This window comes from Christensenella sp. MSJ-20 (genome assembly GCF_044357945.1).
Taxonomy (GTDB): domain Bacteria; phylum Bacillota; class Clostridia; order Christensenellales; family QAND01; genus QAND01.
Genome location: NZ_CP076563.1, coordinates 1,545,085 through 1,600,993 on the forward strand (window position 1 = coordinate 1,545,085; position 55,909 = coordinate 1,600,993).

At 55.3% G+C, this 55,909-nt stretch carries 60 protein-coding genes, 3 tRNA genes and 2 riboswitches (2 of these 65 running past the window's edge); of the genes, 32 read left to right on the forward strand and 31 right to left on the reverse strand.

Going from position 1 to position 55,909, the window contains the following annotated elements; genetic code table 11:
• Positions 1–160, forward strand: the 3' portion of a protein-coding gene (locus tag KP626_RS07850) for a hypothetical protein (RefSeq protein ID WP_395976474.1). 86 nt of this gene lie to the left of the window's left edge; 160 of the gene's 246 nt are visible here — the last part of the coding sequence; the start codon falls outside the window, past its left edge; the stop codon is at positions 158–160.
• Positions 161–321: 161 nt separating this feature from the next.
• Here KP626_RS07850 and KP626_RS07855 read toward each other — a convergent pair whose 3' ends face one another.
• The 18 genes from KP626_RS07855 to KP626_RS07940 all read right to left on the reverse strand — a co-directional run bounded on the left by KP626_RS07855 (position 322) and on the right by KP626_RS07940 (position 14,063).
• Entirely contained in the window at positions 322–624 is a 303-nt protein-coding gene (locus tag KP626_RS07855; RefSeq protein WP_395976476.1) for a type II toxin-antitoxin system RelE/ParE family toxin, read from the reverse strand.
• Positions 614–880, reverse strand: coding sequence for a type II toxin-antitoxin system prevent-host-death family antitoxin (locus KP626_RS07860; protein WP_395976478.1), 267 nt, complete (start codon positions 878–880; stop codon positions 614–616). The genes KP626_RS07855 and KP626_RS07860 overlap by 11 nt, the downstream gene beginning before the upstream one ends.
• A gap of 289 nt (positions 881–1,169) precedes the next feature.
• Positions 1,170–1,260, reverse strand: a tRNA-Ser gene (locus KP626_RS07865).
• A 35-nt stretch (positions 1,261–1,295) separates the two neighbouring features.
• Positions 1,296–1,383, reverse strand: a tRNA-Ser gene (locus tag KP626_RS07870).
• Positions 1,384–1,510: 127 nt separating this feature from the next.
• Positions 1,511–1,768, reverse strand: a complete 258-nt coding sequence (rpsR, locus tag KP626_RS07875; protein ID WP_395976480.1) for a 30S ribosomal protein S18 — start codon at positions 1,766–1,768, stop codon at positions 1,511–1,513.
• 18 nt (positions 1,769–1,786) lie between these two features.
• The gene (locus tag KP626_RS07880; protein ID WP_395976482.1) at positions 1,787–2,209 is read right to left on the reverse strand and encodes a single-stranded DNA-binding protein; all 423 of its coding nucleotides are present in this window, start codon (positions 2,207–2,209) and stop codon (positions 1,787–1,789) included.
• Positions 2,210–2,224: 15 nt separating this feature from the next.
• Complete coding sequence (rpsF, locus tag KP626_RS07885) at positions 2,225–2,512, reverse strand: 30S ribosomal protein S6 (RefSeq protein WP_395976484.1); 288 nt, start codon at positions 2,510–2,512, stop codon at positions 2,225–2,227.
• Between the two features lie 112 nt (positions 2,513–2,624).
• Positions 2,625–3,392 carry an SDR family oxidoreductase gene (locus KP626_RS07890; RefSeq protein ID WP_395976486.1) on the reverse strand — a complete coding sequence of 256 codons (768 nt, stop codon included), beginning with the start codon at positions 3,390–3,392 and terminating at the stop codon, positions 2,625–2,627.
• Between the two features lie 31 nt (positions 3,393–3,423).
• Positions 3,424–3,861: a large-conductance mechanosensitive channel protein MscL gene (gene mscL, locus KP626_RS07895; RefSeq protein WP_395978991.1), complete on the reverse strand. Its 438-nt coding sequence runs from the start codon at positions 3,859–3,861 to the stop codon at positions 3,424–3,426.
• A 78-nt stretch (positions 3,862–3,939) separates the two neighbouring features.
• Positions 3,940–4,521, reverse strand: a complete 582-nt coding sequence (locus KP626_RS07900; RefSeq protein ID WP_395976488.1) for a hypothetical protein — start codon at positions 4,519–4,521, stop codon at positions 3,940–3,942.
• Between the two features lie 132 nt (positions 4,522–4,653).
• Positions 4,654–6,102, reverse strand: a complete 1,449-nt coding sequence (gltX, locus tag KP626_RS07905; RefSeq protein ID WP_395978993.1) for a glutamate--tRNA ligase — start codon at positions 6,100–6,102, stop codon at positions 4,654–4,656.
• Entirely contained in the window at positions 6,099–6,377 is a 279-nt protein-coding gene (locus KP626_RS07910) for a hypothetical protein (protein ID WP_395976490.1), read from the reverse strand. The genes gltX and KP626_RS07910 overlap by 4 nt, the downstream gene beginning before the upstream one ends.
• A gap of 33 nt (positions 6,378–6,410) precedes the next feature.
• Positions 6,411–8,072 carry a glutamine--tRNA ligase/YqeY domain fusion protein gene (locus tag KP626_RS07915; RefSeq protein WP_395976492.1) on the reverse strand — a complete coding sequence of 554 codons (1,662 nt, stop codon included), beginning with the start codon at positions 8,070–8,072 and terminating at the stop codon, positions 6,411–6,413.
• Positions 8,073–8,193: 121 nt separating this feature from the next.
• The gene (locus KP626_RS07920; protein WP_395976494.1) at positions 8,194–8,664 is read right to left on the reverse strand and encodes a 23S rRNA (pseudouridine(1915)-N(3))-methyltransferase RlmH; all 471 of its coding nucleotides are present in this window, start codon (positions 8,662–8,664) and stop codon (positions 8,194–8,196) included.
• An 8-nt stretch (positions 8,665–8,672) separates the two neighbouring features.
• Positions 8,673–9,461, reverse strand: a complete 789-nt coding sequence (locus tag KP626_RS07925; protein WP_395976496.1) for an MBL fold metallo-hydrolase — start codon at positions 9,459–9,461, stop codon at positions 8,673–8,675.
• Between the two features lie 130 nt (positions 9,462–9,591).
• Positions 9,592–10,863 carry a UDP-N-acetylglucosamine 1-carboxyvinyltransferase gene (locus KP626_RS07930; protein ID WP_395976498.1) on the reverse strand — a complete coding sequence of 424 codons (1,272 nt, stop codon included), beginning with the start codon at positions 10,861–10,863 and terminating at the stop codon, positions 9,592–9,594.
• A 207-nt stretch (positions 10,864–11,070) separates the two neighbouring features.
• Entirely contained in the window at positions 11,071–12,378 is a 1,308-nt protein-coding gene (locus KP626_RS07935) for a peptidoglycan DD-metalloendopeptidase family protein (protein WP_395976500.1), read from the reverse strand.
• 206 nt (positions 12,379–12,584) lie between these two features.
• Positions 12,585–14,063 (reverse strand): M1 family metallopeptidase, encoded by a 1,479-nt coding sequence (locus tag KP626_RS07940; RefSeq protein ID WP_395976502.1) that lies wholly within the window; start codon positions 14,061–14,063, stop codon positions 12,585–12,587.
• Between the two features lie 115 nt (positions 14,064–14,178).
• Between KP626_RS07940 and KP626_RS07945 the strand changes: the two genes are divergently transcribed.
• From KP626_RS07945 to KP626_RS07960, 4 genes are all read left to right on the forward strand, one after another.
• On the forward strand, positions 14,179–15,627 hold the full coding sequence (locus KP626_RS07945) for a DnaD domain protein (RefSeq protein ID WP_395976504.1): 1,449 nt from the start codon (positions 14,179–14,181) through the stop codon (positions 15,625–15,627).
• Positions 15,628–15,636: 9 nt separating this feature from the next.
• On the forward strand, positions 15,637–16,566 hold the full coding sequence (locus KP626_RS07950) for an ATP-binding protein (RefSeq protein ID WP_395976506.1): 930 nt from the start codon (positions 15,637–15,639) through the stop codon (positions 16,564–16,566).
• Positions 16,567–16,576: 10 nt separating this feature from the next.
• Complete coding sequence (locus KP626_RS07955; protein WP_395976508.1) at positions 16,577–17,314, forward strand: RadC family protein; 738 nt, start codon at positions 16,577–16,579, stop codon at positions 17,312–17,314.
• A 63-nt stretch (positions 17,315–17,377) separates the two neighbouring features.
• Positions 17,378–18,235 carry a polysaccharide deacetylase family protein gene (locus KP626_RS07960; RefSeq protein ID WP_395976510.1) on the forward strand — a complete coding sequence of 286 codons (858 nt, stop codon included), beginning with the start codon at positions 17,378–17,380 and terminating at the stop codon, positions 18,233–18,235.
• A 46-nt stretch (positions 18,236–18,281) separates the two neighbouring features.
• On the opposite strand, the gene KP626_RS07965 is transcribed toward KP626_RS07960, so the two are convergent.
• The 4 genes from KP626_RS07965 to KP626_RS07980 form a co-directional block, all read right to left on the reverse strand.
• Positions 18,282–19,691 carry a LysM peptidoglycan-binding domain-containing protein gene (locus KP626_RS07965; protein ID WP_395976512.1) on the reverse strand — a complete coding sequence of 470 codons (1,410 nt, stop codon included), beginning with the start codon at positions 19,689–19,691 and terminating at the stop codon, positions 18,282–18,284.
• A 205-nt stretch (positions 19,692–19,896) separates the two neighbouring features.
• Entirely contained in the window at positions 19,897–21,144 is a 1,248-nt protein-coding gene (eno, locus tag KP626_RS07970) for a phosphopyruvate hydratase (RefSeq protein WP_395976514.1), read from the reverse strand.
• 14 nt (positions 21,145–21,158) lie between these two features.
• Positions 21,159–21,593, reverse strand: coding sequence for a DMT family transporter (locus KP626_RS07975; protein ID WP_395976516.1), 435 nt, complete (start codon positions 21,591–21,593; stop codon positions 21,159–21,161).
• A 110-nt stretch (positions 21,594–21,703) separates the two neighbouring features.
• The gene (locus KP626_RS07980; RefSeq protein WP_395976518.1) at positions 21,704–21,910 is read right to left on the reverse strand and encodes a DUF378 domain-containing protein; all 207 of its coding nucleotides are present in this window, start codon (positions 21,908–21,910) and stop codon (positions 21,704–21,706) included.
• A 199-nt stretch (positions 21,911–22,109) separates the two neighbouring features.
• On the opposite strand from KP626_RS07980, the gene KP626_RS07985 reads away from it, so the two are divergent.
• Positions 22,110–22,457, forward strand: coding sequence for a VOC family protein (locus KP626_RS07985; RefSeq protein WP_395976520.1), 348 nt, complete (start codon positions 22,110–22,112; stop codon positions 22,455–22,457).
• A gap of 131 nt (positions 22,458–22,588) precedes the next feature.
• On the forward strand, positions 22,589–23,746 hold the full coding sequence (locus tag KP626_RS07990; protein WP_395976522.1) for an iron-containing alcohol dehydrogenase: 1,158 nt from the start codon (positions 22,589–22,591) through the stop codon (positions 23,744–23,746).
• Positions 23,747–23,795: 49 nt separating this feature from the next.
• Here the strand turns inward: KP626_RS07990 and KP626_RS07995 are convergent, their stop codons facing one another.
• Positions 23,796–24,650 carry a class I SAM-dependent methyltransferase gene (locus KP626_RS07995; protein WP_395976524.1) on the reverse strand — a complete coding sequence of 285 codons (855 nt, stop codon included), beginning with the start codon at positions 24,648–24,650 and terminating at the stop codon, positions 23,796–23,798.
• A gap of 70 nt (positions 24,651–24,720) precedes the next feature.
• Positions 24,721–24,841: riboswitch (molybdenum cofactor riboswitch) on the reverse strand.
• Positions 24,842–24,983: 142 nt separating this feature from the next.
• On the opposite strand from KP626_RS07995, the gene KP626_RS08000 reads away from it, so the two are divergent.
• Positions 24,984–25,223 (forward strand): hypothetical protein, encoded by a 240-nt coding sequence (locus tag KP626_RS08000; protein WP_395976526.1) that lies wholly within the window; start codon positions 24,984–24,986, stop codon positions 25,221–25,223.
• A gap of 85 nt (positions 25,224–25,308) precedes the next feature.
• Here KP626_RS08000 and KP626_RS08005 read toward each other — a convergent pair whose 3' ends face one another.
• Positions 25,309–26,745 carry a GntR family transcriptional regulator gene (locus tag KP626_RS08005; RefSeq protein WP_395976528.1) on the reverse strand — a complete coding sequence of 479 codons (1,437 nt, stop codon included), beginning with the start codon at positions 26,743–26,745 and terminating at the stop codon, positions 25,309–25,311.
• 460 nt (positions 26,746–27,205) lie between these two features.
• On the reverse strand, positions 27,206–28,327 hold the full coding sequence (locus KP626_RS08010; protein ID WP_395976530.1) for a tyrosine-type recombinase/integrase: 1,122 nt from the start codon (positions 28,325–28,327) through the stop codon (positions 27,206–27,208).
• 407 nt (positions 28,328–28,734) lie between these two features.
• Between KP626_RS08010 and KP626_RS08015 the strand changes: the two genes are divergently transcribed.
• Positions 28,735–30,087, forward strand: coding sequence for an EAL domain-containing protein (locus tag KP626_RS08015; protein WP_395976532.1), 1,353 nt, complete (start codon positions 28,735–28,737; stop codon positions 30,085–30,087).
• Positions 30,088–30,324: 237 nt separating this feature from the next.
• Here the strand turns inward: KP626_RS08015 and KP626_RS08020 are convergent.
• A tRNA-Arg gene (locus KP626_RS08020) sits at positions 30,325–30,401 on the reverse strand.
• A gap of 92 nt (positions 30,402–30,493) precedes the next feature.
• Here KP626_RS08020 and KP626_RS08025 point away from each other — a divergent pair.
• The 6 genes from KP626_RS08025 to KP626_RS08050 all read left to right on the forward strand — a co-directional run bounded on the left by KP626_RS08025 (position 30,494) and on the right by KP626_RS08050 (position 35,459).
• Positions 30,494–30,841, forward strand: coding sequence for a LysM domain-containing protein (locus KP626_RS08025; RefSeq protein ID WP_395976534.1), 348 nt, complete (start codon positions 30,494–30,496; stop codon positions 30,839–30,841).
• A complete protein-coding gene (gene spoIID, locus KP626_RS08030; protein ID WP_395976536.1) occupies positions 30,834–31,928 on the forward strand; it encodes a stage II sporulation protein D in 1,095 nt (364 codons plus the stop codon). The genes KP626_RS08025 and spoIID overlap by 8 nt, the downstream gene beginning before the upstream one ends.
• Before the next feature lie 65 nt (positions 31,929–31,993).
• Entirely contained in the window at positions 31,994–32,698 is a 705-nt protein-coding gene (locus KP626_RS08035; RefSeq protein WP_395976538.1) for a peptidoglycan DD-metalloendopeptidase family protein, read from the forward strand.
• A 224-nt stretch (positions 32,699–32,922) separates the two neighbouring features.
• Positions 32,923–33,927 carry a methionine ABC transporter ATP-binding protein gene (locus KP626_RS08040; RefSeq protein ID WP_395978995.1) on the forward strand — a complete coding sequence of 335 codons (1,005 nt, stop codon included), beginning with the start codon at positions 32,923–32,925 and terminating at the stop codon, positions 33,925–33,927.
• The gene (locus tag KP626_RS08045) at positions 33,914–34,576 is read left to right on the forward strand and encodes a methionine ABC transporter permease (protein WP_395976540.1); all 663 of its coding nucleotides are present in this window, start codon (positions 33,914–33,916) and stop codon (positions 34,574–34,576) included. The genes KP626_RS08040 and KP626_RS08045 overlap by 14 nt, the downstream gene beginning before the upstream one ends.
• Before the next feature lie 58 nt (positions 34,577–34,634).
• Positions 34,635–35,459: a MetQ/NlpA family ABC transporter substrate-binding protein gene (locus KP626_RS08050; protein WP_395976542.1), complete on the forward strand. Its 825-nt coding sequence runs from the start codon at positions 34,635–34,637 to the stop codon at positions 35,457–35,459.
• Positions 35,460–35,506: 47 nt separating this feature from the next.
• Here KP626_RS08050 and KP626_RS08055 read toward each other — a convergent pair whose 3' ends face one another.
• Both KP626_RS08055 and KP626_RS08060 read right to left on the reverse strand, forming a co-directional pair.
• Complete coding sequence (locus tag KP626_RS08055) at positions 35,507–36,394, reverse strand: VIT1/CCC1 transporter family protein (RefSeq protein WP_395976544.1); 888 nt, start codon at positions 36,392–36,394, stop codon at positions 35,507–35,509.
• 48 nt (positions 36,395–36,442) lie between these two features.
• Positions 36,443–36,868 (reverse strand): MOSC domain-containing protein, encoded by a 426-nt coding sequence (locus KP626_RS08060; protein ID WP_395976546.1) that lies wholly within the window; start codon positions 36,866–36,868, stop codon positions 36,443–36,445.
• A 162-nt stretch (positions 36,869–37,030) separates the two neighbouring features.
• Here KP626_RS08060 and spoIIID point away from each other — a divergent pair, with 162 nt between their 5' ends.
• The 4 genes from spoIIID to KP626_RS08080 all read left to right on the forward strand — a co-directional run bounded on the left by spoIIID (position 37,031) and on the right by KP626_RS08080 (position 40,287).
• A complete protein-coding gene (spoIIID, locus tag KP626_RS08065) occupies positions 37,031–37,285 on the forward strand; it encodes a sporulation transcriptional regulator SpoIIID (protein WP_395976548.1) in 255 nt (84 codons plus the stop codon).
• A gap of 122 nt (positions 37,286–37,407) precedes the next feature.
• A complete protein-coding gene (mreB, locus tag KP626_RS08070; protein ID WP_395976550.1) occupies positions 37,408–38,454 on the forward strand; it encodes a rod shape-determining protein MreB in 1,047 nt (348 codons plus the stop codon).
• A gap of 117 nt (positions 38,455–38,571) precedes the next feature.
• Complete coding sequence (locus KP626_RS08075) at positions 38,572–39,834, forward strand: LCP family protein (RefSeq protein ID WP_395976552.1); 1,263 nt, start codon at positions 38,572–38,574, stop codon at positions 39,832–39,834.
• A gap of 102 nt (positions 39,835–39,936) precedes the next feature.
• The gene (locus KP626_RS08080) at positions 39,937–40,287 is read left to right on the forward strand and encodes a DUF4190 domain-containing protein (protein WP_395976554.1); all 351 of its coding nucleotides are present in this window, start codon (positions 39,937–39,939) and stop codon (positions 40,285–40,287) included.
• On the opposite strand, the gene KP626_RS08085 is transcribed toward KP626_RS08080, so the two are convergent.
• Positions 40,278–41,054 (reverse strand): tRNA 2-thiocytidine biosynthesis TtcA family protein, encoded by a 777-nt coding sequence (locus KP626_RS08085; protein ID WP_395976556.1) that lies wholly within the window; start codon positions 41,052–41,054, stop codon positions 40,278–40,280. The two genes, KP626_RS08080 and KP626_RS08085, sit on opposite strands and share 10 nt — an antisense overlap.
• A 136-nt stretch (positions 41,055–41,190) precedes the next feature.
• A riboswitch (SAM riboswitch) is annotated at positions 41,191–41,287 on the forward strand.
• 49 nt (positions 41,288–41,336) lie between these two features.
• Between KP626_RS08085 and metK the strand changes: the two genes are divergently transcribed.
• On the forward strand, positions 41,337–42,509 hold the full coding sequence (metK, locus tag KP626_RS08090) for a methionine adenosyltransferase (protein ID WP_395976558.1): 1,173 nt from the start codon (positions 41,337–41,339) through the stop codon (positions 42,507–42,509).
• Between the two features lie 122 nt (positions 42,510–42,631).
• On the opposite strand, the gene KP626_RS08095 is transcribed toward metK, so the two are convergent.
• Complete coding sequence (locus KP626_RS08095; RefSeq protein ID WP_395976560.1) at positions 42,632–43,423, reverse strand: class I SAM-dependent methyltransferase; 792 nt, start codon at positions 43,421–43,423, stop codon at positions 42,632–42,634.
• A 197-nt stretch (positions 43,424–43,620) separates the two neighbouring features.
• On the opposite strand from KP626_RS08095, the gene KP626_RS08100 reads away from it, so the two are divergent.
• The 5 genes from KP626_RS08100 to KP626_RS08120 all read left to right on the forward strand — a co-directional run bounded on the left by KP626_RS08100 (position 43,621) and on the right by KP626_RS08120 (position 48,364).
• Complete coding sequence (locus tag KP626_RS08100) at positions 43,621–45,810, forward strand: ATP-dependent RecD-like DNA helicase (RefSeq protein WP_395976562.1); 2,190 nt, start codon at positions 43,621–43,623, stop codon at positions 45,808–45,810.
• Positions 45,795–46,442 (forward strand): ComF family protein, encoded by a 648-nt coding sequence (locus KP626_RS08105; protein ID WP_395976564.1) that lies wholly within the window; start codon positions 45,795–45,797, stop codon positions 46,440–46,442. Before KP626_RS08100 ends, KP626_RS08105 begins: the two co-directional genes overlap by 16 nt.
• A 345-nt stretch (positions 46,443–46,787) precedes the next feature.
• Positions 46,788–47,060: a zinc-ribbon domain containing protein gene (locus tag KP626_RS08110; protein WP_395978997.1), complete on the forward strand. Its 273-nt coding sequence runs from the start codon at positions 46,788–46,790 to the stop codon at positions 47,058–47,060.
• Between the two features lie 124 nt (positions 47,061–47,184).
• Positions 47,185–47,730, forward strand: a complete 546-nt coding sequence (hpf, locus tag KP626_RS08115) for a ribosome hibernation-promoting factor, HPF/YfiA family (protein WP_395976566.1) — start codon at positions 47,185–47,187, stop codon at positions 47,728–47,730.
• A gap of 70 nt (positions 47,731–47,800) precedes the next feature.
• Entirely contained in the window at positions 47,801–48,364 is a 564-nt protein-coding gene (locus tag KP626_RS08120) for an NUDIX hydrolase (protein WP_395976568.1), read from the forward strand.
• 37 nt (positions 48,365–48,401) lie between these two features.
• Here the strand turns inward: KP626_RS08120 and KP626_RS08125 are convergent, their stop codons facing one another.
• Positions 48,402–48,905: a zinc ribbon domain-containing protein gene (locus tag KP626_RS08125; protein ID WP_395976570.1), complete on the reverse strand. Its 504-nt coding sequence runs from the start codon at positions 48,903–48,905 to the stop codon at positions 48,402–48,404.
• Between the two features lie 286 nt (positions 48,906–49,191).
• Between KP626_RS08125 and KP626_RS08130 the strand changes: the two genes are divergently transcribed.
• From KP626_RS08130 to KP626_RS08160, 7 genes are all read left to right on the forward strand, one after another.
• Entirely contained in the window at positions 49,192–50,043 is an 852-nt protein-coding gene (locus tag KP626_RS08130) for a WG repeat-containing protein (RefSeq protein ID WP_395976572.1), read from the forward strand.
• A gap of 191 nt (positions 50,044–50,234) precedes the next feature.
• Positions 50,235–52,916: a preprotein translocase subunit SecA gene (gene secA, locus KP626_RS08135; RefSeq protein ID WP_395976574.1), complete on the forward strand. Its 2,682-nt coding sequence runs from the start codon at positions 50,235–50,237 to the stop codon at positions 52,914–52,916.
• Between the two features lies 1 nt (position 52,917).
• Positions 52,918–54,016, forward strand: a protein-coding gene (prfB, locus tag KP626_RS08140; protein WP_395976576.1) for a peptide chain release factor 2 whose coding sequence is annotated in 2 segments (ribosomal slippage) — positions 52,918–52,992 and positions 52,994–54,016 — 1,098 coding nt in all. Because the reading frame shifts where the segments join, the coding sequence is not laid out codon by codon here.
• A gap of 55 nt (positions 54,017–54,071) precedes the next feature.
• Complete coding sequence (gene yabP / locus KP626_RS08145) at positions 54,072–54,380, forward strand: sporulation protein YabP (RefSeq protein WP_395976578.1); 309 nt, start codon at positions 54,072–54,074, stop codon at positions 54,378–54,380.
• Entirely contained in the window at positions 54,377–54,736 is a 360-nt protein-coding gene (yabQ, locus tag KP626_RS08150; RefSeq protein ID WP_395976580.1) for a spore cortex biosynthesis protein YabQ, read from the forward strand. Before yabP ends, yabQ begins: the two co-directional genes overlap by 4 nt.
• 42 nt (positions 54,737–54,778) lie before the next feature.
• Positions 54,779–55,063, forward strand: coding sequence for a septum formation initiator family protein (locus KP626_RS08155; protein ID WP_395976582.1), 285 nt, complete (start codon positions 54,779–54,781; stop codon positions 55,061–55,063).
• A gap of 16 nt (positions 55,064–55,079) precedes the next feature.
• On the forward strand, positions 55,080–55,909 hold the 5' portion of the coding sequence (locus KP626_RS08160; RefSeq protein ID WP_395976584.1) for a hypothetical protein. The gene runs 73 nt beyond the window's last position; only the first 830 of its 903 coding nucleotides appear in the window; the start codon lies at positions 55,080–55,082; its stop codon lies beyond the right edge, outside the window.

Below are 55,909 nucleotides of genomic sequence, written 5' to 3' on the forward strand. Positions count from 1 at the left end.
ACCGATTACCCAAAACCTTTATTCCTTGGATGCTCAGATCAAGGCTGAAATGGCATTGCCAGAATTTAATCATCGGGTTATACTATTAGCGACAGAGCCCGACACGCCTCTCAATGATGCGGACCACGTCGGGCCATCTAATTTCAAAGAAGATGTGTGACGGTTCTGACACATCGGTAAAATAAAAATGACCGAGCGAAGAAGATGCGTGACGGTTCTGACACATCGGTAAAATAAAAATGACCGAGCGAAGAAAGGATATATAACCTATGAGTTATATCAATGAAAGCCCCCGGTCTATCCGGGGGCTTTTTTTGTTTGCTAGAATTGGCTCTTTGCGTATCTTACAGTCACAACAACAACTTGTTTCTTATCCTCGTCAATACGAAAAATGACGGTATAGTTTTTGATAAATAGCTGTCGGTATTTCCCGGAATAGATACCTTGCCGTCGTGTTGGACAACGATGTGGCATTTCTCTTAACGATAGGATTTCGTATTCAATGTTGTCAATCAACTGCATGGCAGTGTTGGGTTCCAACAGCGTCCCGGCAATATACCCGTAGATATCATCCAAGGCCCGCAATGCCTGACTTAAGAGGACAACATGATATTCACTTTCCAAAATGCTTCCTCCTTAAAGAGGCAAGGGCTTCCTTTGCATCATGGAGCTGCCCATCGTTTTGAAACTCTGTTTCCGCTTTTGAAATAGCGGAATCCGTTAAAAGAGTTTCCATCATTTCTTCGTAGGTCTCAATACTCATGACAACCAGATCACCATAGCCGTTTTTTGTGATAAAAACTGGTTCGCGCCGAGCGTGGCAAATGTCGGAGATTTCATTGGTGTTGCGTAGGTCAGTAATGGGCCGAATCTGGGGCATACTATAGCACCTCTCTTTCTGTACGTTATTATATCAGAATTATGTACAAAATTCAATCGAGTTATTTAAGATAAAGCAAGAAATCTATTTCTTTTTCTGTTGTGGGGCTCGGCGTTTGCTGGGCCCCTATTTTTATTTATACCACCGCATGGTTTCTGGGGAAATTCGCGTTGAAATAGCCGTTGAAATAGCAATCTGTTTTTCACCATTTTATACAACTTTTTCAGGCGCATTACACCATGAGAAGAGAAAAGAAAAGTGGCTTAAACCCTTTGTTTAAGCCACTTTCTGGCGGAGATGGAGAGATTTGAACTCTCGCGCCGGTAACCCGACCTACACCCTTAGCAGGGGCGCCCCTTCAGCCTCTTGGGTACATCTCCAGGCAGAATTAAAGGTAGGAAAACTCCCAACTGATTGGCGGAGAGAGAGGGATTCGAACCCCCGGTGCCAACGGCATCACTGGTTTTCAAGACCAGCTCCATAAACCACTCGGACATCTCTCCAATTTGATGCTCATATAATATATCAAATAAACGGGATGCCGTCAAGAAAATATGCCCATTTGGGAGGTTTCTATGCCATTTCCCAAGAAAAAAAGACGAAGCAAACGCTTCGTCTTTTTGTTTTTCCTTAGGCGTCCTGCACATAGGGCAGGAGGGCGATGGCCCGGCTGCGCTTGATAGCGATAGCCAATTCACGCTGATGCTTGGCACAGGTACCGGTCATCCGGCGGGGCAGAATCTTGCCCTTTTCGGAAATGTACCGGCGAAGCCGCGCGGTATCCTTATAATCGATAACGGCGTTTTTATCGGCACAGAAGGCGCACACCTTGCGGCGAGGCCGACGTCCACCCTGACGGGGCCGCCGTGCGGGTCTTTCTTCGTTCACGTGGAATCATCCTTTCTCTTAAAATGGAAGCTCGTCGTCCTCCAGGGCGTCTCCAAAACCGCTGTCCCCACCGAAGGGAGAAGGGGAAGGAGCCGCATTCTGACGGGGTTCCCCAGAACCGGCGCCAACGCGATCCAAGAACTCCACCTCATCGGCGATGATCTCGGTTACATAGCGCTTGGTACCATCCTGGGCCTCGTAATTACGGGTCTGAATGGAACCGCATACCCCCACCTTACTGCCTTTTTTTAGGTACTTGCCGCAGTTTTCAGCAAGACCTCTCCAGCAGACCACTGGGATAAAATCCGCCTGGCGCTCGCCATTCTGATTGGCAAACCGACGCTGCACCGCAACGGTAAAGGTACAGACCGAAATCCCGCTGCCGGTCATCCGCACATCGGGATCCCGGGTGATATTTCCAATGACAATGGCTTTATTCATGGGGTTTCACCTTTCTTAGGCGTCCTTACGGATCACCAGGTAACGCATGATGTTCTCGTTGATCTTCATGTTGCGCTCCAGCTCGTAGGGGAGCTCGGGATTCGCGGAGAAATGCATCAGGATGTAGTGGCCGTCGTTGAGATCCTGGATGGGATAGGCAAGCTTGCGTTTGCCCCAATCATCCACCTTCTCAACCGTGCCGCCGCCAGCGGTGACGATGCTGGAAAAGCGCTCTACCAACTGGGTGCGGGCTTCGTCCTCCACGCCGGGGTTGATGATGTACATCACCTCGTAAGTGTTCACGGTATTCACCTCCTTTTGGTCTTTGGCCCCCGGAGGGGCAAGGAATAATGCACATTATTATAGCACAGAGGGGAAAAGTGTACAAGACTTCCCATCGGCAAAATCCCTCGTATTATAGGGGATTGGGCCAATCTGGAGGATTCATTTTTCCAAAAATACTGTCCAATTCCCCCCAAGGCCGCTGTTTTAACTCTTGTAAGCGTGGCGTTAGAATTTCGGGATAACCGGCCTCTAGCCCACGGAGGACAAAAGCGGCATAATCGTCGGGGGCCATCATATGCCGAGGCGGATTCTTGGCCCGTCCCTCGGGATTCAGTCCACTGACCACGGCAGGAGGCAGGATTTCTACCACGTGAATGCCGGTATGACGCAGTTGATGCCGCAGACATTGGCTATAGGTATGCAGAGCGGATTTTCCAGCACAATAAATGGGATATTCCGCGGCGGGAGTGATGCCCAGGTCGGAGGAGATGTTGATTAAATAGGACGTCTCTTGCTTGAGGAAGAAGGGAATAAACAGGCCACAAAGATGGATGGGTGCCAGAAGATTGGTGGTAAACTCATCGGGCCCGGAAAAGAGATCTTCCGTGCCGGTGGAAAGATCGATGCTTCGTTGAATACCGGCGTTGTTGACCAATACGTCCAACTGGGGATAGTTTTCGCTGACCCAGGAAAACAAATCTTCCCGCTGCGCGGGCTGTGCGATGTCGCAGACCCTGATATCCAGCGATGGAATGGCGGCTTGGGCGGCTTTTAACCGGTCCTCCCGCCGGCCGCAGATGATAACCTTGCTGCCGGCTTGGGATAAGGCTCGGGCAAGGGCAAGGCCAATGCCGGAGGAACCGCCGGTGATGAGGATATGGTGTCCCGCTAGTTCCATGGGATTCCCTTCTTTTATGGGGATGACTGCCCTATTTCTGATCCAGTTCTTTCAGATAATCGCGAATTTCGGTCAGAAGTTCTTCGGTGGTGGGGCCGGCAGGCGCGGGGGCTTCTTCCTCGGCATTTTTCTTGACCAGCCGATCATGGGCTTTGTTGATCAGCTTGATGCAAAGGAAGATGGAGAAGGCGATGATGAAGAAATCCAGGACATTTTGCAGGAAAGCTCCGTAGGCAATGGCGCTTTCCGGGGTGATAACCTGCCCGTTTTCCACCACGGCGGGGGAGAGGACAAGCTTGAGGGAGGTGAAATCAGCGCCGGCGGTCAGCGTACCCAGAATGGGCATGATGATGTCCCCCACCAGGGAAGTGACGATCTTTCCGAAGGCGCCGCCGATGACAACACCGATGGCCATATCCATGACATTGCCTTTCATCGCGAACTTTTTAAACTCTTGCCACATGATAATTCCTCCTTTGTATTCATGCACAGTTCCCTATTATACAAAATATCCACAAAAAGAAAAGCGGCAATTTGCCGCTTTTCTTTACTGGGCCTCGTTCCAGTGGAACCCCTCAAAGTACTCCTGATAGTCCTTTTCGCTGTAAGCGCTGGGCGCTGCGGCGTAGGCCATAAGGATCATACGGCCTTTTTCATCCAGAAAACCGCCCACATAGCCCTTGGCTACGGTATCCTGGATCTTGCTGATGGGATACACGGCGGCGTCTACGTTGCCGATTTTGCCGGCGCTTTTGTCGCCGATGGTAAACAATCCGGTGCCAGCGATGGCGCCGCTGATGGTGGAGTCGCTGGCGCCTTTGGTGTATTGCCCTAGATCCATGCCGGTTTCGGTGCTGAGGCTCTCGAACATGGCGCCGTAATCGGCGTACATCAGCATAAAGATGTCGTTTTCCCCGGTGTAGTAATATAGCTTGCAGGGAATAGAGGCATCGAGGAAGTTGAGGCTTTCCTCTTGAAGTTCGTACCCTTTGGGGAGCACTGCGGTGAAGCTGGGCTCTTCCACGGTGACCTTTGGGGTGGAGGCTACGTCGTTGCCGCAGGCCGTCAGAAAGGCGGCGCACAGCACCAGGGAGAGCAGCACCACAAGGGGCTTACGGATGCGTTGCATGATAACCAGGACCTCCTAAGCAGTATACTGAATTGAGTATACCATATTCCCGAGATGGTGAGAAAGCATGTACGGTTTATTTGCAGAAAAAAAGCCGGATAAGCCGGCTTTTTTAGGACGTATTTGGCCGTTTTAGGACAGTTTCTGGATGCTTTTGTCCAGACGGGAGAGGGTTTCCTCCCGGCCAAGGAGGTAGGCGGCCTCCATGGCGCCGCCGGGGGTAACGGCGGTGCCGGTGATGCCGATCCGAAGACAGTAGAACAGCTGTCCCGGCTTCTGGTTCCGCTCCTCCGCCAGCTTTGCCAGAGCGTCGTGGATGGGGTCGATCCGCCAGTCCTCCACCCGCTCCAAAACGGTTTTACAGGCGGCAAGGCAATCCAACGCCATCTGGGGCTCGGTCTTCATCTTCTTGTGGCGGAACAGCTCGATATCGTAATCCGGCATTTGGGCCAGGAACGCGATTTTCTCGGGGATGTCGCACAGGGTGGAGATCCGGGGGCGCAGAGCGGCGGACAGGACGTGGAGATCAAACTTCACGGGATCGATGGCCTGGGCAAAATAGGGGGTAGCCCGGCGGATGAAATCATCCTCGTCCATGGCCTTGATGTATTCCTCGTTCATCCAGGTGAGCTTCTGCACGTCGAAGATGGCGGGGGAGCGGCTGATGCCCCCCACGTCAAAGGCTTGAGCCAGTTCCTCCATGGTGAAGATCTCCTGGGTGGTTCCTGGGCTCCAGCCCAGTAAGGCGATATAGTTGACGATGGCTTCCTTTAAATAGCCCTTTTGGAGGAAGTCCTCAAAGGAGGCGTCTCCATGGCGTTTGCTGAGCTTCTGCTTCTCATCCTTCATAACGGGAGGCAGATGCATATATTGGGGAACTTCCCAGCCGTAGGCCTGATAGATCAGGTTGTATTTGGGGGTGGAGGAGAGGTATTCGGTACCGCGGATGATGTGGGAGATCTTCATCAGGTGGTCGTCCACCACGTTGGCAAAGTTGTAGGTGGGCAGTCCATCGCTCTTTAAAAGGATGCCATCCTCCAGCTCCGATACGTCCACCGAGATGCGGCCGAAGATCAGGTCATCAAAAGAGGCTTCGCCGCTCTCGGGGATTTTCTGGCGTACCACATAGGGCTCCCCCGCCGCGATCCGGGCCCGGGCTTCCGCGAGAGGAATGCGCATGCAGGTCCGGTCATAGCGATAGGCCTCTCCCCGGTCCTCAGCGGCCCTGCGCTTGGCGTCCAGGGTTTCCTTCTGGCAGAAGCAGTAGTAGGCGCCGCCGCAGTCCACCAGCTTGTCGGCGTACGCCCGGTAGATGTCCCGCCGCTGGCTCTGAACATAGGGGCCGTAGGGGCCGCCGATGTCGGGGCCCTCGTCATAGGTGAGGCCGGTTTCAGCCAAGGAACGGTAGATGAGCTCCACGGCGCCGTCCACAAACCGCTGCTGGTCGGTGTCCTCAATGCGAAGGATGAACTTACCATTATGCTTGCGGGAGAACAGCCAGCCGTATAGAGCCGTTCTTAGACCGCCTACATGCAGATAGCCGGTGGGGCTGGGGGCAAAGCGGGTGCGTACCTCCATCAGTTGTTCCTCCTTTTTTCCTCCCGCTCCAGGCGGCGGTTGCGGAAATAGAAGCAGATGTCCGTTCCCACCATGGCGGCGTTGAGACAGTAGAGTATCAGGACAAAATCAAGGCTGTAAAAGATCTTATGCAGAATGCCGAAGATGTAGCCTACAAACAGAACTACCAGGAAAAACAGGCTTTTCCCCTTGTTGCTCCGGGCCTTATAGGACCGGACCAGGGAAAAGGGCCAGGCGGCGCCAAAGCAGGCCAGCATCAATACCTCAAAGATGCTCATGGCATCATCCCCCTAACAAAATAAAATAAAATGCTATTTGTTGATCTTGGCCCAGCCGTCCTTGAGGCCCACCACCCGGTTGAAGATGAGGGCGTCCTCCCGGCTGTCAAGATCGGTGGTGAAATATCCCGTCCGCATGAACTGGAAGCTATCAAGGGGTTGGGCTACGGCAAGGGCGGCCTCCACCTTGGCGCCAGTTACCACGATGAGGGAGTCGGGGTTGATCCGCTCCATCATATCCCCCTCCCCAGGGGTGATCAGATGGTCGTAGAGGTTTACGGTGGCATCCAGACAGGTGGTCTGATCCACCCACTGAATGGCGCCTCCCTTGATCTTCCGGCTGACGGCGCCGCTATGGCTCTCGGGGTCGTATTCGCAATAAACCCGGGTGACGCGGCCGGCATCATCGGTATCATAGCCGGTGCACTTTATGATATAGGCCCCCATGAGCCGGACCTCCTTATCGGGGGAGAGGCGCTTATACTTGGGGGGCGGAACGGGGGCAAAGTCCTCCCGTTCGATATATAGTTTGCCGGAGAAGGACATCATCCGGCTGCCCAGATCGGGGTTTTCGGCGTTGTTGTCCATGGACACCGGCTCGCAATGGCCCTCGGGATAGTTGGTAATGATCAGCTCCAGGGGATCCAGAATGGCCATGCGCCGGGGCACCGATAGCTTCAAATCCTCTCGGATGCAGTGCTCCAACAGGGAGTACTCCACCAGGCTGTTGGCCTTGGCCACTCCCACCCGGTCCAGGAAATCCCGGATGGCGCCGGGGGTGAACCCCCGCCGCCGGAGACCGGAGATGGTGGGCAGCCGGGGGTCATCCCAGCCCGCCACCACGTGGGTGTCTACCAGCTGCTTGAGGTACCGCTTGCTCATGACGGCGCCCTCCAAATTGAGCCGGGCGAACTCGATCTGCCGGGGTTTATGGGCAAAGCCCACGGCCTCGATGACCCAGTTATACAGGGGCCGGTGATCCTCATATTCCATGGAGCAAAGGGAATGGGTGATGCCCTCCAGGGCGTCCTGGATGGGATGGGCGAAATCGTACATGGGATAGATACACCACGCATTGCCGGTGCGGTAATGGGGGGTGTGGCGGATCCGGTAAAGGACGGGATCCCGCAAATTGATGTTGGGGGAGGCCATGTCGATCTTAGCCCGAAGGGTCCGTTCGCCGTCCTGGAATTCTCCCGCCTTCATCCGGAGGAACAGGTCCATGTTTTCCTCCACAGAACGGTTCCGGCTGGGGCTGTCCTTGCCGGGCTGCGTCAGGGTGCCCCGGTATTCCCGCATTTCGTCGGCGTTCAAATCGTCCACATACGCCAGACCCTTTTGGATGAGGGTTACGGCGCAGTTGAAGATCTGCTGGGAGTAATCGGATCCGTAAAAAAGGCCGCCGTTCCAATCGAAGCCCAGCCAGTGGATATCGTTCTTGATGGCCTCGGCGAACTCCAAATCCTCCTTGGCGGGGTTGGTATCGTCAAAGCGCAGGTTGAATAGGCCGCCATACTTCTTTGCCACGGTGGCATCCACGTAGACGGCCTTGGCGTGCCCGATGTGCATATATCCGTTGGGTTCGGGAGGGAACCGGGTGTGTACCTCGGTATAAACCCCATTGCGAAGATCCTCCTCCACTGCCTCCTCGATGAAGTTGGAGGCTTTACCCAGCATCGTTGTATCCATACTCATACTCCCTTTGGGCCCGCGGCCCGCCATAGTAAACTTCATTTTACATCATACCCAATTAATGGGCAAGTACAAACAAAAGGACACAGCTTTTGTGTGCCCTTGGGGATTTTTTGATTTCCCTCTACTTATGATAGGTTTCCCCCGCCGCAATTTTTGATGCCCGATAAAGCTGTTCCAGCAGCACCAGTCGGGCCAGGTTATGGGGCAGGGTTAGATTGGAGAGGGAGAGCCGGGCCTTGCTGGCGGCGATGACCCGCGGATCCAGCCCCCAGCTTCCGCCAATGACGAAGTTGACCGGCTGGCCCAGGCGTTCATAGCCTTGGAGCTGCCGGGCTAAGGCCAGGCTGTCCGGAGCCTCTCCCTCCACGCAGAGGGCAATGGAAAAACCCTTTTGCAAATGGGGAAGAAGGCGATCCCCTTCCTTGGCCATCACCCGCTGTATGGCGTCAGGGGAGCCGCTGAGGGGCTTTTCATCGGGAAGCTCGGTGACGGTAAGCCTATGATACCGGCTCATTCGCTTTTGATATTCGGCGCAGGCGTCCCGGTAAAACCGTTCTTTGAGCTTCCCTACGCATAGAAGATTGATCTGCATAAAACCTCCTAGAGCTGAACCAGCCGGCCGGGGGTATTCCGCCGGGCGATGCCGATGGAGATGTCGGTAAAGGGTTTGATGCCGTGTCCGATGAGGGCGGCAAGGGCGGTATCCCGGGCTACGTCCTCGGTGTTGTTCTCCCGGCTCAAGTGGCCCAGCATCACCCGCCGGACCCCGCTCTCGCAAAGCTTAATGAGGGCGTCTCCGGCATCCTTGTTGGACAGGTGCCCGCGATTGGACAGAATCCGACGCTTGAGGTAGGCGGGATACTTGCCGTTCTTCAGCATGTCCAGGTCGTGGTTGCTTTCTAAAAACACCAGATCGGCGCCTTTGGCCTCCTCCAATAGGGAGGCGGAAAAGCAACCGATATCTGTCATATAGGTAAACTGCTTTCCCTTGTAAAAGAGGCTGTAGCCTACGCTGCTGGCGCTGTCATGAGGGGTGGAAAAGGGGCGGATGCCCATATCGCCGATGTAGAAATCCTGGCCGTTGGTGAAGACCCGAGCGTTTTTGGTGGCAACGGCCCCCACCTTGCCGTTCATGGCGTCCCAGGTGGGCAGGTTGGCGTATACCGGGACGTCATACCTGCGGGAAAAGGGGCCCAGGCCGGCGATGTGGTCGCTGTGTTCATGGGTCACCAAAATGCCGCCGATGGAGGAGGGGTCGATGCCGTTTTGACGGAGGGCCTTTTCGATGGTGGAGGCGGGCAGACCGACGTCGATCAACAGGGCGCAATCCTCCGTGGCGATATAGGTGGCGTTACCGCTGCTGCCGGAAAAGAGGGGACAAAACTTCATTCCATCGCTACCTTTAAACTTTTGATGGACTTATTCTATCATAAAACCCCCAAAAGGGCAGAGGGAACATCCTGGGAAAATAAAACGGGCGGGATGCACAGCATCCCGCCCGGGCTATGTATGTTTGGCGTTAGTCTACGTCCGCCCGACGGATCTTGGCTCCCAGGGAACGAAGTTTTTCCTCTAGATGGGCGTACCCCCGGTCAATGTGGTGGAGAGAGCCTACCATGGTATCCCCCTGGGCGATGAGCCCCGCGATGACCAGCGCGGCGCCTGCCCGGAGGTCGCTTGCCTCCACCGGAGCGCCGTACAGCCGATCCACCCCTTCGATGACTGCGACCCGGCCGGACACGCTGCTCTTGGCGCCCATCCGCTGGAGCATGGTCAGGTGTTTGAAACGATCCTCAAAGATGTTTTCCACCACCATGCTGGTGCCCTCCGCTACGCACAGGAGGGAGGAAATGGGCTGCTGCAGGTCGGTGGGGAAGCCGGGATAGGGCAGGGTTTTGATGGTGACCCGACCCGGCCGATGGTCCGCCTGGACCCGGATGGTATCGGGCCCCTCGGTAACGTGGACGCCCATCTCCAAAAGCTTGGCGGTGACGGATTCCATGTGCATGGGGATCACGTTTGTAATGGTAACATCTCCCATGGAGGCTGCTGCGGCGATCATCAGGGTACCGGTTTCGATTTGATCGGGGATCACGGCGTAGGTGCAGCCGTGGAGCTGTTCCACTCCCCGGATGCGGATCACATCGGTGCCGGCGCCCTTGATCTTGGCGCCCATGCTGTTGAGGAAGTTGGCCAGATCCACCACGTGGGGCTCCTTGGCGGCGTTGATGATGGTGGTGTTGCCCTGGGCCATGACGGCGGCCATCATCAAGTTGGCGGTGGCGCCGACGCTCACCACGTCCAGATAGATCTCCGCGCCGTGGAGCCGGCCTCCTTTGGCGCGGGCCACCACCATGCCCTCCTTCACCTCGATTTCAGCGCCCATGGCACTCATGCCCTTTAGGTGAAGGTCAATAGGGCGTTGGCCGATGGAGCATCCTCCCGGGAGGGCAATCTCGGCCTTGCCGAAGCGCCCTAGAAGGGAGCCAAGATAATAGTAGGACGCCCGCATGTTCCGCACGATCTCAAAGGTGGCCTGGTGGGAAACGCCATGGCTGGCGTCCACCCGCAGGCTGTGGGCCTGTGGGTTGTAGTCCACCTTAGCGCCTAGAAGGGAAGAGATCTCATTGAGCAGCTTGACGTCCAGAATATCGGGTAAATTCTCGATGGTACAAGGGCCTTCCGCCAGCATAGCGGCAGGCAAAATTGCCACAGCGGCGTTTTTTGCGCCGCAGGCGGCGACGCTGCCTACCAGACGGGTACCGCCGGTGATGATCAGTTTTTCACTCAAGGCCATCGCTCCTTTATAAAAGATACAACGGTAAATTTATTATAACCTGTCTGACGGCATCCCGCAAGGAAGGCGGGCCCGGACGGAAAAAAGGAGGGGATATTCTATGATATGCCTATGGATGGGATTGGACCCAACGATTGGCTTCCGGGGCAAAAAAAGAATGCGGAGAGAGGCATCTCTCCGCATTGTCTGCGATGGGGAATGTTACGGCAGATAGGGCACAGGGTCCACGCGAGAGCCGTTCTTGATTACCTCAAAGTGGAGGTGATTGCCGGTGCTGTCTCCGGTGCTGCCCATGTAGCCGATGAGCTGTCCCTTGCTGACGCTAGCGCCTACCCGCACGCTGAGTTTGGACATATGGGCGTAGCGGGTGCTGTAGGTGCCGTTGTGCCGGATGGTGATGTGGTAGCCATAGCCGCCGCCCCAGCCGCTGTCATCGGACTCCGTTACGGTGCCGTCAGCCGCCGCATAGATGGGAGTGCCATAGCTGTTGGCGATGTCGATGCCGTAGTGGAAGGAGCCCCAGCGGGAACCATAGGGGGAGGAGAGCCGGCCGCTGGTGGGCCAACGGAAGGAGGGAGCGCCGGATATGCCGCCACCGCCGCTCAGGCTGCCGCCGCCGCTGCTGGTGGGCCGGGTCTTGGTGCCCACCAGAACCACCTGGTTCACCGGCGCGGTGACCACGGTGTCCTTGGACTCCCGGCCGGTTTCCTCGCCGTTGAGGTAGCTGATGGTGGTGGTGGTCTTGGTGACTCCGTTGACGCCCTTGGTCTCTACTTTGCTCTCGCCCTTATAGAGGCTGTCGGTATTCTTTTTCTCGGTGGAGTAGGCCACGGTCTTTTCGGTTTCCACCACCTCGGTGGAGACCACATTGACCATGGCGGTGTTGTCCGCCCCGCCGGAGGTCATCTTGATGAGGGCTTCTTCCCGGCTGAGGGGATCTCCCGCCGCCGCCGAGACGGAGACCTCCTCCTGGAACTCGGAGGTGAGGGTGCCGTTGTTCTGGGCGGTATAGGTGTTCTTGATGCTATCCAGAACCCAGTTGGCCTCGGATTCGCTGTTTACCAGAGCGATCTGCTGCCCGTCCACCAGAATGGCGGCGCCGCTGCCGGCAACCGTGTTCCCCACTGCCATGAGGTTTTCATCGGTGTTCTTGACGGCCTCAAGGCCCAGGGCGTAGGTATCGGAGGCCTGGTCGCTGGCGGCTACGTTGAGCGCGCCGCTGGCGGTGCCGTTATCCTGTCCGAGTACTACTGTGGCAAAGCCGTATACACCCGCCAGCACGATGGCAAAGGAGAGAAAAATGGGGGCGATTTTTCTTGTGAAAAGGTTGCCCGCGGCTTTCTCCCGAGTGGGTTTGGCCAGAACCAGGTCCGCGCGATCGGTGCTGCCCTGGATAAACGGGACCTCCGCATGCCGCTTTTTGCCGGAGCCGCTTTGGCGGCTGGCCCTGCGGGTCATGGGGGTCTCAAACTCATTGATTTCCTGTGGTTTCTGCTTACGTTTTGACATTGCTTTCCCCTTTTTGTGTTTTTACAAAACTGGTTTGCAGCGGAACCCATCGCGGACCGAGAAGGGTCGGCTTTTGGATTCGGTTGAAATTATAGACCATTTGCTCCGAAAATGCAACACTCTGTATTAAATTCGTTATATTTATGACGATTTAGTAATAAACTTTTCCATAGAAAAACCATCGTGATCGATGGTTTTCCCTAGTATCATAGCCATTTTTCAAAGATGCTATTCAAATTTTTCTGTGTGCTGGCTTCCAGCGATTGGATGAGGTTTTCCCCGGAGGCGATGCCAAATTTGTATTCTTCGCAATAATTTGCCAGGGCCGCCAGGAGCGCATCCTCCCCCAAAGCCCTTTCCAAATCATAATACATCTTTGTGCCGGTGGTGTAAACCGCCAGGGAGTAGAGGGCGGAGTTGGGGAAGGCGTCCATGGGTGTGCCCACCCGGTTGAGCTTTGCATCTATCCGATAGGCACTTTCGATGAACTGAGCGGTATCATCCACGCAGAAGTGGTACATGGCCTGCTCCTGGGAAGGCCCGTAGGCGTAGCCAAAGTATTTTAGGGTGAGATAGGAGGTGGTGGCCTCATCCAGCCAGGGCTCCTGAACCTGGTCGTTGCCCACCACTCCATAGAAGAGCTGATGGATGCTTTCATGGGCCACCACCTCTTCCAGGGAGGCGGAGAGCCCCCCTTGGTATAGGGATTGGTCGATGAGTACGATGCCGGGATACTCCATGCCGCCGATGAAGAAATCCGTTTGAACCACCGCAAGGGTTTCATAGGGATAGGGCATGCCGCGGCTGTTTAGGAAGCTGAGGGCGCCGGCCGCATAGCCGCTGGCACGCTTTCCCTGATCGGCGGTTTCGGGGAAATAATAGGAGGTGACCGCCACGCCGTTTTCCGTTGTGGTCTCCGTTTGAAAATCCGGGGACAGCACCATGGCGAAATCCCGCACATCTTTGGCGCTGATCCAATAGGTGGTAAAGCCGTCCCGCTCCTCCTTTCGGCTTATGGCTCCCGTATGGGCCAGTACATACCGAGAAGGGGCGGTAAAGGTGACATCGTAGGCGGCCGTATGGCTGACGAAGGGATCCCCCGCCTTATAATAAGGATAAGAGAGGAACTCTCCGTCCCGATAAACGCAGGCAATGGGGTAGAAGTTGCAGAGGTTGATGGTCCGGTCTCCGTAGCCGAATCGGCCCAGGCTATGGGGCAGATTGACCTGCACCTCCATGGACACCGACGTCCGCTCCTGTGGGGCCAATTCCTTGCCAAGGGCCACCGCCAACAGGGTTTCGTCCTCGTTGCCCAAAGTATAATCCGCCTTTTGTCCGTCTACCAGCACGTTTAGAATTTGGATGCCTCCGGGGGAAAAGCCCTGGGGATAGGCGGCGTCCATATCCTCCGGAAAAAAGGGAGCGGTGGACTCCCGCTGGTAGGCGTTGGGGTATAGGCTGAAGTAGGCGGTGTCCAGTTTTTCCGAGGTGGGATTGGCGTAATCCACCGTCACCGTCCCGTTGACGGTTTTACCGTCGGGGTCCAGGGCTAGTTCCATGGCATAACCGTGCTGCGCCGCGGGAAACGCCGAGGACAGGAGCGGCGTGGTATTGCATCCCAGGGGGCAGAGCAATAGCAGGGCTCCCAGAAAAAGAATGGCCGCAATGCGGAGGGATCGCTTCAATGGAGTTCCTCTTTTCTTTATAGGTTGAACCAACTGGTGGGATGCGATATTATTATGATACGATCCCCAAGAACAGTACAAAGACCCTGGAATCCCAAGGAAAGAGGAACCCAATTTGCCCCTATGCGCCTTTCAGACCAAGGAAAAACCCACCGTCACCTGGGTGGACAACCGTTTTATCACCCAGTATTTGGCCGACGCGCCCGATGACGCCGTTAAAGCGTATCTCTATGGCTTGATGCAATGTCAGACCGGGGAGGGCGCCCAGGATTGGCATCAGTTTGCAAAAGCCCTTTCCATGGATGTGGATCGGCTGAAAAGGGCCTTTTCCCACTGGGAGGAGGCGGGCCTTTGCCGCGTCGAGGCGGGGGAGGAACCCCGTATCTACTATCTGCCGGTGAAGCGGCGCCAGAAGGTCAATGCCGATGATTATCCTCTTCGGGCGTTTAATCAGGAGATAGCAGCGCTGTTTGCTCCCCAGTCCCTCACCCCCGGAGACCTGCGCCGCATCTACGACTGGATGGATGTGTTTGGCATCGCGCAGAACGCCATCCCCCTTTTGATTCAATACGGCCGTCAGCGCATGAAGGGCGCCGCCGGTCGGACGGTGACGGCTCAGCTTAACTATATCGATAAAATTGCCCGGTCCTGGGCGGAGGATGGGGTGCTCTCGGTGCGGAAGGCCGAGGGCTGGATCAAGAAGCAGGAGATCAGCCAGGCGGGCATCCATCAGTTGATGCGGGCCATGGGTATGCACCGCTCGCCTACCCAGGCCGAATGGGAGCTGTTTTCTGGCTGGCTGTCCATGGGCTTTACCGTGGACGGCATGATCCGGGCCTTGGAACGGCTCACCGGCAGCTACAGCCCCACTTTCAAACGGCTGGGAGAGGTGCTTTCTCAGTTGGCGGCCCAAGGGCTGTTTTCCGAGGGGGAGATCAAGCGGGACAGCCGCCAGGCGGAACGGACGCTGTCTGGGGCTGGAGCCATGATGGCGGCCCTGGGGGTGGGGAATCCCTCCCCCACCGCGGGGCAGCGGGACGCGTATCAGGAATTTTTGAACCGGGGATATTCCCATGAGATGATCCTTTTGGCGGCGGAGGCCGCTCGGAAGGAGGGAAGGAATACGCCGGCGGCTCTTCGAACGGTGCTGGAGCGCTGGAGCCGGGAGGGGGCGGATTCCCTCCAGAAGGCTGAGGAGGCGGAGGCCCGGTACTTGGAGCATCTTGCCCTTGCCCGGGAGATCCTGGAGCGGATGGGCCTTGGCCGCCGACCCAATCCGGGGGAGGTTATGGAGATTTCCCTTCAGCGGGAGGAACAGGGGTTGGAGACGGAGCTGTTGTACCTAGCGGCGGAGCAGGCCCAGGGGGCCAAATACCCCTGGCGGCTCTATCTGAAGATTTTGGACGGCTGGCAAAAGGCCGGCATCCGCACTGCCCGGGCTGCCCGGGAGGCGGGGGAAAAGCGGAACGAGCCGGCGCAAAGCTCAAGGAAAAATAGTGCAATAAAATTTGAACAACGCGTTTATGATGAAGGAGACCTTGAGGACTATTTTAAGAAATTATAGGGGGTTTTCATGAATCGAGTGCAAGCATTAGAAAGAATAAAGGTACGTCATAGTCGTGCAGAGTATCAAGCATATTTAAAACGAAAGCTATTGATCGAAAATGACTCGATTTGTAGAGAAATCATTAAAGAAAGAGCACTTGTTTCGACAAAAATTTTTTCCAATATTCAAAGTCCGAAGGAATTTGAGGAAGGAACAAAAAGACTAATTGAACTTGGCAATAGAATTGAGTTTCGTCTAAAAGAATTGCTGAAAAATCAGGGATTGGATGAAGGTTATCTTGCTCCTAAGTATTATTGCTCCCAATGTCAAGATACAGGTTTTATCGGTGGAGAATATTGTAACTGTTTATGCTCCCTTTTGATGGAGGGGATTCCATCTGGTGTTGATAAGGATACATGTTTTACAGCGTTTGATGAGTTGCGAATTCCAGAAGGAGCACAGAGAGAAAATACGAAAAAACTTAAAGATAGTTTGATTCTTTATGCGCATGAGTTTAAAAGAGGAAGTCAAAATATACTTTTACGTGGATTAACCGGTGTTGGAAAGTCGTTTTTGCTTGGGTGCACTGCTCGTGAAATAAGTTTGCAGGGCTTTAGCGTACTTTATCTAACGGCTTACGATATGTTACAAAGGTTTAAAGATAAACACTTTGGCAGAGAAGAAACAATAGAATCAATAATGTCAGTTGACTTTCTGGTCATTGATGACTTGGGAACGGAACCTATGTTGAATAATATAACTATTGAATATCTGTTTGCGGTGCTAAACCATCGGAGCGCCAAAAAGCTTCCCTATGCCGTGGCCACCAACCTTACCATGGCGCAGCTCATGGAGCGGTACGGGGAACGGATTGTGTCCCGGCTGATGGACCGGGCTCGGTTGGTGCAGCTTACCGGCCAGGATCTACGGCTGGCGGCCCTGCGCGGCAACGCATAAGGAGAGCGGCATGGCAGAGAAACCCGTCAATCCCCACGCACAGCATCGGGAACGGATGCGCCGCCGGATCCGGGAAAATGGGTTTGATTCCCTTCTGGATCACGAGCTTTTGGAATACATCCTGTATTTTGCCATTCCGCGGGGGGATACCAATCCCCTGGCTCATCGGCTACTGGCGGAGTTTGGCTCTATCAGCCATGTACTGGACGCAGAATACGATTCCCTTCTTCGGGTGGAAGGAGTGGGGCCTAGGACGGCATCTCTCCTAATGAGTTTTGCGCCTATGCTCAAGCGGTACAGCCTGTCCAAAATGGGGACGGCGCCCAAGCTTAACACCTGCGAGCGGGCGGTGGCCTATGCGAAGTCCCTCTATATTGGCGCGGACCGCGAGGTACTGTACCTATTGTGCCTGGACGTCCAGTGCAACCTGCGGCGTGCGGCGGTGTTGTCCATCGGAACGGTGGATGAGGCGGTGATCTATCCCCGGAATTTAGTGGAGCAGGTGCTGAAGTTCGGCGCTAAGAACGTCATTCTGGTACACAATCATCTATCCAGCAGCTTCTCTCCCTCCCGCAGCGACGTTCAAATGACCCAAAAGGTTCTGGTGACCCTGAACGCCATCGACGTGAACCTTTTGGACCATCTGATCATCAGCGACAACGGCTACTACAGCTTTGTCCAGGATGGGAAGATCAACACGGTATTGGAGCATGGGCAGGTTGCCTATGCCGCCGACCGGGAAGTTTGAGGCTGGGTCATAGGCCGTGGAGGCGTTCCATATCCTTAATAGGGATAAAGGGGGACTGCCGACATGGCTTTTTTTTGTTCCAGAGAAAGGCTGGACGCGGTTTTGATCGTTTGCTGTTTGTGCGCGGGTCTGTTCATCGCTGGGTTTTCCCGGCTCTTTCCGGCTCAGGAGGAGGAGGGGATCCGGCTGCCCGTCCTCATGTATCACAGCATCTTGAAAGACCCAAAGCGGGCGGGGAAGTACGTGGTTTCCCCCGATACCCTAAAGGGGGACCTTCAATACCTAAAAGAACGCGGCTATACCACCGTGGTGGTGGAGGATCTGATCCGCTATGTGGATCAGGGGACGCCATTGCCTGAAAAACCGGTGATGCTCACCTTTGACGACGGACATTACAACTATATTTCCTACCTTCTTCCATTGCTGGAAGAATATGATATGAAGGCTGTGGTCTCGGTGGTGGGGGAGTTTGCCGATACGTATACCGAAACCCCGGACCCCAACCCCAACTACGGATACCTGAGCTGGGAGGAGATCGGCCAATTGGCCAGGAGCGGGCGGGTAGAGATTCAAAACCACTCCTACAATCTGCATCACCAGCAGAATAGGAAGGGCGCCGGGCAGAAAAAGGGGGAGAGCACCGAAGCGTATCAGAAGCTCCTCCGAGAGGATTTAACTGAGATGCAAACGGCGCTTTTTCATCGGGCGGGGGTGCGTTCCACCTGCTTTACCTATCCCCTGGGCAACATGAACAGTGCCTCCGAGGAGGTGGTAAGGGAGCTGGGGCTGCGTGCCAGCCTGGGTTGCGGAGAGCGGGTGAACCGCATTACCCGGGATCCTCAGTGCCTTTATGGGCTGGGGCGGTTTAACCGTCCTGCCAATGCGGCAAGGGAGACCTTTATGAACCGAATCCTGGAATAGGGGCTTGAAGAAAGCCAAGGGGGCGGCGAGGCCGCCCCTTTGTTTTCTAGTCGGCCAAGGGAATCTCCAGAATTTGGCCTACCCGGATGAGGCTGGGATTTCGGATGCCGTTGGCTGCGGCGATCTCGGTGACGGTGGTACCGTAGCGGGCCGCGATAGCGGACAGGGTGTCCCCGGCCTTGACCTCGTAGGCTTCATAGGTGGGGTAGAGCTCTATGCCGCCCGGGCCAGGAATCAACAGGCTTTCGCCCGCGTAGATGCGGTTGGGATCGGCGATGCGATTTAGGAAGGCGATGGCGGATACCGTGGTGCCGAAGCGCTGGGCGATAGCGGACAGGGTATCCCCCCACCGGACGGTATACCGGGTAGCCTGCTCATCCTGGGAACCGGTGGTGGAGATCTGCAACTTTAGGACCTCGCCGGGATAGATCAAATTGGGGTTGGCGATGGTGTTGAGGCTGAGGATACTCCGAACGGTGGTGCCGTAGCGGGCCGCGATGGCGGATAGAGTATCGCCCCGGCGGACGGTGTAGTCCAGGTAGGCGGTTCCGGCGGGATTCTGGTTATGACACCGCACCGTCAGCACCTGGCCGGGATAGATCAGGTTGGGGTTGGCAATGTTGTTAAGCTGTACCAGATCGGCCACGGTGGTACCGTAGCGGGCCGCGATGGCCGATAGGGTATCGCCCCGGCGGACGGTTACCTGGATCCGGGTGCAGTCGGGGGTGGTGGGCTCAGGATCGCTGGGGCTGGGCACCGGAGTAGCGCCGTCCAGGAAGATATCCCGGGTGAATTGATCCCGATCCACATTGCCGGATATGCCGGGAACCCGCCCGGTGCTGGTGTACTGCCAGCCTATCCAGGAGCGCCATTTGCCGTTGTCCCCCGGTTGGAATACCCCGTAATGGGCCACCCAAAGAGGATATTGCTGGGCTAGGCCGGGGCTTAAAATGGTGCGGGCGGTATAGGTGTTGGCGTACACCACGCCGGGTAGGCCGGATTCCTCTGTCATGACCTCCATAAAGGCCAGGGAGATGGCGTTGACCTCCTGGGCCGACAGGCCGTCGAAGGTTTCAAAGTCCATGGCCAGGCGGCAATCGGGAGAGGTTCCGGCAATGACCGACAAGAAGTAACGGGCCTGCCGCTGGGCCTCGGCTACGGTGGTGGCGGTGACGTTGTGGTAGAATCCTACCTTCAGGCCGGCGGCTTTGGCCCCCTCGTAGTTGCGCCGAAAGTAGGGATCTTGGTTGGTTCCATAGCTGGAACGGATATATACCACCTGGATGCCGCTGTCCCGAACCTGGTTGAAGTCGATGGCTCCCTGCCATTTGCTGACGTCGATCCCCTGATAGATGGTGGAATCGGAGGGCGGGAAGGCCAGGGCGGAAACGGTGGTCAAGCAGATACATAAAACCGCCAGGATGATGGCGGATAATTTTTTGAGTTTGTGTTTCATGGCTTCCTCCATGTTGGATTGGACCTTGGGTCCATTTCATACTATGAAAAAGCACCTTATGGGGTGAGCCATGGTTTGGTGCCGCCTAAAATAACGGCTGTTTCCTGCGCTTACGCCGACGCTGTAAACGCTTATACTTTGGATTCGTCAAGGGCTAAAAGAAAAACAGCGCCCACGGGGGCGCTGTTTGATCCGTGGCTGCGGGCTATCCCTGCAGTTCTTTTTCGATGCACAGAAGCCGGTTGTACTTTGCCACCCGGTCGGAGCGGCAGGGAGCGCCGGTTTTCATCTGTCCCGCGCCGGTGGCCACCGCCAAATCGGCGATGAAGGGGTCCTCGGTTTCCCCGGAGCGATGAGAGATCACCCGGCCGAATCCGGCATCCTGGGCCATCTGAATGGCGCTGAGGGTCTCCGTGAGGGTGCCGATCTGGTTGGGTTTCACCAGGATGGCGTTGGCAGCCCCTTCCCGGATGCCCCGGCCTAGGCGCTGCGTGTTGGTGACAAAGAGATCGTCCCCCACCAGCTGTACCCGGTCTCCAAGGGACTGGGTCAGGGCTGTCCAGCCTGCCCAGTCCTCCTCTCCCAAGCCGTCTTCGATGGAAGCGATGGGATAGCGGCGGCAAAGGGCCTCCCAATAGGCGATCAGCTCCTGGGCGGTATGGAAGGCGCCCCGCTTGGGAAGTCGATAGCCGGCGCCGTCCTGCCATTCGCTGGCGGCGGCATCCAGGGCTAGCTTCACCTGATCTCCGGGGCGATAGCCCGCCGCCTCGATGGCCAGAAGGATGATGTCGATGGCCGCCTCGTCGGAGGGCAGGTTGGGGGCAAATCCGCCCTCGTCGCCCACGCCGGAGGAAAGCCCCTTTTGGGCCAATAGCCTGCCCAGGGCGTGGTAGATTTCGCTGCACCACCGAAGGCCATCGGCAAAGCAGGAGGCGCCCGATGGCAGGATCATAAATTCCTGGATGTCCACGTTGTTCTGGGCGTGGGCTCCGCCGTTGAGAATGTTCATCATAGGCAGGGGGAGTTTATCTCCAAAAACGCCCCCAAGATACCGGTAGAGAGGCAGACGCAGGGCGTCCGCCGCTGCCCGGGCTACGGCTAGGGATACCGCCAGGATGCCATTGGCGCCCAGGCGGGATTTGTTGTCGGTGCCGTCCAGTTGGATCAGGGTTTGGTCGATGGACCGCTGGCAAAAGGGGTCCAGGCCTATAAGGGCGTTTGCGATGGGGCCATTGACGCCGTCCACCGCGCTTAAAACCCCCTTACCCCCGTATCTATTGGGATGCTTATCCCGCAGCTCATGGGCCTCGAAGGCCCCGGTGGAGGCACCCGAGGGGGCCATGGCCCAGCCCTGGCTGCCATCGGTGAGCCATACCTCCGCCCGGACGGTAGGGTTCCCTCGGGAATCCAGTACCTCCAGGCCTTGGATGCGTTCGATTTTAGGTGTGCGCATGGGTTTCTCCTTCCTTATATCAATTTCCACTTAAAGAGCAGGACGCCGGCGATCATCAGGCCCAGCCCCACATACTTGCTCCAGCCAAAGGCCACTTTCTCGGCGCCCATGAGCCCGAAGGCGTCGATAAGGGCCGCCACGAAAAGCTGGGCGATCAGGATCACGGAAATGGCGATGGTGGGGCTCAGGTTTTTGATGCCCACCATCACGGTGATGGTGATCACCAGGCCCAGCGCGCCGCCCAAAAGGTATAGCTTGTTGACGCTGCCTAGCTCCTTCCAGTTGCCGTTTCCCAGCACCAACATTGCGATGATGGACAGGACAAAGGCGGTGCCCTGGACGAAAGCGTTGGATTCATACAGCCCGATGCCCTCGCTGAGCCGGGTGTTCATAACACCTTGAATGCTCATGGCGGCTCCGGCTATGATGCTCATGATTACTCCTAACATGGAATCACCTCGGGTTTAGTATGGCTTTGATCCCCGCCTTCATACCAAAAATTGTGAAAATGCCCAAAACGCGAAAAGCCCCCATGACCGGGGCTTTTCATGGAAAACAGTTATTGCTCGCTGCGGTGCCCATCGTGGGTAGCGAAAAAGGAAAAACAGATCAGGGCAGCGATGCCCACGAGGGTATAGATGATCCGGCTGACGATGGCCGCCTGACCGCCGAAAATCCATGCCACAACGTCGAACTGAAAAATTCCGATTGCGCCCCAGTTCAGACCGCCGATGATCAGCAGGGCGAGGGCAAGTTTATTGAACATTGTGATTTCACTCCTTGATATAAAATGTGGTGCTGAAGATTCCGTTTACATTGTTTGCAGATGCCGCCATCCATATGCTGGGGAGTAAAGGAAAACAAAATGTTTTTTTCCAGTTTTAAGGGATGAGTTGCCCTGACCCTATGCAAAACGCTTTTACCATGGCATACTATCAATCGTAAGGCTGAAAGGAGCGGATCGAATGGAATCCATGGTGGTGTTTTACGCCTGTGATGATTTGACGGAAACCACGGCGTTTTACCGGGATCTACTGGGGTTGCCCGTTTGGCTTGACCAGCCCGGCTGCCGCATCTTTGACACAGGATACGGATACCTTGGCTTTGTGGAGCGGGAACGGACGGTGGAAGCATATCAATGCATCTCTTTTAATCTTAAGGATCGGGCGGCTGTGGATGCTCAGTACCAGCGGCTAAAGGATGTGCTTTCCTGCACGCAGCCTCAGCTTCACCAGCGTTTTCCCGTCTATTCCTTCTTCGTAAAGGATCCCAACGGCTACACGGTGGAATTTCAAAAAATTACTCAACCATAGAGACCCTGTATTGAGAATACCCTTGGCTGGATATCCTTTATCCAGCTTTTTTTGTTGACCCTTGACAACATATGGGTGGTTTGGGTTACACTGGGAAAGCAAAACTATACAACATAAGGAGGAATTTTAGCTTGTATAATTTCACCTATGACATCGGGACGGTAGTGCATTTTGGCAAGGGCCAGATTGAAAAGCTCCCAGAGGCTGTTTTGCAGTATGGCAAAAAAGCCCTGCTCTGCTACGGGGGAGGAAGCATCAAGAAAAACGGCATCTATGACGCCGTCACCCAAGGCTTTTCCCAGGCGGGCATCCAGTGGGTGGAGCTTTCCGGCATCGATCCCAACCCTCGGGTTACCTCGGTGGCCGAGGGAGCAAAGCTTTGCCGGGATAACGACGTAGAGGTGGTGGTGGCCGTAGGCGGCGGCAGCACCATCGACTGCGCCAAAGCCATCGCCTGCGCGACCTTCTACCAGGGAGACCCTTGGGATCTCATTACCCAGAAAGCGCCCATTACCAAGGCATTGCCGGTGCTGTCGGTGCTGACCCTGTCTGCTACCGGTTCCGAAATGGATTGCGGCGGGGTGATCAGCAATCTTGAGACCAACGATAAGATCGGCTTTGGGGCTCCCATACTGCGGCCCAAGGTATCCATTTTGGACCCCGAATACACCTTTAGCGTATCCAAGTACCAGACCGCAGCCGGCACAGCCGATATCATCTCCCACATTCTAGAGGTATACTTTAGCAGGGAGACCGATTTCTATCTCAATGACCGGCTGTGTGAAGCCCTTTTGAAAACCGCCATGCACTTTGGAAGGATCGCGGTGGAGGAGCCCCAGAACTATGTGGCCCGGGCCAACCTCATGTGGACTTCCTCCCTGGCCATCAACGATCTCATCAGCTATGGCAAGGGCTGTGCCTGGTCCTGCCATCCCATGGAGCATGAGCTATCCGCCTTCTTTGACATTACCCATGGCGTGGGACTGGCTATTCTGACGCCAGCCTGGATGGAGTACATTCTTTCAGACGTCACCGTGGACAAGTTTGTGGAGTATGGTGTTAACGTGTTTGACCTCCGCTCCGAAGGAAAAGACCGGTACGATGTTGCTCGGGAAGCGATCGATGCTACTCGCCAGGTGTTTGTGGAGATGGGTATTCCTACAAGGCTGTCGGAAGTGGGCATTGCCCGGGAGTCCCTTTCGGCCATGGCCCAGAAGGTGGATCTTCCCGACGCCTATGTTCCCCTGGGCCCCAGCGACGTGCTGAAGATCTATGAGATGTGCTTCTAAACGTAAAAAACAGCGGCGAGAGCCGCTGTTTTTTGATAGAAGCAGAATATTATAATCCGTACACTTTGCTTTGATCGGTCTCCCACCACATAACAAAGGAGCGGGTCTCCCGGCGGAAGGTAACGCTGCCGTCGGAATTCTGGGTGAGGAACCGGTCCAGATTGGCCCGGTATACGTCCATTTTGCCAGGGGCCACGGTGCCCAAGCTGACCATCTCGGCATAGGCCTCCTCTCGGCAGCTAAAATCCCGAGTGAAGCCATCGGTGAGGATACGGACGTTGGGGTCGTAGCCCATATCGTAGACCATGTTATAGGTGACGTTATAGCCAACCCGCCGGTCCATGGGGAAGGGACCGCGCCGTTCCTCCTCCTCGGAGCAGCCTACAAAGATATCATGAAGGATGTTGGGAATGCTGGGGGCATTGGCCCAGGCCATGATCACCGCGATGCGCCGGGCAAAGCTGCTGAGCTTGCGCAGGTTCTGAAGTCCTACCGAGCGGGACGCGATGACGATGTCATGCTGCTCCAGATCCCGTCCTAGTTCAGCCGTCTCCCAGTCCAATAAACGGGGAGTGAGGTTGGTGACCCCAGCGTCCTTGGCGTTTTGGATGCAGTGATTCAGCATTCGTTGTGCGGAATCCACCGAGGTAACGCTCTTGGCCCGCTGGGCCATGGGAACGGAAATGCGCCCGGGGCCGCACCCCACATCCAAGACGGTGTCGGTGGGGCGGGTTTCAAAGGCATCCAAAAATCCCACGGTATAGCTCTTTTCCATGGCGGCCATTTGCTTGTACATATCGGCCGCCCGGTCCCACATGTTGCCCTCCTCTTTTTGTTGGGGCGGGGCCATGGGAGGCCGGTTTAAGCGCTGCAATTCCTGCCAGTTGATAAGCGGCTGTTTCATTGGTGCGATCCCCTTTCATAAAAAACTAAAAAACGTCCTCTCCATCCAAAAGATGAAGAGGACGTGAGTTGCCGGTCGCTGCATCCATCTTTTCGGGGCGGAAGGCCGGCTCTTTTCAAAACCGACCCTTTGGCCCAGCTCCATATGGCGACAGGCCACTTAGGGGAATGGGCTCGAAGGATAGAAACGATTTCTCAATGGTGCTTGTACAGTATCATAGGGATTCCGGGATGTCAATCCGTCCAGCCTTTTGAAAGGGATCGTTCCGGCTGAAGTGTAGCCGTCTGCCGCTGCTTTTCATATCCTGTAGTGTGACAATTGGAGGTGGTATGTGTGACCATGCAAGCCATTGTGATCGGCGTACAGAGAAACCGTCTGCTTGTGCTGGATCTGGAAACGCGGCAGCGGGTAATCGTCCACACCCCCCATGCCCATCGGTTCCGCCAGGGCAATGTGGTTCGGATCCGATACAACGGTGTTATGACAAGAAGCATCCCGCCGCAGATCACTGCGATCAGCATTTTTGCGCTCCCATGGGGCGGCCCTTGGTGCAACGCCAATACCTGCCGGTAGCGCCCTCCTCAGGCGGGAAACAGATCCTCTTGAACCATTGGAATTCCCTCGGAAGCCGTCGGCTTTCGGGGGTTTTTCATGTGGGCTACCAGAGGTTGGGCGTGATGACCCGCTCCGCCTCGGGAACTCCGTTGTCCACCAATAGATTGCGAAGGTTGGTCAAAATGCCGCAGTAGGTTTCAAAGAGAAGATGGGCAAAGCCCTGCCGGTCGTCCTTCTCCAGACAGGAGAAGATCCGTACGGCCAGTTCATTGGGGGCGTCCGGAAAAGGGCTGTTCCGCCGGTAGAGATAAATGCCCCCGTAGAAGATATGGTCGATCTTTTGCAGGATGACCTTGAGCGGGTAGAGGGGGACGTTGTCCACCACGTGGCTGGTGAGATCGGCCAGCGAGATGCCCTGTGGCTGCGAAAACGCCTTTTGCAGGGATTGCCGGGTTCCGTCAAAGGCCGACAGGGCGATTGGGCGAACGATCAGGGCCATAAACTGAAGGGCGTTGAGGTGCAGCAACAGCCTGGAATGATTTGTATTTTTGATGCTGGCGGATAGATCCAAGGTTAGAACTTGGGTCCCCCGGCCGTTTTGCGTTTTAACAAATCCAAGGTTGTTTAGAATGGAGAGCGCCCTGCGGACGGTATGGACCGATACCCCGTATTCCTCTGCTAGAGCCCGCTCCGACGGCAGATAGGAGCGGTAAGCGTATGTGCCAAAATTGATCCTTTCCGCCAGATCCCGAGCAATTCGCTGATAGTGCTGATGGATGCCATAGCTGGTGTTCCACGAGAAATAGCGGCGGGGGTCCATGGGCTCCTGGGGGTACTGAACGGCAAGGTGCTGCATGCAGCACGCAACGGAATTGGCGATGGAATGATAATGCGCCCGAAAGCTGTTTTGAATGGCATAGGTGTTGCCGCTTCTCACCGCGTCCAGGATACGGTTAAATTCTTCCTTTTCCTTCTCCTGGGGAAAGAGTCCGGTTTCGGTAAGATATTCCGTTAAGAAGGAGGTTTCCCCATGTAGTTCTAAAGCGGAATGCACATCGCAGAAAAAGGGGTTTCCAGAGGATTTCAGAATATCATGAAAAAAGCGGGCGGGGATTTTCCAGCCGTTGGAGGTTAGGTTGGGGCGCCTTGCCCACCTAAGGATGTCGTCGTAATGATCCAGGTTGATGATATCGGTAAACTGGCAACTAAAGGTGAGGAGATCGGGCATTAGCGCCTCCATGGATCGATAGATCTCTAAGATAGCATCTCTTTGACCGGCGATTGTTTGTAGCGCCGTATGCTTTTGCTCTCTAAACGGAACTCTATAGACAACCACCGCCCTCTTTCGCTCCTCGGTGTGAATAAGCCCTTCCTCCCGAAGCCGCATTAAAACGGTTTTGATGGTTCGGATTCCCACTCCGTAGAGCTGGTAAAGCTGCCGTGCAGAGGGCAGTTTGCTGCCATATTCCCGCTGCCCCGATAGAATTTGACGTCGCAAATTCTCGTAGACGAAGGCAAATCGGGTTTGTTTTCTTTCCAAGCTTACACCTCAAGTCGCATATTTTTTGGACCTATATGCTAATGTGCCCAAATTCCCGTTGTTTAGTCATAATATTACCATTAAAATAATAAACTAATCGGAAAATGAGACAATTTGAGATATATTTCTTCGAAAATCGCCTGTATTTTATCTCTGTTTTCGGTTGATACGCGCCATTCCGAAACAAAAACAAACGTCACATGGGAAAAGCGATGGAAGAAGCGGCTGAGTGATGGGCTCGGGTTTGTTTGCGATACCACTTTATAACGGAAATGCCCTGTATCCTTTCCATACGCTTTTTGGCAGGAGAATGTCAGAGAAAACAGACACTGCTCCGTAAAAAAACGCCCTCCTATAAAGAGGGCGTTCGCAAAATCGTTTATATCGCGATCCGCGCCCCATTCCCTGCTGCCACGGGCCTTTTGTCCGTGGCAGTGACCATTTTTGACGGCTTATCCCGTCAAGCGATCATGCTGGCGGACCGCATAACCCGCTGTTTTTTCTCCATGGTACAGTTATCATAGTGCCGAATGGTCATTTGGGAGGAACTATGGCCCAGGATCTCCGACAGCGCTTTGTATCCCATTCCCCGCTCCAGGCAACGCATGGCGAAGGTATGGCGCAGGGTGTGCATATGAGCGCCGCGGATTCCCGTTTTTCCAGCTAGCCGGGCAAACCGCTTCTGCACTGTGCGGGGTTCCGCTGCGCCGCCGTCCCGCCCGGCAAAGATGAAATCCGAGTCCTGGGCGTTCTGCTCCTTCATACGGTGCCGCAGCATTCCGGAAAGAAATAGGGGCAGGGGAATCTCCCGCACCGAGCTTTCCGTTTTGGCGCCGCCCACCACTGGACAAGTGGTAGCTCCGCTTTCTCCTTTGGCGGCAATTCGTTTGACGGAGTGGGATACCGTCATGATATTGGCCTCGAAATCGATATCCTCAAACCGCAGCGCGCAAAGTTCTCCCAATCGCAGTCCGGTATATAGACACAGGAGGTATTCCAGGTTGCCCGCTTCCATGGCGGCGCGCTCCAGCCGGGCCTGCTCCGCTGTGGTAAGCACCCGTGGCGGCCGCTGCCGGAACTTGGGCATCCGAATTTCCCGAAAAGGCGATTCTATGATCAATCGTTTTTTTACCGCACATGCCAGGATGCTTTTTAATAAACGGCATAGCCCGTGCAGCGTGCTGGACACCATGGTATTGCGCAGCTCGTCCACCATGGCCTGGATATGGGCAGGGGATAACTCCCTTAGGGGATAGCCTCCCAGCCATGGCACCAAGTGCTTTTCAATGCTCCGCCGGTACAGCAGATAGGTGGTCTCCCGAATGTAGGGTTTTTCCGTTACATCCAGCCAATAGGACATCCAATCCGACAGACTACCGTCTCCATAGACCAGCATGGCGGGCTGATCCTGAGCGGCCAATGCTTTGGATTTGAGCGCTACCAGCGCGCGCTTTACCTCTCCATAGCTTTTTCCATAGATGGATCGGAATTTGGGCTTTCCATCAAGCCTGCGGCCGACGATATAGCGTCCCTCCCATCGTCCGTCCTTTCTGTGATAAATGTTTTCTCCGCGTCTTGCCATACAAACACAGCTCCTTTCAATCTGACGGCTTTTTTGACGGCTTATCCCGACACCATGCGATTTCGCTAGTTTTTATTGCGTTTCTGGGGGTTTATGTTGAGTTTTCACAGCGTTTTCCCATCATCCGGACAAAAAATGGGGAATTTCGTTGACGCGTTTTTAAAAACTTGCTAACATAAAACCTGAAAATCAATCGCTTGCATTCGGTTTCGCGATATAAACGATTTTGCGAACGCCTGGGTGGCCGCAACTGCCGCTTGATGGTTTCAGTATTCCCAATTGTTAAAAGAACTTCTCAAAAAGAATGATGCGTGTAACGCGGGCCAAGTCCAGCCTCTGCTGGCTCCATTCCCGCAATTCGCTATCGGACGCTTCTTGAAAGACGATCGCCATTGGAGAAGGATCAAATGCTGACACATCAATCTTTTGTTAAAAAAGCGGAGGAAGTCCTTCGCAATATGAGTAGCGGAGAGAAGGCATATCTGTGCTACACGGATTTTGCGGAGTTCAAGCTGGTGAACCGCTATTATGGCGTTCCACAGGGGGACGCCCTTTTAAAAGCGGCCCTGGACTATCTGGAGCTGTTGCCCCGGGTGGCCGTATGGGAACGGGTGTTTTCCGACCGGTTTCTCTTTGTGGTGGTGACCGATGAAAAACAGTCCGACGGGGAACTGGTGGAACAATATACCCGCCATACGGAGATGTTTTTGTCCCGTTATCAGCCGCACTATCCGGCCTGCAACCTGCGCACCCACTGTGGCATCTATCCGGTGGCTGTCCCAAACGTGCTGGAGGCCGTGGATTATGCCGTTTTAGCATGGCGGGAGGCCAAGAAAAAACTGGTGCCCGGCGCCGTGCTGTTTGACCACGCTATGCTGGAAACGGCGGCCATGTTCCAAGCGGGAGAGCAGGAGGTGAACCTGGCCCTTCAGGAGGGAAGGTTTCTCTTTTATCTACAGCCCAAGGTGGATCTGTATTCCGGCGAGATCGTTGGGGCCGAAGCATTGGCGCGCCGTTGTGCGCCGGATGGCAGTATTGTCTATCCGGACGCCTTCCTTTCCATTATGGAGGGAAACGGAACGGTGGTGGACTTGGATTGGATCATCCTGCGCAGGGTTTGCGCCCATTTGGCGGACAGGCTGAAGCGGGGGCTTCCGGTGGTGCGGACCTCGGTGAATCTGTCCCGCTTGCACCTTCGCGTTCCGGGAACCGCTCAGCGGCTGCATGATATGGCCCAGGAGCATGGTGTTCCTCCTGAGCTGCTGGAGTTTGAGCTGACGGAGACCATCATGCTAAACGAGTTTGCTGAGGCCAAGCGGTTTTGCCAGCAGCTGCGGGGGTATGGATACACCATGTCCATTGACGACTATGGAGCGGGCTATGCCGGGGTCAACATCCTTCAGGAGCTGGACTTCGATGTGTTGAAGCTGGACCGGAGGTTTTTGTCCAGCGAGGAGCCCCTTTATACGAGGAACCGGGCGATTCTGCCCGATATCCTCAACAGTCTGCGGAAGCTTGGGATCGATGCCATCTGTGAAGGGGTGGAAACCCAGGAGCAGTGCCGCTACTTGGCGGAGGTTGGCTGCCGCTATGTCCAGGGATACTACTTTTCCCGGCCTGTTCCGCCCCAAGTGTTTTACGACTTGTACCGGGAAACCGGCGGCTGTTTTTCCTCTCCCATTGGGAAACCGGAAAGCAGCGCCGGCAGTGAATGGGCATGGAGCAGTCCAGATCCCCTTGTTTCCGAAAAAAGAATTTAATCGATTCCAAAACAATAAAGGGTCCCCGTGTGTCCGATGGATGCATGGGGGCCTTTGACGTTAGGCGGAGTGCATCCGGTCAATTATTGTATATGCCCTGGAGCGACTGCCCTGATCCCGGGGATGAAAGGCCGCTACAAACGGTATAGAGCCATAATGGCACGGTATTTTCATATCCCAAACGGTACGGATGTAAAATAAAACGCACCCCACAACGTGAGGTGCGCAACTCGCCGCTGGCGCACCTGCCGCGATTCGAACGCGGGGCCTTTCGCTTAGGAGGCGAACGCTCTATCCTGCTGAGCTACAGGTGCATGGCGTAAACATTGTATCCACATCAAAATGCTTTGTCAACATTGGACGAAAGGCGAATATACATGGGTAATAGGACGGAAAGGGTGAGAAAATGGAGCGAAAAACATTGCGTATGGAATATGTGGTGAAGGAGCAGGATACCATAGAACGCCTACTAAACCGGTACGGCATCAGCGAAACCCTGTTTTTGCAGGTAAATCCCGGCCTTGTGAAGTTAACGCCGGGGGAAACTATCTGGATTCCGGTGGTATGGCGCATCTGTCCCCGTGGGCTTTTGTATCCCATGGCCCGAAACGATACCCTGGCATCGGCGGCGCAGCGGTTTGGAATGACCCTTTACGAGCTGCTGGAGATCAACCCCTATATCGCGCCTTGGTCCTCGGTACCGGGCCAGATTCTGATCGTCAATAATCACCTGGCGGAAAACCGCAATGAGTAGCTGCAAAAGGCGCCGGCGGCGGCGTACAGGCCGGACAAGGCCCCGCCGGACGACGGCGCGGGTCCGGCATATCACCCCGGGCGGGCGCAGTCGCTGGCTGGATCTACTGGTGGTGGTGCTGACCCTGGTTTTGCTGGCGGTACCCGCCTGGGATATGGCAGCTCCTCTTCGTCAAGATGGGGAGCCCTGGCCCCAGTCCACCTCCCCGCAGGAGGGGGTGGACCTGACGGACTATGAGCCGGTTACCGTCCGAGTGTACAACCATACCACCGGCGCTACGGAATCCATGGATTTTGAGGAATACATCGTAGGCGTGGTTTCGGGGGAGATGCCCGCTTCCTATGAGATGGAGGCACTCAAGGCCCAGGCGGTGGCCGCCCGGACGTATGCCTACCGCAAGGTTTTGGCGGGAGGATGCGGAAGGGGAGACGCCGACGTCTGCACTGATTTTGCCCATTGTCAGGCCTATTGTACCCCTGAGCAGAGGATGAGTAAGTGGGGGGATGGATTTTCCGCCTATGAGGATAAGCTGCGCCAGGCGGTGATGGGCACCAGGGGCCAGATCCTGGCCTATGAAGGGGAACCCATCGCGGCTTTTTTTCATGCAGTGGCCGGGGGACAGACCGAGGACGTGGTCAATGTATGGGGCGGCAATCTGCCCTATTTGAAATCGGTGGAGAGCGCCGGCGAGGAAACCGCCAACCGCTTTACCCGCACCATGACCTTCACCTATGATGAATTTCGTAAAACCATCCAGAAAAAATATCCCAACGCCAATCTATCCGATGTGCCTTCCGCTATCGGCAGCGATACCCGTACCGAAGCGGGCCGTGTGCGGGCTATCGTCATCGGTGGGGAGAGCATCAGTGGAACGGAGATGCGATCCCTTTTTAATCTGGATTCCGCTAATTTTACCATCGCCTGCAAGGACGGCACGGTGACCATCACCACCAAAGGCTACGGCCATGGCGTGGGGATGAGCCAGGTGGGCGCTTTGGCCATGGCGAAAAACGGGTCGGACTATAAGGAAATCCTTTTACATTATTATACCGGGGTGGAGCTGACTACCATCAAAAACCTAAAATAAACCAGAAAACATGCCGTATGATAAAACTTCCTTGTGGCAAGAATATGCACGAGGAGGTATCGCGTATGGACAACAACAATTTTTCCCGCCGCAACCGAAATATAAATACGAAAAAGGGATTTATGGACCGCCAGGGCATGTATATCATCGTGGTGGTCTGCCTGATTCTGGTGGGTGTTGCGGCCTATTTTACCTTTAACTCCATTTCCAATTTGGCAAAGAAGCCCACACCCCCCAGCGAACAGGTGCTGGTGCAGCCTACCCCCACGCCCAAGGCCACAGCCACCCAGACCGCTAAGCCAGAGCCCACTCCTACCCCCAGCGAGGAGCCCGTGGTGGTGCCCAGCGCAAAGCCCGCTGCTCAAGCCATGGCAATGCCCTTGGCAGGAGAGGTGCTGCGCCCCTATTCGGCGGAGGATCCCATTTATTTTGAAGCGCTGAAGGAGTGGATGGTACACACCGGCGTGGATCTATCGGCCAAGGAGGGCACGGAGATCAAAGCCTGCCTGGACGGTACCGTGGAATCCATGGTGAACGATCCCGCCCTGGGATACACCATCACGGTGGTATCGGATGGCGGTAAAAAGGTGGTTTATGCCAACGTAGGCACCATGGAAAAGGTGAAAAAGGGTCAAACCGTAAAACAGGGCGACGTGATCAGCGTCATCGGCAACAGCGCCAGCGCTACCAAAGGCGACCCGCCCCATCTGCATCTGGAGTACTATGAAAACGACGCCCACAAGGATCCGATGAAAGCGATGAAACAGTAAAAAAACTCCGGTCTGAAGAAGGACCCCTAGCCTGCCCGTTTCCGGCGTCGCCGGGAGCGGGTTTTCGTTTTTGCGCTGAAATCCCTTTAAAATACGGGCATTTTGGAAAAAGTGGTTTTCATCCTTTCAAAACCAGTGTATCATATTACATTATGCGATAGAGCCTCGAAAGAGGGAAATTAGTTGGGGGAAGCAGCGTGGAACGAACGGATAACCAAAGACCTATGATCGAGCTTATGGATCTGGGCAAAACCTTTCAGACGGCGGCGGGGGGAACCGTCACCGCCTTGAAGCATGTCAATTTAAAGATTGGAAAGGGCGAGATCTTCGGCATCATCGGCATGAGCGGAGCGGGAAAGACCACTCTGGTCCGGTGTATCAACCATCTGATTTTGCCCACCAGCGGTACGGTGAAAATCGATGGCGTGGACCTGAGCGGCCTGAATGGGAAGGAACTATCCCATTTGCGGCGGAGCATCAGCATGGTGTTCCAGGGATTTAACCTTTTGATGCAGCGGACGGTGGAAAAAAACGTGCGGATTCCCATGGAGATCGCCGGGGAGAGCAAGGAGGCCGCCCATAAGCGGGCCATGGAGCTTTTGGAGATCGTGGGCCTTTCCGATAAGGCCGACGCCTATCCCAGCCAGCTTTCGGGCGGGCAGAAGCAGCGAGTGGCCATTGCCCGGGCTTTGACCACCAACCCAAAGGTACTCTTGTGCGACGAGGCCACCAGCGCTCTGGATCCCATGACCACCCGGTCCATCCTGGAGCTGCTCCGGGAGATCAACCAGCGGCTGGGGATCACCATCGTTTTGATCACCCATGAGATGTCGGTGATCAAAGAAATCTGTACCCGGGTGGCGGTGATGGACGGCAGCACGGTGGTGGAAGAAGGTCCGGTCACCGAGGTATTCACCCATCCCAAGACGCCGGCGGCTTTAAAGCTGTTCTATACCGAGGAGGCCCAGGTGGAACGGGCCAACGGCAAGGTATTCCGGGTGGTATTCGATGGGGAGAACGCTTTTGAGCCGATCATTGCCAACATGATCATCGCCTGCAAGGCGCCCGTCAACATCCTCTACGGCAACATCGAACGAGTCAATGAAAAATCCTTCGGACAGATGGTGATTCAGTTTCCCAACGACGCGACCTCGGTAGAGGCCGGCGTGGCCTTTTTGCGGGCCAAGGGGATGAAGGTACAGGAGGTGAACGACGATGCCGCCAATTGATCAACTGATACCGCTGCTGCTCCAGGGCACCTGGGAGAGCCTCTATATGACCTTTGCGTCCACGTTTTTTGCCTATGTGCTGGGATTGCCTCTGGGCATTGCTCTGGTGGTGACGGAAAAGGGGGGACTGATGCCCAATCGGCCTCTCAACGCCTTTTTAAACGGTTTGGTGAACATCCTCCGTTCGGCGCCCTTTTTGATCCTCATCATGGCCCTGACACCGGTAACCCGGGCGGTGGTAGGCACCAGTCTAGGCTCCCCTGCCATCATCTTTCCGCTGGTCATCGCGTCCTTCCCCTATGTGAGCCGTTTGGTGGAGGGCTCCATCCGGGAGGTGGAGGGAGGCATTGTAGAAGCCATGCGCTCTATGGGAGCCCGGCCCATGCAGATCATCACAAAGGCCCTTCTGCCCGAGGCTATGCCCAGCCTCATCGTGGGAGCAGCCCTTGCCACCACCACCATCCTGGGGTATTCCGCCATGGCTGGTATCGTCGGCGGCGGCGGCTTGGGAGCCATTGCCATCAACTACGGCTATTACAAGTATAAATTTGGGATGATGTATCTCTGTCTGGCCCTATTGATCCTGCTGGTTCAGGTCATACAGATGATCGGCAATCTCATCGCCCGCAAGGTTGACAAGAGAAGGTAACCATAGTATAAATGAAGAAATATCGTGCCAAAAGCACCATCAATTGGAGGGATTTGCTGTGAAAAAGATACTGGTTGTTGCCCTGAGCGCTCTATTGTGTCTGGGCGTGATGGCCGGTTGTGGCGGGGACAACAAACCCGCTGACGACGGCCAGCTGGTAAAACTGAAGGTGGGCGCTAGCCCCACTCCCCATGCTGAGATTCTGGCTCAGGTGAAGGAGGATCTCAAGGCCCAGGGAGTGGATCTGGAGATCGTCGAATACACCGACTATGTGCAGCCAAACCTGGCCGTGGAAAGCGGTGATTTGGACGCCAACTTCTTCCAGCACAAGCCCTATATGGATGACTTCAACGAAGAGCAGGGTACCCATCTGGTGTCCGTGGCCTCCATCCACTATGAGCCCATGGGCGTGTATGCCGGCAAGACCGCCAGCCTGGATGCGCTCCCCGATGGAGCCAAGGTGGCCGTGCCCAACGACACCACCAACGAGGCCCGGGCGCTGTTGCTGCTCCAGGATCTGGGCATCATCAAGCTCAAGGAAGATGCTGGCCTAACCGCCACCAAACTGGATGTGGTGGAGAACCCCAAGAACATCGAGCTCATTGAGGCCGAGGCCGCTCAGCTGCCCCGCTCCCTCCCCGACGTGGACATCGCCGTCATCAACGGCAACTATGCCATCCAGGGGGGACTGAAGGTGTCCGATGCGCTGGCCGCCGAGGATAAGGACGCTTTGGCTGCCACTACCTTCGCCAACATCATCACGGTGAAGGAAGGCCGGGAGGAGGACGAGGCCATCGTCAAGCTGATCAATGCCCTCCAGAGCGAGAAGATCAAGACCTACATTGAGGATAGCTACGAGGGCGCGGCGCTCCCCGTGTTCTAAGAAAAGCATAAAAAAGAACCCCATATGGGGTTCTTTTTTTATTTGCATTAGACGTCGATGTCCAGAAACTCCTTGACCAACAGGCCAATGACGAAGGAAAATACCGCTACGCCCAGACTGATGGCCGCCATCTCCAGAAAACGTTTTTTGAATTCCAGGCCTTTTGCCACGGCGATGTAGTAGTTGAATACAAAAATAATCAAAACCACCGTTACCACCATGATGATCAAGGCCAGGGTATAATCCTGGGGCGGCAGCACCAGGTAGGGGAGAATCAGCAGCGTCACCGTGATGAGGTAGGCGATGCCGGTGTAGATGCAGGATTTAAAGGCGTCGGCACGTCCTTCGCTTCGGGCGGACAGGAACTCCGAAGAGGCCATGGATAGCGTGGCGGAGATGCCGGTGATGAGTCCCGACAGAGCAATGAGCTGGGTGTTCATCAAAGCGAAGGTAAGCCCCGCCAAAGTGCCGGTCAATTCCACCAGGGCATCGTTAAGGCCCAGCACCATGGAGCCCACGTATTGAAGCCGTTCCTCGTCCAACAGTTCCAGTAGCTCGTTTTCGTGCTGCTGCTCCTCCTCCCGGATGCGGAGGCTGGCAGGAACCTCCTTTGCCAGGTCGTCGTAGACCTGCTGGGCGCCCTCCTCGCCGTTTTCCATGAGCTTGAGGGCAAAGGTAAAGCCCAGGGTAGCCGCCAGGAAGCGATACCAGAGGATCTTGCCCTTTTTAGGCTTGGGAGCCTCTTTGGTATAGGCCTCCCAAATGTGGTAATGCCGCTTTTCTTCCTCTGCGATTCGAAGCAGGGTTTCCCGGTTGTGGGAGTTCTTCTGCCGTTTAGCGATGGCGGAATAGATGTGGTATTCGGTAAGCTCATTCCGCTGCATGGTGAGGATGATCCCCTTGGCCCGAGGGCTTAGGGGCTTTCTTTGATCCATATACATTCCCTCCAAATCATCATCCGCTTGGGGCGGAATTGTTCAACGTTAGTCGGACTGGGGCTTGTCCAGGCGGATGGCATCCCCTTTATGGATTTTTCCCTCTTGTTCCACCGTTAAAAAGGCGCAGTGGGTCTTGAGAAAGCAGACGCCGCCCTTAGCCACGATGGGGCATTCGGGAAAACAGCGTTTGCCCACTTGACTGACCCGAAGAACCGCAGATCCGATCAGCAGGAGATCTCCTGGGCTTAGGGCGGAAAAATCCAGGCCGTCCACCGAAAGGTTGGCGCCATACCGGGGCCCGCAGAGACCGCCGTCCCGAGCGGCGTTTATAAGGGCCATGGAAACCTGCCGGTCTCCCGGCCCGGCCATGGCGTCTCCACGGATGCCATGATTCCGAAGAAGAAAGCAGTTTTCCGCCGGAAGCCTGCTCTTATCCTCTTGATTGATCCAGATGTCCGCGATCGATGCCATGCCGTTTCCTCCCAATCCAATCATCGGTTTATTCCTAGGATACCCCTCATCGGACGGAGCGTGCAAGCCCTTTTGTAAGATTCGGCGTGTACCTGTCATGGATGGGCATAAATAGAGGCGTTTTTTCATAGGCTTTAGGGAAAACGATTGGGGGTATCCAGGATGCAGGAGTACATCGAGCGGCGGGTGGTACAGGTAGCGGATTATATCCTTTCGACAGGCGCCACGGTACGGGATGCGGCCAAGGTATTTGGCATGTCAAAATCCACCATTCATAAGGATATGTCGGACCGGCTTCGCCAGATCAATCGAGCCACTTACGGAGAGGTGCAGAAGGTGCTGATGAAGAACAAGGCGGAACGGCACATCCGGGGCGGCCTTGCCACTCATATTAAATACAAGGGCGCCGACCAGTAATCCGGCGCCAAAATAATCCCAGTTGAAAAAATGTCACTTAACTATTATTATAAGGTTACAAAAGTGTGATTTTATGTCGTTTCACATGGAATGGGACAAGCCGACTGGGAGTGTATATACAAATGAAATGGTTTGAAACAAGCGATATCGGGATTGACCTGGGTACGGCCAGCGTTCTGGTGTTCGTCAAAGGCAAGGGCATTGTCCTGCGGGAGCCCTCGGTGGTGGCGTTGGACAAGTCCACCGGCCGGATGGTGGCCGTAGGGGATGAGGCCCGTCATATGATCGGCCGGACCCCCGGCAACATTGTAGCCATCCGCCCTCTGCGGGACGGTGTTATCAGCAATTACGACGTAACGGAAAAGATGCTGTTTTACTTCCTCAAGAAGATCATCGGCCGCCGGTTTTTCTTCAAGCCCCGGCTGGTGGTCTGCGTTCCCAGCGGGGTGACGGAGGTGGAAAAGCGGAGCGTCAAGCAGGCCAGCGAAGGGGCCGGCGCCCGGCATACCATGCTCATTGAAGAGCCCATCGCGGCGGCCATCGGCGCCGGGATCGACATCGGCGCGCCCTACGGCAGCATGGTGTTGGATATTGGCGGCGGCACCACCGATGTGGCGGTCATCTCCCTGGGCAGCTCGGTGGTCAGCGAATCCATCAAGTGCGCTGGGGATAAGATGGACGAGGCCATCGTCCGGTACATGCGCAAAAAGCATAACCTGCTCATCGGGGAGCGGACGGCGGAGGAGATGAAGATCAACATCGGCACCGCCTATCCCCGTAAGGAGGATGTCTATATGGATATCACGGGCCGGAACCTCATCTCAGGCCTGCCCCGTACGGTGCGGATCGCGGGCAACGAGATGATCGAGGCACTGGAGGAGCCCATTCAGCTCATTACCGATGCGGTCCATAGCACCCTGGAGCGGACGCCTCCGGAGCTGGCGGCGGACGTTTCCGAGAACGGCATTTGCATGACGGGGGGCGGCTCCCTGCTGTTTGGCCTGGATCGCTATCTGTCCGAGCGGGTGAAGATCCCCTGCTATGTGGCGGAGGATGCCATGAGCTGCGTGGCCATCGGAACTGGAAAGGCCCTGGAGAACTACGACAAAAATTCCTTTGCCTATAACGCCATCACCGAATACCGGCGGGGGGATTATCTTAACGTTTAATGTCATTTTCCTTCGACAGCTTGTCTAACAGGGGAAAAAAGGGTATCATAGGGGTCGACTCAGGCGCCTTGACACGATAAGGGTGTCAAGGCCCTTTCCCATTTTGGAGGAAGTACCGTGTCTAGAAAAGAGGAGCGCCGCCGGCGCACGGAATATATGGATTATGCTCCTAGAAGGAGCGGGCAGAGGAGGCCGCCGTCCCGGTATGATGATTATGATAGCCTGGACTATTATGAGCGGCCCAAAAAGCAGCCTCCTACCAGGGGGAAGCGGCCCCAGAACGGCCAGCGCCCGCCTCAGGGCAGGCGGCCCCAGACCCGCCCTATGCCGGCGGCGGCTCCCAAGCGGAAGAAGCCCCGGCGGAGTACCGCGCGGCGGGTGCTGAGCTGGACGCTGACGCTTCTTATTTTAGCGGGACTGGGAACTGCTGGAGCCATGTATCTCAAACTCCGCGGTATCTATAAGGATCCGGGATCGGTGATCACCAAGACCCCCGTGCCGGAGCATAAGATCGAATACATTAGTTATAACGGGCGGCAATACTACGAGAATACCGATATCGCTAAGTTTGTGCTGCTAGGCACCGATGCCGGCGTGGGCCGGGAGGAGCTGGGCGCCCGGACGGACGTGATGATCGTGGTGGCCATCGATCTTAAGCAGAATAAGATCACCGGCATTGAGATTCCCCGGGACACAAAGGCCCAGGTGGATACTCTGGATAGCAAGGGAAGGGTAACCAGTACCGAAATGCGCAAGATCAACGGCGCTTTTCAGCTTGGCGGCCGGGAGGAAGGCTATGGCCCGGAGAATACCATGAAGGCCATCAACCTCCTGTTGAGTCTGGATGGGAAATACGATCTTGGGCTCCAGGATTACGCAGGCATTAATATGGACGGGCTGGGTCCTCTGACCGATGCGGTGGGCGGCGTCACCGTCACCCTACGAAGCGATATGGAGGGCATCGGAAGGAAGGGAGAGACCGTCACCCTTCGCGGAGAACAGGGCAATACCTTCTGCCGGATGCGAAAAGGGGAGGGCCTGGACGGCAGCGATACCGAGCGGGGCAAGCGCCAGATGGATTATATCTTTGGCTATATGGCCAAGGTGCGGAATTTGGGCGTGAGCCAGGTGCCTGGCATTCTGTCCGCCGTCTCCAAGTATACCTTTATGAACCTCAATACCGACCGGGTAGTGGCCTATGCCTCGGCAGTGCTGAAGGTGCCTTCCAGCAACATTGAGCTGATCCAGCTGCCGGGAACGGCCATGGAGCAGTCCCCTTGGTATTACCTGGTGGATGAGGAGGAGCTGGAGCAGTTGATCATCGATGTGTTCTATCTTCCCAAGGAGGAAACCTCTCCTACGGCTATGCCATCTAATTGATAAAAAGCTCCCTTAAATGGGGGCTTTTTTGATGGATTGAATGCTGTAATTTTCCATTTCCATATGGTATAATTTGATAAAAACCTGTATGGAGGTGCGGTGATGTTTTGCAGCAGTTGTGGCAGGGAAGTATCGAAGGAAGCGGCATTTTGTGAGGCCTGCGGCGCCCCATTGTCCTCGGTGGGTACCTTGGCGGGGAATGAGGAGAAAACTACAAAAGAGGAGATAAACCCGCCGCTCTCAGGACTGGGCGTTGCGAGCCTTGTTATAAGCATCTTGGGGATTTTTGTCGCGGGCATCATCCTGGGGACGTTAGCGATTGTATTTGGGTTAATTGGAATGAGCCAATGTGACAAAGGGCAGTTCAGTGGAAAAGGATTTGCCAGAAGTGGATTGATTATCGGCATTGTTGATGTGGTGGGCGCGATTTTTATTCTGTTGTGCTATTTATAGGCCCTTTGAGGTGATTCCCCGTTCACCGCGCCGTCGGTGCCGTATTGCTTGGCCTTATCCCATAGGTTATAGCCATCGGTATTGGACAGAGCGAAAAACATCATTTCATCGGCCCGGGGCACGGTTTTGCGCAGCTCTTTGATCAAATCCTTCATGCGCTGCCGGTTGGTATAGCCGTCAAAGGGACAGGTGGAAGGGACGATGGGGACGCCCTCTCGGCGTACCGCGCCGATGATGTGCTTTTCGGGCAGGTAGACAAAGGGGCGAATCACCGTGAGTTTCTGGCGGCTCAGATAGCTCTTGGGGGAGAGGGTGTTAAGCCGTCCCTCGTAAAACATGCTCATCAAAAAGGTTTCCAGAACGTCGTCCCGGTGGTGGGCCAAGGCCACCTTATTGCAGCCTGCGGCCACAGCGGCGGTGTTGACGGCCCCTCGCCGGAGTTTAGCGCATAGGGCGCAGGAGGGTCTATCCGGGGTCTTGGTGACGCTTTGCACTACTTCCAGAAGCCGGGCGTCCACATAGCGAAAGTCCACCTCCAGCTCCCGGCAAAAGGCCTCGATGCCCGCGGGGTCAAAGCCCAGTCCCATGCCCACATTGACGGCGGTAATGGAAAAGTGCTTTTTACTGAACCGCCGGTATAAGGAGAGGGCTTTTAGCAGCAGCATGCTGTCTTTGCCCCCGGATACCCCTACCGCAATCCGGTCTTCATCCTGTAACAATTTAAAGTCCTGATCGGCTCGGCGCAGGCACCCCAGGGTTTTTTTCATGGTCGCAATCGCTCCTACGCGCGCACGCCCATCAGGCTGTTAGGGGAGAGCGCGCCTTCATGATTCTTCATGGAATTCATATTGACATGATATAGTTTAATGGATAGAATGAGAATCAACAACCGCATATTTGTTTTCCTTATCAAGAGTGGTGGAGGGACAGGCCCGATGAAGCCCGGCAACCAGCGATGCTAGGTGCCAAATCCTGCGGAGCGTATTCCGGAAGATAAGGCCAAGATACCTCCGCAGTGCGGAGATTTTTTTATGTAGGGAGATGGGAAGATGGCAAAGGATTACCTATTTACATCGGAATCGGTGACAGAAGGCCACCCCGATAAATTGTGCGATCAAATTTCCGATGGCGTATTGGACGCCATATTGCGGGACGACCCCACCGCCCGGGTGGCGTGTGAGGCCCTTTCCACCACCGGCTTGGTCATGGTGGCGGGGGAGATCTCCACCCACTGTTATGTGGATATCCCCCAGCTGGTGCGTAAAATCGTGGTGGATGCCGGCTATGTAAGCAGCGATATTGGATTTGACGGCCGATCCTGTTCGGTTTTGACCAGCATCCATGAACAGTCCGGGGATATCGCTATGGGGGTAGACGACGCTTTTGAAACCCGTGGCCAAGGCGTATTTAACATCGGAGCCGGGGATCAGGGGCTTATGTTTGGATATGCCTGCACCGATACTCCGGAACTGATGCCCATGCCCATCCATCTGGCGCATGCCGTTACCCGGCAGCTCACCCGGGTGCGGAAGGACGGCATCCTTCCCTATGTCCGCCCCGACGGAAAGAGCCAGGTAACGGTGGAATACCGGGACGGCAAGCCCTACCGGGTGGATAAAGTGGTGGTTTCCACCCAGCACCATCCCGATGTAGCCCTAGCCACCATCCATGAGGATGTGGTGGCCAAGGTGATCCGAGAGGCCATACCGGCGGAGCTGTTGGACGAAGGGACCCAATATCTGGTAAATCCTACCGGACGGTTTGTAACCGGCGGCCCCATGGGGGATACCGGCCTTACCGGCCGCAAGATCATCGTGGATACCTACGGCGGGTATGCCCGTCACGGCGGCGGCGCGTTCTCAGGCAAGGATCCCACCAAGGTGGATCGCTCGGCCTGCTATGCCGCCCGGCATGTGGCCAAGAACATTGTAGGGGCGGGCCTCGCCGAGAAATGCGAGGTGCAGCTTAGCTATGCCATTGGCGTGGCGGAGCCCCTGTCCATCATGGTGGATACCTTTGGCACCGGAAAGGTGCCGGAGGAGCATCTTAGCGCGCTCATTCGCAAGCATTACGACCTACGGCCCATGGCCATCATCGAGAGGCTGGGGCTGCGGGCGCCCATCTATCAACAGGTGGCGGCCTATGGACACTTTGGGCGTCCTGATTTGGATCTCCCCTGGGAGAAGCTGGACCGGGTGGACGACCTTTTAAAAGATGCATGAGTGTGAACCCAGCCAAGGCCGGGTACCATAAGGTGGGTTTCAGGGTAAAAGTTAAGGGATGCTTGACCAAATGCGGTCAAGCATCCCTTTTTTATAATGATTAAGCCCACCGCAGAAAATGCCTATTTTCTGCCTATGATCATCACATGGTTACTCGATCCGATGGTGCTTTTTTCGCGGCAGGATAGATAATGATACTTACACCAGGTTTCAAATTGCGATGCGTCCCATTTATCTATTACTCTTCCCATGAGTGGGGCAATTCCATCCTGTGCAAAGTGGTCTACGATCTCAAGAGATCTATCTTTATAACAACGTTCCATTTCATCGGGAGAGGCATAATATGTGTCCGTCCAAAAACAGTTTGGATCATCGTGCCTTAACATGCCAGTTTTATAAAGCTGATTGGCTAATTCTATGTTTATATAATTACTGTCGGAAGTAGCAACATAAGGGAAAACAGAAAACCTACTTATGTAGGCGGTAATAAACAAACCGCCACATTTTAAAACCCTCAAACCCTCATTCATACATTTTTCTCTGTCGGCGGCATCTACTAGATGATAAAAAGGCCCCATATTGAGTACAATATCAAAAGATTCATTGTCAAAAATGCTCAAATCTCTTGCATCCAAAATGTTCGTTTGCATTGAGTACGGTTTTTGCTTAAGCTGATTATTTATGTATTCAATGTGTCTTGGCGTAAGGTCGGTTGCCGTTACATGAAAACCTTTATCAGCAAGATACAATGCATATGCTCCTGTTCCTGCCGCACAGTCCAATATTTTTGCATTCGGCGGAAAAATATCATTGAATGCCTTAATGGTGGTAATAAATTCAATTTTACGCGCATTGTTTGTGGTGAGCCGATTCTTTTCTCGATAGTTTTCGTAGCTATGAATTACATTATCCATATCCATTGATATCCCTTCTCCCATGCATGATATAACACACTGTTCCTATGAGTATAAAGTAAATCCATAAAACAAGCCATCTATTATAACCGGGTTCGTTCCATGTGGGTAGGAATTTGCGATAGGATGGTGTAAAATCAGACCAAAGGCCGCGGCTTATAAAGGCTGCGGGAGGATTGGATGATGGGAAGAAGCCGATGAACGGAGAATATATTGAGCTCAACGCCGAAGTGCTTTCGGTGATCTACCGAAACGATGAAAACGGTTACAGTGTGTTGGAGCTGGCCACCGAGGACAACCGTATGGTGACCGCCGTTGGGGTGTGCGTCCCCCTGGCTTCGGGAGAACGGGTGCATATCGAGGGCGTTTGGACTTATCACCGGGAATACGGCCAGCAGATCCGTATGTCCCTTTGCCGTCCTATGCCGCCGGAAAGCATGGAGCAGATGGAGGTGTTTTTGCGCAGCGGCATTGTAAAAGGATGCGGCCCCAGCTTTGCCAAGGCCATCGTGGAGACCTTCGGAGAGGATACCCATCAAGTGTTGCTTGGGGACCCGGCGATGCTGACCCGAATCCCCAAGATCGGTATGGCCACGGCTATTAAGATCTGCAACAGCTACCGGGAGAATATGAACATCCGCCAAAACGTGGGAGCCCTTATGGAATATGGGCTCACGGTAAACCAAGCCATGCGAATCAGCGCCTTTTATGGGGACGGAGCCGTTGGCGTGGTACGGGAGAATCCCTATCGGCTGGCTGAGGATGTGGCGGGCATTGGGTTTCGAATCGCCGATGCCATCGCTATGAAGGTGGGCATTGAGTCGGATTCGCCCTTTCGCATCGACGCCGCTCTGCGGTATTCCCTGGTATGGGCGGGGGAGGAAGGGCATACCTATCTCCCCGCCAAGGTATTGGTGGACACCACTGTACGGATCATTGGGGCCAACCATGAGGACGTGGAATATGAGCTAGCCTCTCTTTGCGCCAAGGGACAGCTTTTTTTGGCCCACGGAGAGGAGGAACCGGTATACCTGGGCCAGTTCTACCGGGCGGAACGGGAGTGCGCCGACCGTATCCATACTCTGGCCACCGGAGATAAGGAGCCGGTGCTTACGCCCCTTTCCCTTCCGGCTCTGGAGAAGCTCCACGGAGTAAAGCTGGCGTCGGAACAGCGGAAGGCGGTGGACACCGCTATGGAGCGGGGCGTCTGCGTTATCACCGGCGGGCCTGGCACCGGGAAGACCACCATCGTGCGGTTCCTGCTGGAGCTGCTGGAGAGCGGTGGAAAGCGGTGTGTTCTATGTGCGCCCACCGGCCGGGCCGCCAAGCGGATGGGGGAAGCCACCGGCATGGACGCCTTTACCATTCACCGTCTGCTGGAATATACGGGGGGAGACAACGCGCCCCGGTTTCAGAGGGATCAGGATCATCCTCTGGACTATGACGCCGTTATTGTGGATGAGACCAGCATGGTGGATGTGTTCCTTTTGATGCGGCTCCTTCGGGCGATTCGCCCGGAAAGCCGTTTGATTCTCATCGGAGACGCGGATCAGCTGCCCAGCGTGGGCCCGGGAAATATTCTAAAGGATCTGATTGCCAGTGGGTGCGTACCCACGGTCAAGCTGGTGACGGTATACCGGCAGGGAGAGGGAAGCGGCATTTCCCTGGCAGCCCATCGGGTTAACCACGGGGAGATGCCGCAGAACGGGGAGAACGGAGATTTTGTCTTTCTGGAGCGGGATACCATCGGGGGATGCTGGCAGAAGATCGAGGAGCTGATCCGTGAAAACCCCGGGATCCAGGTTATCGCTCCCAGCAAAAAGGGGGATCTGGGGGTAATCGCTCTAAATCAGCGGCTTCAACAGCTTTTGAATCCGCCCCATCCCCGCAAGCCCCAGGTGGAGATCAGCGGAAAGATATACCGCCAGGGAGATCGGGTCATGCAGATTAAGAACAACTATACCATCGCTTGGCAGAAGGATCAGGGACGGATGGTGGTCGAGGGAGAGGGAATCTTCAACGGGGAGATGGGGGAGCTGGTTTCCCTGGATCCCGAGTTGCAGCAGGCCAGTATCCTTTATGACGATGATCGGCTGGCAGTATACCCCATTTATAATTTGGCGGAGACCGACATCTGCTATGCCATCAGTGTACACAAAAGCCAGGGGAGCGAGTTCCCCGCGGTGATCATTCCCATCCTGGGAACCAACGCGTTGCTTTATACCAAGAATCTGCTGTACACCGCCATTACCCGGGCAAAGCGGAAGGCCTATTTGATCGGCTCTCGGAGGTCGGTTTCCTATATGGTGGCGAACGACCGGATGCAGACCAAATATTCGGGGTTCAAGGGAGCGCTGAAGGAGGCGTTTGGGTGCGAGGATTCCTAAAGGGGCTAGGGGAGCTTTTATTCCCCGTAGACGTTAAGTGCGCTCTCTGCGGCGGGGAGCGGGGGATATTGGCTGGCTCCGGGATCTGTGAATGCTGTTATGGGGAACTGCCTCTGGAGTTTATGGGGGAGCAGGTGCTGGGGGTATCCTGTTTCTGGGCCCTGGAGTATCAGGACAAGGCGCGGGAGATGATCCACGGGCTGAAGTTTGACAATAAGCGGTATCTTGCCCGTACCTTAGGATATCTGATGCTGGAGTGCTACCGTGCCTATCTTATGGAGCTACCCATCGATGGCATTTGTCCTATGCCGCTCCATCGAAACCGACTACGCAAGCGAGGGTTTAACCAAAGTCTGCTGCTGGCCCAGGAGCTTTCGGAGGGATTGGGGATTCCGGTCTATCCGGATGGGCTGCGGCGCATCCGGGATACCCGCCCTCAGATGGAATTGACCCGTGAGGAACGGCTCAAAAATGTGGAGGGAGCCTTTGTGCCCGGCATGGAATTTCAGGGTCGATGCATCCTCCTGATAGACGATGTGCTGACCACCGGCGCCAGCGTAAGAGAATGCGCTCAGGTGGTCCAGACGGGCGGGGGATCGGTGGTATGCTTTTGCGCCGCAAGGCGGGAATAACCGGGGATAAAATAGTGTTTGCTTTTTCCATAGCCCTGGGATACAATCTGACTTGAACGGAATGGCAGGCCCGGGTCTGTGGTTGAAAATCGATGCCAGTCGCAGGCAAAACGATCCACGTAACCCGCAAAAATTGCGGTGAGCATGGTGCGGCTTAGAGGTAAGTCCGGCCAGGAATGACGCGCTGTTTGGGATGGAAAACCGGATCAACGGAGCGCCTGAGAGGAGCAGTAGTGGGGAGACGGAGTTCTTAGGAGCGAACCTTCCAGCCGGCGGATGTGGGGGCAAAGACCAGGTCAGCCGGGCGACGCCAGACCGAAACAAAACGAAGCGAGGGAATTGAACATGTATGAGGATCGGGTGCTCGTGTGCCGCGACTGTGGAGCAGAGTTTGTTTTTACCGCGGGTGAGCAGGAGTTTTTTGCCGAGAAGGGTTTTACCAATGACCCCGTCCGGTGCCGCGACTGCCGTATGTCCAAAAAGCAGAGCCGCCGCGAGAGAGTCTCCCACCCCGCGATTTGTGCCAGGTGCGGCAAAGAGACCGAGGTGCCTTTTGTGCCCCGGAACGACAAACCCGTATATTGCAGCGAGTGCTTCGCTGAGATCAGGGGAGAATGAGGTAGGCTGTGTCCAAAAGGCTTTGCGAGAGCAAAGCCTTTTTCTTTTATCCATGTCCTTCTGTGGTAGAAAATGAGGACTTGTGGTACACTAAAGACAGGAAAACTCAGGAAGGAGTGATCGCATGCGGATTGCCATCAATGGAAAGGGCGTGGAGGTTTCTGAGTATCTCCGGGATGTAGTGGAGAAGCGGGTCGGAAAGCTGGAAAAATACTTTCATGCCGATACCAGAGCAGACGTAATGATATCCATGTTCCGTGGACGGCAGGTGGTGGAGATTACCGTGGAATGTCCCGGTATGCTCCTTCGCGCGGAGGAGGCATCGGGGGACATGTACGCTTCCATCGACGCGGCCTGCAAAAAGCTGGAGAAGCAGATCCTCCGGCACAAGACCAAGCTCAGCAAGCGGCTTCGGGACAGCGCCTTTGAAAGCGAGGATCGTATCTACCTGGAAGCCGAGGAGGATGTGGAGGAGGAAGCGGGCGCGCCCCGGATCGTGCGGACCAAGCGCTTTGCCATCAAACCCATGACCGAGGAAGAAGCGGCGTTGCAGTTGGAAATGCTGGGGCATTCGTTCTTTGTGTTTGCCAACTGTGAGAGCGGCCAGGTGAATGTGCTCTATCAGCGGCGGGATGGGGATTACGGCCTCATTGAGCCGGAGTTCGAATAAACCGAAAGGCCCTGAAAGGGGCCTTTTTTTGTTGCCTTTTTGAGAGTATACTGGCCGGGGAGGAAATAAAATGGATTACGAGCAGACCATTCGGGCATTTGTTCCTCGGACCGAAGAGCAGGCCCAACAACAGGAGATGATCCTTTGGTATCTTGGCCGGAACCGGGAAGATGTGCTGACCCGGGAAAATCTGGCGGCCCATCTTACCTCGTCGGCCATGATTTTAAATCCCCGCCGGGATAAGGCGCTCATGGTTTATCACAACATCTATCAGAGCTGGTCCTGGACGGGAGGACACTGTGACGGAGATCCTGATCTTATAGGGGTGGCGCTGCGGGAAGCCGGAGAGGAGACGGGGCTTTTTAAGCTGACGCTTTGGCAGCCGCAGCCGGTGGGCTTGGATGTGATTCCGGTGGCGGCTCATTATAAAAGCGGGCGCTATGTATGCGCCCATCTGCATCTATCGGTGGCTTTTGGAATGATCGGGGATGATAGACTGCCCCTCCGGATCAAGGCAGATGAAAACAGCGATGTCGCATGGGTCCCGCTTACGGAACTCTGGGAGCGGACTGAGAAAGAGCCAGGGATGCAGACGGTGTATCGGAATATCCTGGATCGTATGCTGGAGAGATAAAAAAAGAGGCCCATATGGGTCTCTTTTTTTATACACGCTATTTTAGCTTCTGGCCACAGTTGGAGCAGAAGGCCTTTCCAGGTGCCACGGGCTTGCCGCAGTTGGGGCAGACCGCACCGCTGGAAGCGGGGGATCCCAGGTTTCCGCCAAACAGGAACAGGCCATTGAGGATACCGCCGGCCAAATAGGCGATGAGGGAGAGAATGCCGCCGAATCCCAGACCGACCAGAGAAGCGCCTTCGCCAGCAGCGATGCCCTTTGCGATGAAGAGCAGAAGGACGCCCGCGATGCAGATTACCAGGTTGACGATCATCTGGGTGCGCTCATCCATGTTCTTTGCCAGAACCAGCTCCAGAACGATTCCCATAACGGGGGCTAGGATCAGCAGCAGACCACCGATAAAGGACGCCTCAAACAGGATGGTGAAACCGGAGATGCCGAATCCCCACACGCTGTATACGGCAAACAACAGGGTGCAAAGCAATGCTACGCCATAGACGGCAAGATCAATGGCTTTTCTGTATTGCTTCAGAGAATCCATAAAAACTCCTCCTTTAAGAATGAAAAAATGATTTCAGCTAAAGTATAGCTTGGTTTGATGCCCCTGTACAGAGGCTTTCTCATGAAATTTCCATTTTAATTTCACGTACACAGCGGGACAAGTTTTGGAAAAAACAAAAAATATGAGAAGCTTAAAATTGTCTTAATTCATGGAAGGGGGCTGGAATTTCGAATAGGGGATTGCTATACTAAATATGTCGATATGACAAAAAGATGGATCTTTCGACAAATAAATGAAATGATTGTTGGCTGGAGGCCGTGCATAGATGAAAAAATGGAACAAAGCGGTTGCGGTAATTGGGGCAATCTCCCTGTTTGCGGCGGGTTGTGGCAGTGCAAAGGCGAGTCCATGGGCGCTGGAGCCCTCGGTGGAGTGCGATGAGATTCGTCCACTGGTGGGAAACGCCGACGTTTGTATCCTGGTGCAGGACGGCCAACTGGGTTTGATTGATTACGAGGGGAATGTGAGGCTGGAACCCAAGTATTCCAGCATCTATCAGTGCTTTTGTGGGGACAACGGCAACAACATCGCGGTGGATGGCTATGTGCTGAATGAAAATTATGAGATCGCGGGAGAGCATCCCGGCCATGGTCTTGGCAACGACTACGCAGCCTGGAATGCCACCGAGAACAAGGCTGTCAGCATCTCCTATGATGACATCTATCCCTTTGAGGGCTATGGGGAAGGGCGGCTTTATGTGGTGCCGGAGGTCACGGTATCGGAATCCCCCTATGGCGGCCAGGTTGCGCAGAATACCGGGAAATATGGGTATATTGACGGCGCGGGAAACCTGGTGATCCCTTGCCAGTTTGAGGACGCCTTTGAGTTTTGCGGCGGCCTTGCGCGGGTGTACCAGGAGGGGAAATATGGGTACGTGCTGGAGGACGGCACCATCAGTATTCCCATAGAATATGATGACGCCTATGACTTTGGCGAGGGTGTGGCGGCCGTCTGTGAGAATGGCGCATGGAAGTACATCGATACCAGTGGTACCGTGGTCATCGACCTTGGACTGGAGGCGGCCCTGCCGGCTAGCAACGGAAAGGCTTGGGTGAAGCTGGATGGCAAATGGGGCATTTTGGACATCGAGGCTGCGCGAAGCAGCAACCAGCAATAGAGGATGGAAAACGGGGAGAAGGGCGCTTGCTCTTCTCCTTTTCATTACCTATATGATTTTGTAGCGCTCCTTTGGACGGGAACGGAACACGATTTGCCAGCCCCTTTTGCCGGATTCCTTTCGTTGAACGGGTGGGGGTTTTCTGATACAATAAATAAACTGGCAAGAATCTACCCTGGAGGTACAATGCTTTGGCGTTTTTGCAAAAATTGTTGGGCGGAGATCCTTTAAAGCCCATTTACAAGATCGTAGATCAGGTGGAAGCCCTGGAACCCAGTGTACAAAAGCTGTCGGACGAGGCGCTCCGCAACAAGACGGAGGAGTTTCGGGCACGGTATCAAAAGGGGGAAACCCTGGATGACCTATTGCCCGAGGCCTTTGCCGTGGTTCGGGAGGCCAGCGTCCGTACCACCGGTCTGCGCCATTATCGAGTGCAGCTCATCGGCGGCGTAGTGCTCCATCAAGGGCGGATTGCGGAGATGCGCACGGGTGAGGGTAAGACCCTGGTGGCGACGTTGCCTGCCTACCTCAACGCCCTATCGGGAAAGAGCGTCCATGTGGTGACGGTCAATGACTACCTGGCCAAGCGGGACTCCGAGTGGATGGGGAAAATCTACCGCTTCCTGGGCTTGTCGGTGGGCCTGGTGGTTCATGGCATCGATCCGGATCAGAAGCGGAAGAATTACGGCTGTGACATCGTCTATGGAACCAACAACGAGTTTGGATTCGACTACCTTCGGGATAACATGGTGATCTATCAAGAGCAGATGGTTCAGCGGGATCTGAGTTTTGTCATCGTGGACGAGGTGGATAGCATCCTCATCGACGAGGCTCGGACGCCCCTCATCATTTCCGGGCAGGCGGATAAGTCCACCGAGATGTATGTACGGGTGGACCGCTTTGTGAAGAAGCTCCGCAATGAGGAGGATTTTACCATCGATGAGAAGATGCGGGCCTGCACCCTTACGGAGGAGGGCGTTGCCAAGGCGGAGCGGGCCTTTTCGGTGGAGAACCTGTCCGATCCCGATAACACGGAATTGAACCACCACATCAACCAGGCGTTAAAGGCCAACGAACTGTTCCACCGGGATAAGGATTATGTGGTACAGGACGGCCAGGTGATCATCGTGGATGAGTTTACCGGGCGTTTGATGATCGGACGGCGGTACAGCGAAGGGCTTCATCAGGCCATTGAGGCCAAGGAGGGCGTTAAGGTAGAGCGGGAGAGCAAAACCCTTGCCACCATCACCTTTCAGAACTATTTCCGGATGTATGACAAGATCTCCGGCATGACGGGCACCGCCAAGACGGAGGAGGAAGAGTTTCAGGGTATCTATGGGCTGGATGTGGTGACCATTCCCACCCATATGCCCATGATCCGCAAGGATGAAAACGATGTGGTGTATGCCACCGAGGCTGGAAAGTACCGGGCGGTCATCGATGAGATTGTGGAATACCATGCCATGGGCCGTCCCATTCTGGTGGGCACGGTATCGGTGGATAAAAGCGAAATGCTCTCCTCTATGTTGAAGAGGCGGGGGGTAAAGCATCAGGTGCTGAACGCCAAGAACCATCAGAAGGAGGCGGAGATCATCGCCCAGGCCGGCAAGCTGGGAGCGGTAACCATCGCCACCAACATGGCGGGCCGGGGCACAGACATCCTGCTGGGCGGCAACCCTGAGTACCTTACCCGACAGGAAATGCGCCGGGCAGGGTATGAGGATGAGATGATTGAAAACGCCATCTCCCACGCAGAAACCCAGGATGAAGAGATTCTAAAGGCCCGGGCGGAATATGCCCGGTTGGAGGCCGGCCATAAAAAGGTTTGCGACCAGGAGCATCAGCAGGTGGTAGCTGTGGGCGGACTCCATATCATCGGTACCGAGCGCCACGAGAGCCGGCGCATCGATAACCAGCTGCGGGGCCGGGCCGGCCGCCAAGGGGATCCGGGTTCTTCTCGGTTCTATGTGGCCTTGGAGGACGATATTATGCGGCTGTTTGGCGGCGAGCGCATACAAGGGCTGATGCAGCGTTTGTCCCCTGAGGACGATGTCCCCATGGACGTGAAGATGCTGAGCAAGCAGATCGAGAGCGCGCAGAAGCGCATCGAGAGCCGGAACTTTGAAATTCGGAAACGAGTGCTCCAGTACGACGATGTGATGAACCAGCAGCGGGAGTTGATCTATGCTCAGCGGCGGGAAGTCCTTACGGGACAGAATGTCCGGGATAATGTAGGCGATATGCTGTCGGCCACGGTAGAACGGGTGGTGGAGGCCCATTGCCCCGCCGAGGCGGATCGGGAGACCTGGGATATCCCCGGCGCCCTGGAGTATCTAAAACCCATCTTCCTGCCCCGGGAAATGACCCCTCAGGATTTAGGGCTGGATTTGGATGCCGCTTCTCCCCAAGAGGTTGAGGAGGCCATTTTGCGCCTGGGCCGCAAGCTCTATGAGGAGAAGGAGCGGGAGATCACGGAAGCCGGCGGGGATATGCGGGAAGCGGAGCGGGTAATTCTGCTCCACAGCGTGGATCGCCACTGGATGGATCATATCGATGGAATGGATCAACTCCGCCAGGGGGTGAGTCTCCGGGCGATCGGCCATCGGGATCCCGTGATGGAATATAAATTTGAGGGCTTCGAGATGTTTGAGGAGATGATCCGGAACATCCAGGAGGAAACCCTCATGGGATTGTACCATGTATCCGTCCGGCAGCCTGCTCAACGAGTGCAGGTGGCCCGGGAAACCGGTACCGCCGGAGGCGGGGATCAGCCGTCCCCTCGGAAAGCCGAGAAAAAGGTTGGGAGAAATCAGCCCTGTCCTTGTGGCAGCGGCAAAAAATATAAGAATTGCTGCGGCAAGCGGGAGGGGTAACATGGAAGGATTGGATTTTGCCAAACAGCGTCTGAATGAGATGCTGGACGTTTTGAATAAGGCAGGTGAGTCCCTTTGACGTCGCCAATCTGAAGGCGGAGCTGGAGGAGCTGAACCGGGGCATGGAGGCTCCCGGTTTCTGGGACAACATCGAGGAGGCCCAGAAGGTTAATAAGCGAGCCAAGAATTTGGAGAACCGTATCCAGCGGTTTGAAAATCTCTATCGTGCGGTGGATGAGAACCTCCAGCTTTGGGAGATGGCCGACGATGAGGGGGATGAGGATACCAAGGCCGAGGTGGGCGCCGAGGTGGGGGAACTGGCCCGCCGGGTGGAGGAGCTGCGGCTGTCTACCATGCTCAAAGGGGAGTATGACGCCAACAACGCATATCTTTCCCTCCACGCTGGCGCCGGCGGAACCGAGGCTCAGGACTGGGCCTCCATGTTATACCGCATGTATACCCGCTACTGTGAAAAGCACGGCTATACCGTAAAGCTTTTAGATTTATTGGAAGGGGAGGAAGCGGGCATCAAGAGCGTTTCCTTCATGGTGGAAGGGGACAACGCCTATGGCTATCTCAAGGCGGAAAAGGGGGTTCACCGGCTGGTGCGCATCTCTCCCTTCGACTCCTCCGGGCGGCGTCATACCTCCTTTGCCAGCTTGGATGTGATGCCGGAAATCGAAAACGACGATGAGGTGGAGATTGATCCCGATGACGTGCGGGTGGACACCTACCGCAGTTCTGGCGCTGGCGGACAGCACGTCAATAAGACCAGCAGCGCCATCCGGTTGACCCATATCCCCACTGGCATTGTGGTACAGTGCCAAAATGAGCGGAGCCAGATCCAAAACCGGGAAACCGCCTGGCGGATGCTTCGCAGCAAGCTGGTGGAGCTCAAGGAGCGGGAGATGGCGGAAAAGCATGCAGAGCTCAAGGGTGAGATGAAGAAAATTGAGTGGGGCAGCCAGATCCGCAGCTATGTTTTTCATCCCTATACCATGGTGAAGGATCACCGAACTGGGGCGGAAAGCGGCAACATTACCGCTGTGATGGATGGCGATCTGGACCTATTCATCACGGAGTATTTGATGAAATCCTAACCTACATATTCCCGTTTCACCCCGCATATACTTTCACAAAAAGGGGGTATTTGCGATGATGCGGGAATCGGATGACAAGAGAGCCATGGGCCGGGCGAGAACCCATTCCGTTTCCATGGACGCCCGGGAACGGGTGGTGGTAACGGGAGCTCAGGAGCTTTTGAGCTTTAACGACATGGAGGTTTGTGTGGATACGCCCCTGGGCGTGTTGGCCATCGAAGGGGAAGAGCTCCATATCGAACGGCTGAATCTGGACGAGGGCCAGGTGATCATCCGTGGATATGTGTACGCCGCAAACTACGATGACGATATGGACCGTGACCGCGAGAACGGCGGGCTCATCGGGAGGTTGTTCCGGAAGTGATCGGGGTAACCGCCACCCAGCCCTTGGGGTTTGTTGTTTGCTGTGTGCTGGGCCTTGTGATGGGAATTCTATACGCGGCGCTGACGCCCGTCCGACGCCGCCGGAAAACCCGGATCGGGGTGTTTCTTATGGACATCCTTTTCTGGATTCTGGCGGCTGGCGCTTTTACGGCCGGACTGTACTTTGCCACCAAGGGCGTTCTGAGGACCTTTTGTATTCTGGCATTTGTTTTGGGATTTGCCGTTGCACTGACCGGCCCAGGATATTATATTATTAAAATGGAAAGCCGTTTTTTAAAATGGCTGGATAAAAAGAAGCTGGAGGCCAAGGCCAACCGCATGGAAGAGGATGAATGAGACGATGCTCTGGAAAATTCCGCGGTTGGAAGGGGGACAAGCATGAAAAAGAAGTGGAAGCTCAATAAGCGGTTTTTTATGCTGGTGTTTGCGGTATTGTTTCTCTATGTTGGTGTTTGCGCATTGAACCAATGGAGGGAATACCGGGAGATCAAAGCGAAGACCAAGGAGCAGAACCAGGAAATCGAGGAGGCTAACCGCAGGATCCAGAAACTGCAGGATACCATCGATTATGCCGACACCCAGGAGTTTATCGAATCCGTTGCCCGGGAAAAACTGGGTTGGGTGAAAAAGGGCGAGACGCGGTATATTTTGGACGAGCAATGATGGAAGGAAGCCTGTGATGTACGCTGCCATTGATATCGGCACCAACAGTGTGCGATTGTTGCTGTATGATGAAAAAACCGGGGAAAAACGAAAGTTTTTGAGTACCACCCGCATTGGGGAAGGACTGGTATCCTCAGGGGTTTTATCGGTTCCTGGGATGGAACGGACCCATCGGGCTATTATGGATTATTACAGCTATGCCCTAGAACAGGGAGCGCAGCTGCCCATTTACTGCTATGCAACCAGCGCCGTACGGCAGGCCGCCAATGGACCGGAATTTATGAATATGCTGCGGGGTAAGCAGGGGCTGATTGCCGAAATTATTTCGGGGGAAGCAGAGGCGGAGTACGGTTTCCTGGGGGCGATTGGCCATGGAAGCGGTGTGGTAATGGATATCGGCGGCGGCTCTACCGAATTTATTGCCGGACAGGACGGAAAAATTTTACGAAGTGGATCGGCGCTGTTGGGCTGTGTTTCCTCTCTGGAGCGTTGTGTGCAGGAGGATCCTCCTACGGGGGGCGAAATCGATACCCTGCGGGCATATATCCGGGAACGGGCGGTTCCCTTATGCCGCCAAGTTCTGGAGGATCGGAGTCCTTCGGCCATTACGGGTATAGGCGGCACGGCTACCCAGCTTGCCATGATTCTCACAGGGGCGGAGTTCTATACTCCGGAGCTGATCAATGGGATGAGGATTTCCAGGGATCAGTTGGAGGAGTTGATGCAGCGGTTGATATCCATGGATCTAAAGACCAGGAAGGCGCTCCCAGGGATGGATCCCAACCGGGCCGATGTGATCGTCAGCGGCGGATTGATTACCCTGGAGATGCTGTTGGCCGCAGGCTG

Excerpts from the sequence above, each read along its gene's own strand:
- KP626_RS07860 (WP_395976478.1), bottom strand. The coding sequence starts at position 880 with ATGCCCCAGATTCGGCCCATTACTGACCTACGCAACACCAATGAAATC.
- KP626_RS08060 (WP_395976546.1), bottom strand. The coding sequence starts at position 36,868 with ATGGCATCGATCGCGGACATCTGGATCAATCAAGAGGATAAGAGCAGG.
- KP626_RS07975 (WP_395976516.1), bottom strand. The coding sequence starts at position 21,593 with ATGTTAGGAGTAATCATGAGCATCATAGCCGGAGCCGCCATGAGCATT.
- spoIIID (WP_395976548.1), top strand. The coding sequence starts at position 37,031 with ATGCAGGAGTACATCGAGCGGCGGGTGGTACAGGTAGCGGATTATATC.
- KP626_RS07890 (WP_395976486.1), bottom strand. The coding sequence starts at position 3,392 with ATGGAACTAGCGGGACACCATATCCTCATCACCGGCGGTTCCTCCGGC.
- KP626_RS08155 (WP_395976582.1), top strand. The coding sequence starts at position 54,779 with ATGAAAAAGAAGTGGAAGCTCAATAAGCGGTTTTTTATGCTGGTGTTT.
- KP626_RS07910 (WP_395976490.1), bottom strand. The coding sequence starts at position 6,377 with ATGAGCATCTTTGAGGTATTGATGCTGGCCTGCTTTGGCGCCGCCTGG.
- KP626_RS08095 (WP_395976560.1), bottom strand. The coding sequence starts at position 43,423 with ATGGATAATGTAATTCATAGCTACGAAAACTATCGAGAAAAGAATCGG.
- KP626_RS08055 (WP_395976544.1), bottom strand. The coding sequence starts at position 36,394 with ATGGATCAAAGAAAGCCCCTAAGCCCTCGGGCCAAGGGGATCATCCTC.
- KP626_RS08080 (WP_395976554.1), top strand. The coding sequence starts at position 39,937 with ATGTTTTGCAGCAGTTGTGGCAGGGAAGTATCGAAGGAAGCGGCATTT.
- KP626_RS07965 (WP_395976512.1), bottom strand. The coding sequence starts at position 19,691 with ATGAAACACAAACTCAAAAAATTATCCGCCATCATCCTGGCGGTTTTA.
- KP626_RS08085 (WP_395976556.1), bottom strand. The coding sequence starts at position 41,054 with ATGAAAAAAACCCTGGGGTGCCTGCGCCGAGCCGATCAGGACTTTAAA.
- KP626_RS08110 (WP_395978997.1), top strand. The coding sequence starts at position 46,788 with ATGTATGAGGATCGGGTGCTCGTGTGCCGCGACTGTGGAGCAGAGTTT.
- KP626_RS07900 (WP_395976488.1), bottom strand. The coding sequence starts at position 4,521 with ATGCAACGCATCCGTAAGCCCCTTGTGGTGCTGCTCTCCCTGGTGCTG.
- KP626_RS08035 (WP_395976538.1), top strand. The coding sequence starts at position 31,994 with ATGGACAACAACAATTTTTCCCGCCGCAACCGAAATATAAATACGAAA.
- hpf (WP_395976566.1), top strand. The coding sequence starts at position 47,185 with ATGCGGATTGCCATCAATGGAAAGGGCGTGGAGGTTTCTGAGTATCTC.
- KP626_RS07920 (WP_395976494.1), bottom strand. The coding sequence starts at position 8,664 with ATGCAGATCAATCTTCTATGCGTAGGGAAGCTCAAAGAACGGTTTTAC.
- eno (WP_395976514.1), bottom strand. The coding sequence starts at position 21,144 with ATGCGCACACCTAAAATCGAACGCATCCAAGGCCTGGAGGTACTGGAT.
- KP626_RS07985 (WP_395976520.1), top strand. The coding sequence starts at position 22,110 with ATGGAATCCATGGTGGTGTTTTACGCCTGTGATGATTTGACGGAAACC.
- KP626_RS08125 (WP_395976570.1), bottom strand. The coding sequence starts at position 48,905 with ATGGATTCTCTGAAGCAATACAGAAAAGCCATTGATCTTGCCGTCTAT.
- KP626_RS08130 (WP_395976572.1), top strand. The coding sequence starts at position 49,192 with ATGAAAAAATGGAACAAAGCGGTTGCGGTAATTGGGGCAATCTCCCTG.
- KP626_RS07980 (WP_395976518.1), bottom strand. The coding sequence starts at position 21,910 with ATGTTCAATAAACTTGCCCTCGCCCTGCTGATCATCGGCGGTCTGAAC.
- mreB (WP_395976550.1), top strand. The coding sequence starts at position 37,408 with ATGAAATGGTTTGAAACAAGCGATATCGGGATTGACCTGGGTACGGCC.
- KP626_RS07995 (WP_395976524.1), bottom strand. The coding sequence starts at position 24,650 with ATGAAACAGCCGCTTATCAACTGGCAGGAATTGCAGCGCTTAAACCGG.
- KP626_RS08040 (WP_395978995.1), top strand. The coding sequence starts at position 32,923 with ATGATCGAGCTTATGGATCTGGGCAAAACCTTTCAGACGGCGGCGGGG.
- KP626_RS07960 (WP_395976510.1), top strand. The coding sequence starts at position 17,378 with ATGGCTTTTTTTTGTTCCAGAGAAAGGCTGGACGCGGTTTTGATCGTT.
- metK (WP_395976558.1), top strand. The coding sequence starts at position 41,337 with ATGGCAAAGGATTACCTATTTACATCGGAATCGGTGACAGAAGGCCAC.
- spoIID (WP_395976536.1), top strand. The coding sequence starts at position 30,834 with ATGAGTAGCTGCAAAAGGCGCCGGCGGCGGCGTACAGGCCGGACAAGG.
- KP626_RS07880 (WP_395976482.1), bottom strand. The coding sequence starts at position 2,209 with ATGAATAAAGCCATTGTCATTGGAAATATCACCCGGGATCCCGATGTG.
- KP626_RS07935 (WP_395976500.1), bottom strand. The coding sequence starts at position 12,378 with ATGTCAAAACGTAAGCAGAAACCACAGGAAATCAATGAGTTTGAGACC.
- KP626_RS07955 (WP_395976508.1), top strand. The coding sequence starts at position 16,577 with ATGGCAGAGAAACCCGTCAATCCCCACGCACAGCATCGGGAACGGATG.
- KP626_RS07950 (WP_395976506.1), top strand. The coding sequence starts at position 15,637 with ATGAATCGAGTGCAAGCATTAGAAAGAATAAAGGTACGTCATAGTCGT.
- KP626_RS08045 (WP_395976540.1), top strand. The coding sequence starts at position 33,914 with ATGCCGCCAATTGATCAACTGATACCGCTGCTGCTCCAGGGCACCTGG.
- yabP (WP_395976578.1), top strand. The coding sequence starts at position 54,072 with ATGATGCGGGAATCGGATGACAAGAGAGCCATGGGCCGGGCGAGAACC.
- KP626_RS08100 (WP_395976562.1), top strand. The coding sequence starts at position 43,621 with ATGAACGGAGAATATATTGAGCTCAACGCCGAAGTGCTTTCGGTGATC.
- KP626_RS08025 (WP_395976534.1), top strand. The coding sequence starts at position 30,494 with ATGGAGCGAAAAACATTGCGTATGGAATATGTGGTGAAGGAGCAGGAT.
- KP626_RS07915 (WP_395976492.1), bottom strand. The coding sequence starts at position 8,072 with ATGAGTATGGATACAACGATGCTGGGTAAAGCCTCCAACTTCATCGAG.
- KP626_RS08015 (WP_395976532.1), top strand. The coding sequence starts at position 28,735 with ATGCTGACACATCAATCTTTTGTTAAAAAAGCGGAGGAAGTCCTTCGC.
- KP626_RS08010 (WP_395976530.1), bottom strand. The coding sequence starts at position 28,327 with ATGGCAAGACGCGGAGAAAACATTTATCACAGAAAGGACGGACGATGG.
- KP626_RS07925 (WP_395976496.1), bottom strand. The coding sequence starts at position 9,461 with ATGAAGTTTTGTCCCCTCTTTTCCGGCAGCAGCGGTAACGCCACCTAT.
- KP626_RS08120 (WP_395976568.1), top strand. The coding sequence starts at position 47,801 with ATGGATTACGAGCAGACCATTCGGGCATTTGTTCCTCGGACCGAAGAG.